The 54,619-nt window shown below is 69.5% G+C and carries 61 protein-coding genes and 2 pseudogenes (2 of these 63 only partly in view); 12 read left to right on the plus strand and 51 right to left on the minus strand.

Annotation, left to right across the window (positions count from 1 at the left end; all coding sequences use genetic code 11):
- The 28 genes and pseudogenes from secY to Sru02f_RS34300 form a co-directional block, all read right to left on the minus strand.
- Positions 1-1,229, minus strand: the 5' portion of a protein-coding gene (gene secY, locus Sru02f_RS34160) for a preprotein translocase subunit SecY (protein ID WP_003974248.1). 85 nt of this gene lie to the left of the window's left edge; the window shows 1,229 of its 1,314 coding nt (coding positions 1-1,229); the start codon lies at positions 1,227-1,229; its stop codon lies beyond the left edge, outside the window.
- Positions 1,230-1,485: 256 nt separating this feature from the next.
- Positions 1,486-1,941 (minus strand): 50S ribosomal protein L15, encoded by a 456-nt coding sequence (gene rplO / locus Sru02f_RS34165; RefSeq protein ID WP_055418358.1) that lies wholly within the window; start codon positions 1,939-1,941, stop codon positions 1,486-1,488.
- Positions 1,942-1,943: 2 nt separating this feature from the next.
- A complete protein-coding gene (gene rpmD, locus Sru02f_RS34170; protein WP_003974250.1) occupies positions 1,944-2,126 on the minus strand; it encodes a 50S ribosomal protein L30 in 183 nt (60 codons plus the stop codon).
- A gap of 2 nt (positions 2,127-2,128) precedes the next feature.
- On the minus strand, positions 2,129-2,734 hold the full coding sequence (gene rpsE / locus Sru02f_RS34175) for a 30S ribosomal protein S5 (RefSeq protein WP_003974251.1): 606 nt from the start codon (positions 2,732-2,734) through the stop codon (positions 2,129-2,131).
- 43 nt (positions 2,735-2,777) lie between these two features.
- Positions 2,778-3,161: a 50S ribosomal protein L18 gene (gene rplR, locus Sru02f_RS34180; protein WP_003974252.1), complete on the minus strand. Its 384-nt coding sequence runs from the start codon at positions 3,159-3,161 to the stop codon at positions 2,778-2,780.
- A gap of 3 nt (positions 3,162-3,164) precedes the next feature.
- Positions 3,165-3,704, minus strand: coding sequence for a 50S ribosomal protein L6 (gene rplF / locus Sru02f_RS34185; protein ID WP_003974253.1), 540 nt, complete (start codon positions 3,702-3,704; stop codon positions 3,165-3,167).
- Between the two features lie 24 nt (positions 3,705-3,728).
- Positions 3,729-4,127 (minus strand): 30S ribosomal protein S8, encoded by a 399-nt coding sequence (gene rpsH, locus Sru02f_RS34190; RefSeq protein ID WP_026248232.1) that lies wholly within the window; start codon positions 4,125-4,127, stop codon positions 3,729-3,731.
- A 211-nt stretch (positions 4,128-4,338) separates the two neighbouring features.
- Complete coding sequence (locus Sru02f_RS34195) at positions 4,339-4,524, minus strand: type Z 30S ribosomal protein S14 (RefSeq protein ID WP_003948630.1); 186 nt, start codon at positions 4,522-4,524, stop codon at positions 4,339-4,341.
- 5 nt (positions 4,525-4,529) lie between these two features.
- On the minus strand, positions 4,530-5,087 hold the full coding sequence (rplE, locus tag Sru02f_RS34200) for a 50S ribosomal protein L5 (RefSeq protein ID WP_003974255.1): 558 nt from the start codon (positions 5,085-5,087) through the stop codon (positions 4,530-4,532).
- Positions 5,087-5,410: a 50S ribosomal protein L24 gene (gene rplX, locus Sru02f_RS34205; RefSeq protein ID WP_003974256.1), complete on the minus strand. Its 324-nt coding sequence runs from the start codon at positions 5,408-5,410 to the stop codon at positions 5,087-5,089. The genes rplE and rplX overlap by 1 nt, the downstream gene beginning before the upstream one ends.
- A 2-nt stretch (positions 5,411-5,412) precedes the next feature.
- Positions 5,413-5,781, minus strand: coding sequence for a 50S ribosomal protein L14 (gene rplN, locus Sru02f_RS34210; protein WP_003974257.1), 369 nt, complete (start codon positions 5,779-5,781; stop codon positions 5,413-5,415).
- Positions 5,782-5,888: 107 nt separating this feature from the next.
- Positions 5,889-6,176, minus strand: coding sequence for a 30S ribosomal protein S17 (rpsQ, locus tag Sru02f_RS34215; RefSeq protein WP_003974258.1), 288 nt, complete (start codon positions 6,174-6,176; stop codon positions 5,889-5,891).
- Entirely contained in the window at positions 6,176-6,400 is a 225-nt protein-coding gene (rpmC, locus tag Sru02f_RS34220; protein WP_003974259.1) for a 50S ribosomal protein L29, read from the minus strand. Before rpmC ends, rpsQ begins: the two co-directional genes overlap by 1 nt.
- Positions 6,400-6,819: a 50S ribosomal protein L16 gene (rplP, locus tag Sru02f_RS34225; RefSeq protein WP_007443989.1), complete on the minus strand. Its 420-nt coding sequence runs from the start codon at positions 6,817-6,819 to the stop codon at positions 6,400-6,402. The genes rpmC and rplP overlap by 1 nt, the downstream gene beginning before the upstream one ends.
- A 5-nt stretch (positions 6,820-6,824) precedes the next feature.
- Positions 6,825-7,655 carry a 30S ribosomal protein S3 gene (gene rpsC / locus Sru02f_RS34230; protein WP_109034237.1) on the minus strand — a complete coding sequence of 277 codons (831 nt, stop codon included), beginning with the start codon at positions 7,653-7,655 and terminating at the stop codon, positions 6,825-6,827.
- Complete coding sequence (rplV, locus tag Sru02f_RS34235; protein ID WP_003974262.1) at positions 7,655-8,002, minus strand: 50S ribosomal protein L22; 348 nt, start codon at positions 8,000-8,002, stop codon at positions 7,655-7,657. The genes rpsC and rplV overlap by 1 nt, the downstream gene beginning before the upstream one ends.
- A 44-nt stretch (positions 8,003-8,046) precedes the next feature.
- Complete coding sequence (rpsS, locus tag Sru02f_RS34240; protein WP_003974263.1) at positions 8,047-8,328, minus strand: 30S ribosomal protein S19; 282 nt, start codon at positions 8,326-8,328, stop codon at positions 8,047-8,049.
- A gap of 12 nt (positions 8,329-8,340) precedes the next feature.
- The gene (gene rplB, locus Sru02f_RS34245; RefSeq protein WP_030400225.1) at positions 8,341-9,177 is read right to left on the minus strand and encodes a 50S ribosomal protein L2; all 837 of its coding nucleotides are present in this window, start codon (positions 9,175-9,177) and stop codon (positions 8,341-8,343) included.
- A gap of 40 nt (positions 9,178-9,217) precedes the next feature.
- Positions 9,218-9,637 (minus strand): 50S ribosomal protein L23, encoded by a 420-nt coding sequence (gene rplW, locus Sru02f_RS34250; protein ID WP_007443985.1) that lies wholly within the window; start codon positions 9,635-9,637, stop codon positions 9,218-9,220.
- Positions 9,637-10,296, minus strand: a complete 660-nt coding sequence (gene rplD, locus Sru02f_RS34255; RefSeq protein ID WP_052839853.1) for a 50S ribosomal protein L4 — start codon at positions 10,294-10,296, stop codon at positions 9,637-9,639. Before rplD ends, rplW begins: the two co-directional genes overlap by 1 nt.
- 8 nt (positions 10,297-10,304) lie before the next feature.
- On the minus strand, positions 10,305-10,949 hold the full coding sequence (gene rplC, locus Sru02f_RS34260; protein WP_007443982.1) for a 50S ribosomal protein L3: 645 nt from the start codon (positions 10,947-10,949) through the stop codon (positions 10,305-10,307).
- 17 nt (positions 10,950-10,966) lie between these two features.
- On the minus strand, positions 10,967-11,275 hold the full coding sequence (rpsJ, locus tag Sru02f_RS34265; protein ID WP_003948644.1) for a 30S ribosomal protein S10: 309 nt from the start codon (positions 11,273-11,275) through the stop codon (positions 10,967-10,969).
- A 414-nt stretch (positions 11,276-11,689) separates the two neighbouring features.
- Positions 11,690-12,037 (minus strand): hypothetical protein, encoded by a 348-nt coding sequence (locus tag Sru02f_RS34270; RefSeq protein ID WP_159107565.1) that lies wholly within the window; start codon positions 12,035-12,037, stop codon positions 11,690-11,692.
- A gap of 106 nt (positions 12,038-12,143) precedes the next feature.
- Positions 12,144-12,407 carry a toxin C-terminal domain-containing protein gene (locus Sru02f_RS34275; RefSeq protein WP_159107564.1) on the minus strand — a complete coding sequence of 88 codons (264 nt, stop codon included), beginning with the start codon at positions 12,405-12,407 and terminating at the stop codon, positions 12,144-12,146.
- A gap of 810 nt (positions 12,408-13,217) precedes the next feature.
- A pseudogene (locus Sru02f_RS34285) lies at positions 13,218-13,565 on the minus strand (hypothetical protein); the annotation flags it as partial.
- Between the two features lie 3 nt (positions 13,566-13,568).
- Positions 13,569-14,216 carry a hypothetical protein gene (locus Sru02f_RS34290; RefSeq protein ID WP_109034233.1) on the minus strand — a complete coding sequence of 216 codons (648 nt, stop codon included), beginning with the start codon at positions 14,214-14,216 and terminating at the stop codon, positions 13,569-13,571.
- Between the two features lie 91 nt (positions 14,217-14,307).
- Positions 14,308-15,486 (minus strand): acyltransferase family protein, encoded by a 1,179-nt coding sequence (locus tag Sru02f_RS34295; protein WP_244941921.1) that lies wholly within the window; start codon positions 15,484-15,486, stop codon positions 14,308-14,310.
- A gap of 145 nt (positions 15,487-15,631) precedes the next feature.
- Positions 15,632-15,964: a cupin domain-containing protein gene (locus Sru02f_RS34300; protein ID WP_109034230.1), complete on the minus strand. Its 333-nt coding sequence runs from the start codon at positions 15,962-15,964 to the stop codon at positions 15,632-15,634.
- A gap of 504 nt (positions 15,965-16,468) precedes the next feature.
- On the opposite strand from Sru02f_RS34300, the gene Sru02f_RS34305 reads away from it, so the two are divergent.
- A complete protein-coding gene (locus Sru02f_RS34305) occupies positions 16,469-16,825 on the plus strand; it encodes a MerR family transcriptional regulator (protein WP_109034229.1) in 357 nt (118 codons plus the stop codon).
- Between the two features lie 49 nt (positions 16,826-16,874).
- The gene (locus tag Sru02f_RS34310; protein WP_109034227.1) at positions 16,875-17,234 is read left to right on the plus strand and encodes a hypothetical protein; all 360 of its coding nucleotides are present in this window, start codon (positions 16,875-16,877) and stop codon (positions 17,232-17,234) included.
- Between the two features lie 99 nt (positions 17,235-17,333).
- Here the strand turns inward: Sru02f_RS34310 and gdhA are convergent, their stop codons facing one another.
- The 3 genes from gdhA to Sru02f_RS34325 all read right to left on the minus strand — a co-directional run bounded on the left by gdhA (position 17,334) and on the right by Sru02f_RS34325 (position 19,835).
- A complete protein-coding gene (gene gdhA, locus Sru02f_RS34315) occupies positions 17,334-18,692 on the minus strand; it encodes an NADP-specific glutamate dehydrogenase (RefSeq protein ID WP_003974280.1) in 1,359 nt (452 codons plus the stop codon).
- 175 nt (positions 18,693-18,867) lie between these two features.
- Entirely contained in the window at positions 18,868-19,077 is a 210-nt protein-coding gene (locus tag Sru02f_RS34320) for a 4-oxalocrotonate tautomerase family protein (RefSeq protein WP_003974281.1), read from the minus strand.
- Positions 19,077-19,835 carry an SDR family oxidoreductase gene (locus tag Sru02f_RS34325; RefSeq protein ID WP_109034226.1) on the minus strand — a complete coding sequence of 253 codons (759 nt, stop codon included), beginning with the start codon at positions 19,833-19,835 and terminating at the stop codon, positions 19,077-19,079. Before Sru02f_RS34325 ends, Sru02f_RS34320 begins: the two co-directional genes overlap by 1 nt.
- Before the next feature lie 95 nt (positions 19,836-19,930).
- On the opposite strand from Sru02f_RS34325, the gene Sru02f_RS34330 reads away from it, so the two are divergent.
- Positions 19,931-20,821 carry a helix-turn-helix transcriptional regulator gene (locus Sru02f_RS34330; protein WP_109034224.1) on the plus strand — a complete coding sequence of 297 codons (891 nt, stop codon included), beginning with the start codon at positions 19,931-19,933 and terminating at the stop codon, positions 20,819-20,821.
- On the opposite strand, the gene Sru02f_RS34335 is transcribed toward Sru02f_RS34330, so the two are convergent.
- Together Sru02f_RS34335 and Sru02f_RS34340 are read right to left on the minus strand one after the other, a co-directional pair.
- Positions 20,772-20,963, minus strand: coding sequence for a DUF397 domain-containing protein (locus Sru02f_RS34335; protein WP_109034223.1), 192 nt, complete (start codon positions 20,961-20,963; stop codon positions 20,772-20,774). The two genes, Sru02f_RS34330 and Sru02f_RS34335, sit on opposite strands and share 50 nt — an antisense overlap.
- On the minus strand, positions 20,960-21,808 hold the full coding sequence (locus tag Sru02f_RS34340) for a helix-turn-helix domain-containing protein (protein ID WP_109034501.1): 849 nt from the start codon (positions 21,806-21,808) through the stop codon (positions 20,960-20,962). The genes Sru02f_RS34335 and Sru02f_RS34340 overlap by 4 nt, the downstream gene beginning before the upstream one ends.
- A gap of 112 nt (positions 21,809-21,920) precedes the next feature.
- Between Sru02f_RS34340 and Sru02f_RS34345 the strand changes: the two genes are divergently transcribed.
- The 3 genes from Sru02f_RS34345 to Sru02f_RS34355 all read left to right on the plus strand — a co-directional run bounded on the left by Sru02f_RS34345 (position 21,921) and on the right by Sru02f_RS34355 (position 23,766).
- Positions 21,921-22,355, plus strand: a complete 435-nt coding sequence (locus tag Sru02f_RS34345) for an ATP-binding protein (protein WP_109034221.1) — start codon at positions 21,921-21,923, stop codon at positions 22,353-22,355.
- Between the two features lie 249 nt (positions 22,356-22,604).
- On the plus strand, positions 22,605-23,480 hold the full coding sequence (locus tag Sru02f_RS34350; protein ID WP_109034219.1) for a helix-turn-helix domain-containing protein: 876 nt from the start codon (positions 22,605-22,607) through the stop codon (positions 23,478-23,480).
- Between the two features lie 16 nt (positions 23,481-23,496).
- Positions 23,497-23,766 (plus strand): hypothetical protein, encoded by a 270-nt coding sequence (locus Sru02f_RS34355; protein WP_373103650.1) that lies wholly within the window; start codon positions 23,497-23,499, stop codon positions 23,764-23,766.
- A gap of 12 nt (positions 23,767-23,778) precedes the next feature.
- On the opposite strand, the gene Sru02f_RS34360 is transcribed toward Sru02f_RS34355, so the two are convergent.
- A complete protein-coding gene (locus Sru02f_RS34360) occupies positions 23,779-24,171 on the minus strand; it encodes a VOC family protein (protein WP_162495224.1) in 393 nt (130 codons plus the stop codon).
- A 74-nt stretch (positions 24,172-24,245) separates the two neighbouring features.
- Between Sru02f_RS34360 and Sru02f_RS34365 the strand changes: the two genes are divergently transcribed.
- The 3 genes and pseudogenes from Sru02f_RS34365 (at position 24,246) to Sru02f_RS34375 (ending at position 27,692) form a co-directional block, all read left to right on the plus strand.
- A complete protein-coding gene (locus Sru02f_RS34365) occupies positions 24,246-25,211 on the plus strand; it encodes a helix-turn-helix transcriptional regulator (RefSeq protein ID WP_244941920.1) in 966 nt (321 codons plus the stop codon).
- Positions 25,212-25,275: 64 nt separating this feature from the next.
- Positions 25,276-26,223, plus strand: a complete 948-nt coding sequence (locus Sru02f_RS34370) for a LysR family transcriptional regulator (protein ID WP_109034216.1) — start codon at positions 25,276-25,278, stop codon at positions 26,221-26,223.
- A 92-nt stretch (positions 26,224-26,315) separates the two neighbouring features.
- Positions 26,316-27,692, plus strand: a pseudogene (locus Sru02f_RS34375) (alpha-lytic protease prodomain-containing protein).
- Positions 27,693-27,776: 84 nt separating this feature from the next.
- Here the strand turns inward: Sru02f_RS34375 and Sru02f_RS34380 are convergent.
- The 3 genes from Sru02f_RS34380 to Sru02f_RS34390 form a co-directional block, all read right to left on the minus strand.
- Positions 27,777-28,916, minus strand: a complete 1,140-nt coding sequence (locus Sru02f_RS34380) for a hypothetical protein (RefSeq protein WP_109034213.1) — start codon at positions 28,914-28,916, stop codon at positions 27,777-27,779.
- Between the two features lie 167 nt (positions 28,917-29,083).
- Positions 29,084-29,716, minus strand: a complete 633-nt coding sequence (locus Sru02f_RS34385; RefSeq protein WP_106518119.1) for a response regulator — start codon at positions 29,714-29,716, stop codon at positions 29,084-29,086.
- Positions 29,716-31,011 carry a sensor histidine kinase gene (locus Sru02f_RS34390; protein WP_109034211.1) on the minus strand — a complete coding sequence of 432 codons (1,296 nt, stop codon included), beginning with the start codon at positions 31,009-31,011 and terminating at the stop codon, positions 29,716-29,718. The genes Sru02f_RS34385 and Sru02f_RS34390 overlap by 1 nt, the downstream gene beginning before the upstream one ends.
- A 180-nt stretch (positions 31,012-31,191) precedes the next feature.
- Between Sru02f_RS34390 and Sru02f_RS34395 the strand changes: the two genes are divergently transcribed.
- Both Sru02f_RS34395 and Sru02f_RS34400 read left to right on the plus strand, forming a co-directional pair.
- A complete protein-coding gene (locus tag Sru02f_RS34395; protein WP_109034209.1) occupies positions 31,192-31,932 on the plus strand; it encodes an ABC transporter ATP-binding protein in 741 nt (246 codons plus the stop codon).
- Positions 31,926-34,394, plus strand: a complete 2,469-nt coding sequence (locus Sru02f_RS34400; RefSeq protein ID WP_167469742.1) for an ABC transporter permease — start codon at positions 31,926-31,928, stop codon at positions 34,392-34,394. The genes Sru02f_RS34395 and Sru02f_RS34400 overlap by 7 nt, the downstream gene beginning before the upstream one ends.
- 400 nt (positions 34,395-34,794) lie before the next feature.
- Here Sru02f_RS34400 and tuf read toward each other — a convergent pair whose 3' ends face one another.
- The 5 genes from tuf to Sru02f_RS34425 all read right to left on the minus strand — a co-directional run bounded on the left by tuf (position 34,795) and on the right by Sru02f_RS34425 (position 40,498).
- Positions 34,795-35,988 carry an elongation factor Tu gene (gene tuf, locus Sru02f_RS34405; RefSeq protein WP_011029795.1) on the minus strand — a complete coding sequence of 398 codons (1,194 nt, stop codon included), beginning with the start codon at positions 35,986-35,988 and terminating at the stop codon, positions 34,795-34,797.
- 173 nt (positions 35,989-36,161) lie between these two features.
- Positions 36,162-38,288 (minus strand): elongation factor G, encoded by a 2,127-nt coding sequence (fusA, locus tag Sru02f_RS34410; protein WP_109034207.1) that lies wholly within the window; start codon positions 38,286-38,288, stop codon positions 36,162-36,164.
- A gap of 39 nt (positions 38,289-38,327) precedes the next feature.
- Positions 38,328-38,798 (minus strand): 30S ribosomal protein S7, encoded by a 471-nt coding sequence (rpsG, locus tag Sru02f_RS34415; RefSeq protein WP_003974303.1) that lies wholly within the window; start codon positions 38,796-38,798, stop codon positions 38,328-38,330.
- Positions 38,799-38,800: 2 nt separating this feature from the next.
- Entirely contained in the window at positions 38,801-39,172 is a 372-nt protein-coding gene (gene rpsL, locus Sru02f_RS34420) for a 30S ribosomal protein S12 (protein ID WP_003948652.1), read from the minus strand.
- Between the two features lie 288 nt (positions 39,173-39,460).
- On the minus strand, positions 39,461-40,498 hold the full coding sequence (locus Sru02f_RS34425) for a glycosyltransferase family 2 protein (RefSeq protein ID WP_244941919.1): 1,038 nt from the start codon (positions 40,496-40,498) through the stop codon (positions 39,461-39,463).
- A 360-nt stretch (positions 40,499-40,858) separates the two neighbouring features.
- On the opposite strand from Sru02f_RS34425, the gene Sru02f_RS34430 reads away from it, so the two are divergent.
- Positions 40,859-41,893, plus strand: coding sequence for a hypothetical protein (locus tag Sru02f_RS34430; RefSeq protein ID WP_373103652.1), 1,035 nt, complete (start codon positions 40,859-40,861; stop codon positions 41,891-41,893).
- Positions 41,894-41,909: 16 nt separating this feature from the next.
- Here the strand turns inward: Sru02f_RS34430 and Sru02f_RS34435 are convergent, their stop codons facing one another.
- The 9 genes from Sru02f_RS34435 to rplK form a co-directional block, all read right to left on the minus strand.
- Positions 41,910-42,254, minus strand: coding sequence for a hypothetical protein (locus Sru02f_RS34435; RefSeq protein ID WP_244941918.1), 345 nt, complete (start codon positions 42,252-42,254; stop codon positions 41,910-41,912).
- 36 nt (positions 42,255-42,290) lie between these two features.
- A complete protein-coding gene (locus tag Sru02f_RS34440) occupies positions 42,291-46,190 on the minus strand; it encodes a DNA-directed RNA polymerase subunit beta' (RefSeq protein WP_109034203.1) in 3,900 nt (1,299 codons plus the stop codon).
- A 97-nt stretch (positions 46,191-46,287) separates the two neighbouring features.
- The gene (gene rpoB, locus Sru02f_RS34445) at positions 46,288-49,773 is read right to left on the minus strand and encodes a DNA-directed RNA polymerase subunit beta (RefSeq protein WP_109034201.1); all 3,486 of its coding nucleotides are present in this window, start codon (positions 49,771-49,773) and stop codon (positions 46,288-46,290) included.
- A gap of 588 nt (positions 49,774-50,361) precedes the next feature.
- Positions 50,362-50,745 (minus strand): 50S ribosomal protein L7/L12, encoded by a 384-nt coding sequence (gene rplL / locus Sru02f_RS34450; RefSeq protein ID WP_003974310.1) that lies wholly within the window; start codon positions 50,743-50,745, stop codon positions 50,362-50,364.
- 117 nt (positions 50,746-50,862) lie between these two features.
- The gene (gene rplJ, locus Sru02f_RS34455) at positions 50,863-51,393 is read right to left on the minus strand and encodes a 50S ribosomal protein L10 (protein WP_003974311.1); all 531 of its coding nucleotides are present in this window, start codon (positions 51,391-51,393) and stop codon (positions 50,863-50,865) included.
- 318 nt (positions 51,394-51,711) lie between these two features.
- Entirely contained in the window at positions 51,712-52,560 is an 849-nt protein-coding gene (locus Sru02f_RS34460) for a LolA-like protein (RefSeq protein ID WP_109034199.1), read from the minus strand.
- A 171-nt stretch (positions 52,561-52,731) separates the two neighbouring features.
- Positions 52,732-53,589, minus strand: a complete 858-nt coding sequence (locus Sru02f_RS34465) for a hypothetical protein (RefSeq protein WP_109034192.1) — start codon at positions 53,587-53,589, stop codon at positions 52,732-52,734.
- Positions 53,590-53,748: 159 nt separating this feature from the next.
- The gene (gene rplA, locus Sru02f_RS34470; RefSeq protein WP_109034190.1) at positions 53,749-54,474 is read right to left on the minus strand and encodes a 50S ribosomal protein L1; all 726 of its coding nucleotides are present in this window, start codon (positions 54,472-54,474) and stop codon (positions 53,749-53,751) included.
- Positions 54,475-54,556: 82 nt separating this feature from the next.
- Positions 54,557-54,619, minus strand: the end of a protein-coding gene (gene rplK, locus Sru02f_RS34475; protein ID WP_073725164.1) for a 50S ribosomal protein L11. The gene runs 372 nt beyond the window's last position; only the last 63 of its 435 coding nucleotides appear in the window; its start codon lies off the right edge, out of view — the gene reads right to left on this strand; it ends in the stop codon at positions 54,557-54,559.

Here is a 54,619-nt window from a genome sequence, read left to right on the forward strand (position 1 = left end):
AGGATGCTGGTGCCACCGAACGGGAAGTTCTGGTTTGCCCCGAAACCAGCCAACGCCATTGTCGGGACGAGAGCGATCAGACCCAAGTACAGCGAACCCGGCCAGGTGATCCGGTTGAGTACGTAGCTCAGATACTCAGCGGTCGGTCGGCCAGCCCGGATGCCCGGGATGAAGCCACCATACTTCTTCATGTTGTCCGCGACTTCCTCGGGGTTGAACGAGATGGCCACGTAGAAGAAGGCGAAGAAGACGATCAGGAAGAAGTACAGGATGATGTGCGGCGTCGCCGCGGTGTCCGCGAGATTCTTCGTGATCCAGGTGGCCCAGCCCGCCGTCGAGTTCGAGAACTGGACGATCAGTGCCGGGATGTAGAGCAGCGACGAGGCGAAGATGACGGGGATGACACCCGCCTGGTTCACCTTGAGCGGGATGTACGTCGAGGTGCCGCCGTAGGAGCGGCGGCCGATCATGCGCTTCGCGTACTGCACGGGGATGCGGCGCTGGGCCTGCTCCACGAAGACCACCAGGCCGACCATGACCAGGCCGACGAGGATGACCGTGCCGAACTCGATCCAGCCGTCGGCCAGCTCGCCCTGCTTCTTGATGGCCCACAGAGCGGACGGGAAGGTCGCGGCGATCGAGATGAACATCAGGATCGACATGCCGTTGCCGATGCCGCGGTCGGTGATCAGCTCGCCGAGCCACATGACGACACAGGTACCGGCGGTCATGCAGATGACCATGACGACGGTGGTGAAGATCGCCTGGTCGGGCACGATCTGGCCGGCGACGGTGCAGCCGGAGAAGAGGGCGCCGCTGCGGGCGGTGGCCACCAGGCCGGTGCCCTGCAGGATGGCGAGCGCGACGGTCAGGTAACGGGTGTACTGCGTGATCTTCGCCGTACCGGCCTGGCCCTCCTTCTTGAGGGCTTCCAGGCGCGGGATCACGACGGTCAGCAGCTGCAGAATGATGCTCGCCGTGATGTACGGCATGATGCCGAGCGCGAAGACCGTGATCTGCAGCAGGGCGCCACCGCTGAACATGTTGACCAGGCCGAAGAGGCCCTGGTTGCCGGACGCCTGGTCCACGCACTCCTGGACGTTCTTGTAGTCGACGCCTGGAATGGGAATGTGGGTACCGAGTCGGTACACCACGATGATGCCGAGCGTGAAGAGCAGCTTCTTGCGCAGGTCGGGCGTCTTGAACGCCCGGGCGAACGCGGTGAGCACGGTGCCTCCTGCGACCCCCGCGCTACTGCGTCAAGGGTGACGGTCTTGAGGTTCGACTGACGACTGATAAGTGGACGGCTAAGGGAGTAACGCTGAACCGCCGTCAAGAGTGCCTCATGTGACGCACCCGTGAAAGAGGGCAGCGCAGGCCACCTTACCGGCGGGAGCACTCCCCTTGGAACGACCAACCGGGGATACCCCTTTTGTGGGGCATCCCCGGTCGGGATCGCTCATGTCATCGACACGTCCGAGTGGTTCAGACGAGCTCGGTGACGGTACCGCCGGCGGCGGTGATCTTCTCCTTGGCGGAGCCGGAGACGGCGTCGACCGTCACCTGCAGCGCCACGGAGATCTCGCCCTGGCCGAGGACCTTGACGAGGCTGTTCTTGCGAACGGCACCCTTGGCCACCAGGCCCTCGACGGTGACCTCGCCACCCTCGGGGTACAGCGCGGCCAGCTTCTCGAGGTTCACGACCTGGAACTCGGTCTTGAACGGGTTCTTGAAGCCCTTCAGCTTCGGAAGACGCATGTGGAGGGGCATCTGGCCACCCTCGAAGCGCTCCGGAACCTGGTAACGGGCCTTCGTGCCCTTCGTACCACGACCGGCCGTCTTACCCTTCGACGCCTCACCACGACCGACACGGGTCTTGGCGGTCTTGGCGCCGGGGGCGGGACGGAGGTTGTGGATCTTGAGCGGGTTGTTCTCCGCCATGATCAGTCGACCTCCTCGACCGTCACGAGGTGGCGGACGGTGTGCACCATGCCGCGGAACTCGGGGCGGTCCTCCTTGACGACCTGCGTGTTGATCCCCTTGAGACCAAGGGAGCGCAGGGTGTCACGGTGGTTCTGCTTGCTGCCGATGTAGGACTTGACCTGCGTAATCTTGAGCTGCGCCATGATTACGCACCCGCCCCGGCACGCGCACGGAGAAGGGCCGCGGGGGCGACGTCCTCGAGCGGCAGACCACGGCGGGCCGCGATCTCCTCGGGACGCTGCAGGCCCTTGAGGGCCTCCACGGTCGCGTGCACGATGTTGATCTGGTTGTCGGAGCCGAGCGACTTCGACAGCACGTCGTGGATACCGGCGCACTCGAGCACGGCGCGCACCGGGCCACCGGCGATAACGCCGGTACCGGGGGACGCGGGCTTGAGCAGCACGACGCCGGCAGCCTTCTCACCCTGGATGGGGTGCGGGATGGTGCCCTGGATGCGGGGGACCTTGAAGAAGTGCTTCTTGGCCTCCTCAACACCCTTGGCGATGGCGGCCGGCACCTCCTTGGCCTTGCCGTATCCGACACCCACGGTGCCGTCACCGTCGCCCACCACGACCAGCGCGGTGAAGCTGAAGCGACGACCACCCTTCACAACCTTGGCGACGCGGTTGATCGCGACGACGCGCTCAACGTAAGCGGTCTTCTCGGCGGCACCTGCGCCACCGTCACGGCCCTTCCGGTCCCGCCGCTCGCCGCCACCGGCACCGCTGCCGCGGCGCTGGGGTCCAGCCATTGGAATTACCTCTCTCTGTTTCCGCTAGCGTTACGGAACCGGCTCAGAACTTCAGTCCGGCTTCGCGGGCGGCGTCCGCCAGGGCGGCGATGCGCCCGGCGTACTGGTTGCCACCACGGTCGAACACGACGGCCTCGACACCGGCAGCCTTGGCGCGCTCGGCGACCAGGGCGCCGACCTGCTTGGCCTGCGCGGACTTGTCGGCCTCGCCACCGCGGATCGAGGTGTCCAGGGTGGACGCCGACGCCAGGGTGTGACCCTTGATGTCGTCGATCACCTGGGCCACGATGTGGCGGTTCGAACGGGTAACGACCAGACGGGGACGCTCCGCCGTACCCGAGAGATTCTTGCGAATCCGGATGTGGCGGCGCTTGATCGCGGCGCGCTTGTAGGCGTCGCCCTTGAGGATCTTCTGTCCGTATGCCATGGCTTACTTACCCGCCTTTCCGACCTTGCGGCGGATGACTTCGCCCTCGTACTTGACGCCCTTGGCCTTGTACGGGTCGGGCTTGCGCAGCTTGCGGATGTTGGCCGCAACCTCGCCGACCTTCTGCTTGTCGATGCCCTCGACCGAGAAGTGGGTCGGGTTCTCCACCTTGAAGGTGATTCCCTCGGGGGCCTCGACGAGGATCGGGTGGCTGTAGCCGAGGGAGAACTCCAGGTTCGAACCCTTGGCGAGCACGCGGTAACCGACACCGCTGATCTCGAGCTTCTTCACGTAACCCTGGGTCACGCCGGTGATCATGTTCGCCACCAGCGTGCGGGACAGGCCGTGCAGGGCCTTGCTCTGACGCTCGTCGTTGGGGCGGGTGACGTTCAGCACGCCGTCCTCACCCTTGGCGATGTCGATCGGCGCCACGACGGTGTGGGTCAGCGAGCCCTTGGGGCCCTTGACCGAAACCGTACGGCCGTCGATGGTGACGTCCACGCCGGCGGGAACCGCGATGGGGAGCTTGCCGATGCGCGACATAGCTGTTTCCTCCGTTCCCTTCCGTTACCAGACGTAGGCGAGGACTTCTCCGCCTACGCCCTTCTTGCCGGCCTGCTTGTCGGTGAGGAGCCCGTGGGACGTGGAGATGATCGCCACGCCGAGGCCACCCAGCACCTTGGGCAGGTTGGTGGACTTCGCGTACACCCGGAGACCGGGCTTGGAGATCCGCTTGATGCCCGCGATGGAGCGCTCACGGTTCGGGCCGAACTTCAGCTCGAGGACGAGGTTCTTGCCGACCTCGGCGTCCTCGGTCTTCCAGCCGGTGATGAAGCCCTCCTGCTGGAGGATCTCCGCGATGTGAGACTTGATCTTGGACGCCGGCATCGTCACGGAGTCGTGGTACGCCGAGTTCGCGTTCCGCAGACGCGTAAGCATGTCTGCGATCGGATCAGTCATGGTCATGAATTGGCCTTCGGCCTCTCTCGCCGGGGTTTCCTGGTGCGCCATCCCTCTCCCCGATCCGAGACGGGACGGGTGCGGCGCGGTGGACCTACGGCGTAGTAAGTCGTACGGGCGCGACAGACGCCCAACCCCACAAGCCTAAGGCATGCGGAGCCGGGCCCCTGCCGACCCAGTTGCTTACCGAGAGTCTGAATAACCCGGAATTACCGGATTACCAGGAGCTCTTGGTCACGCCCGGCAGCTCGCCACGGTGAGCCATCTCACGAAGGCACACGCGGCACAGGCCGAACTTGCGGTAGACGGAGTGCGGACGGCCGCAGCGCTGGCAGCGCGTGTAGCCGCGGACACCGAACTTGGGCTTGCGAGCAGCCTTGGCAATCAGAGCCTTCTTCGCCATCTCGCTCACGCCTCCTTGAAGGGGAAGCCGAGGTGACGGAGGAGCGCGCGGCCCTCAGCGTCGTTGGTCGCCGTGGTCACCACGGTGATGTCCATACCCCGGGTGCGGTCGATCTTGTCCTGGTCGATCTCGTGGAACATGACCTGCTCCGTGAGACCGAAGGTGTAGTTGCCACGGCCGTCGAACTGCTTGGGGGACAGACCGCGGAAGTCGCGGATGCGCGGCAGCGCGAGCGACAGGGTGCGGTCCAGGAACTCCCACATGCGGTCGCCACGGAGCGTGACGTGGGCACCGATCGGCTGACCCTCACGCAGCTTGAACTGCGCGATGGACTTGCGGGCCTTGGTGACGGCCGGCTTCTGACCGGTGATGGTGGTCAGGTCGCGGATCGCGCCCTCGATCAGCTTCGAGTCACGGGCGGCGTCGCCGACACCCATGTTGACCACGATCTTCACGAGGCCGGGGATCTGCATGACGTTCTCGTAGGAGAACTCCTCACGCAGCTTGCCCGCGATCTCCTCGCGGTACTTCGTCTTGAGACGCGGAGTGGTGGTGGTAGCCATCAGATGTCCTCACCCGTCCGCTTGGCAACGCGAACCTTGTTGCCCTCGTCGTCGAAGCGGTAACCGACGCGCGTGACGACCTTGTTGCCGTCCTTCTCCACGACCAGCTGGACGTTGGAGACGTGGATCGGGGCCTCGGTGGTCACGATGCCGCCGGCCTGCGAACCGCGAGCGGTCGGACCGGCCTTGGTGTGCTTCTTGACCCGGTTGACACCCTCGACCAGGACGCGGTCCTCACGGGGGAAGGCCGCGATGACCTTGCCCTGCTTGCCCTTGTCCTTACCGGTGATGACCTGGACCAGGTCGCCCTTCTTGATCTTCATGCTCACAGCACCTCCGGCGCGAGGGAGATGATCTTCATGAACTTCTTCTCGCGCAGCTCACGGCCCACCGGGCCGAAGATACGGGTGCCGCGAGGGTCGCCGTCGTTCTTCAGAATGACGGCGGCGTTCTCGTCGAAGCGGATGTACGAGCCGTCGGGACGGCGGCGCTCCTTGACGGTGCGAACGATGACCGCCTTGACGACGTCACCCTTCTTCACGTTGCCACCGGGGATCGCGTCCTTGACGGTGGCGACGATGACGTCACCGATACCCGCGTAGCGGCGGCCCGAGCCACCGAGCACACGGATGGTCAGGATTTCCTTCGCACCCGTGTTGTCGGCGACACGCAGCCGCGACTCCTGCTGGATCACGTCTATCTCCTGAATGTCTGCCGGTTCCCCGGGAGTCGGTCACCTTGGTGAACGACTCCCGGAGCCTGGCGGAACTGTCCTGCGAGGAATGCCTCGCAGGAGATTTCTTACTTGGCCTTCTCGAGGACCTCGACGACGCGCCAGCGCTTCGTCGCGGACAGCGGCCGGGTCTCCATGAGGAGGACACGGTCGCCGACGCCCGCGGCGTTCTGCTCGTCGTGAGCCTTGAGCTTCTCGGTACGGCGGATGACCTTGCCGTACAGGGCGTGGGTCACGCGGTCCTCGACGGCGACGACGACGGTCTTGTCCATCTTGTCGCTGACGACCAGACCCTGGCGGGTCTTGCGGAAGCCGCGCGCGGCCTTCGTCTCTTCAGTCACGTTGCTCTCGCTCATCAGGCGCTCTCCACCGTCTCGATGCCCAGCTCGCGCTCACGCATCAGGGTGTAGATCCGGGCGATGTCCTTACGGACGGCCTTGAGCCGACCGTGGTTCTCGAGCTGGCCCGTCGCCGCCTGGAAGCGGAGGTTGAACAGCTCTTCCTTGGCCTCGCGGAGCTTCGCCAGAAGCTCCTCGTTGCCCAGCTCGCGCAGCTCGGACGCCTTGGTACCGGCCGACATCACGCTTCACCTGCCTCGCGCTTGACGATCCGGCACTTCATCGGCAGCTTGTGGGCCGCACGGGTCAGCGCCTCACGGGCGATCTTCTCGTTGGGGTAGGACAGCTCGAACATGACCCGGCCCGGGTGCACGTTCGCGATCCACCACTCCGGAGAACCCTTACCGGAACCCATGCGGGTCTCGGCCGGCTTCTTCGTGAGCGGGCGGTCCGGGTAGATGTTGATCCAGACCTTGCCGCCACGCTTGATGTGGCGGGTCATCGCGATACGGGCGGCCTCGATCTGGCGGTTGGTCACGTACGCCGGCGTGAGGGCCTGGATGCCGTACTCGCCGAACGCAACCGTGGTACCGCCCTTGGCCATGCCGCGGCGCTTCGGGTGGTGCTGCTTGCGGTGCTTGACCCTACGGGGGATCAGCATGACGGTCAGGCCTCCGTTCCGGTGCTCTCAGCCGGAGCGGCAGCGGCGGGCGCGTCGGCCTTGGGGGCCTCGGCGGCCGGAGCCGACTGCTGCTGCGGCTTGCGCCCGCGACGCTCGCCACCGCGGCCACCACGGGCCGGGCGGTCGTTGCCACCACGGGCCGGGCGGTTGCCCGCACGGGCGGCGGCGTTCTCGGCGCGGACCTCGGCGATGTTCTTGACGTCGCCCTTGTAGATCCAGACCTTCACACCGATGCGGCCGAAGGTCGTCTTGGCCTCGAAGAAGCCGTAGTCCACGTTCGCGCGGAGCGTGTGCAGGGGCACACGGCCCTCGCGGTAGAACTCCGAGCGGGACATCTCGGCGCCACCGAGGCGGCCACCGCACTGGATCTTGATGCCCTTGGCGCCGGCCTTCATCGTGCCCTGCATGCTCTTGCGCATGGCGCGACGGAAGGAGACGCGGGAGGAGAGCTGCTCGGCGACGGCCTGGGCAACCAGCTGAGCGTCGGTCTCGGGGCTCTTGACCTCGAGGATGTTCAGCTGGACCTGCTTGCCGGTGAGCTTCTCGAGCTGACCGCGGATCTTGTCGGCCTCCGCACCGCGGCGGCCGATGACGATGCCCGGACGAGCCGTGTGGATGTCCACGCGGACGCGGTCACGGGTGCGCTCGATCTCGACCTTGGAGATGCCGGCGCGCTCCATGCCGGACGTCAGCATCCGACGGATGGCGACGTCTTCCTTGACGTAGTCCTTGTACAGCTTGTCGGCGTACCAACGCGACTTGAAGTCGGTCGTGACACCGAGCCGGAACCCGTGCGGGTTTACCTTCTGGCCCATTACCGGGTTCCTTCCTTGCTGCTGACGACCACGGTGATGTGGCTGGTCCGCTTGCGGATCCGGTAGGCGCGGCCCTGGGCACGCGGACGGAACCGCTTCAGGGTCGGGCCCTCGTCGACGTACGCCTCGGAAATGAAGAGGCTGTCGGCGTCGGTGTGGTCGTAGTTGTGCGCGGCGTTGGCGATGGCGCTGTCCAGCACCTTGCCGACCGGCACGCTCGCGGCCTGCGGGGCGAAACGCAGGACCGCCTGAGCCTCCGTGGCATCCATGCCACGGATGAGGTCCACCACGCGGCGGGCCTTCATGGGCGTGACGCGGATGTACCGCGCCTGGGCCCTGGCTTCCATGGTTGTCCCTTCAGTGTTTGTCATGATCTTTCACACCCCGCTGACTAGCGGCGCTTCGACTTCCGGTCGTCCTTGACGTGACCCCGGAAGGTGCGCGTCGGCGAGAACTCGCCGAGCTTGTGGCCGACCATGGACTCGGTGACAAACACCGGGATGTGGGTCTTGCCGTTGTGCACCGCGATCGTGTGGCCGAGCATCGCCGGGACGATCATCGAGCGACGGGACCAGGTCTTGATGACGTTCTTGGTACCGGCTTCGTTCTGCGTGTCCACCTTCTTGATCAGGTGGTCGTCGACGAAGGGTCCCTTCTTCAAGCTACGAGGCATCTCAACCCGTCCTTAGCGCTTCTTGTTCGTCTTGCGGCGGCGGACGATGTACTTGTTCGACGCCTTCTTGGGCGAACGAGTACGGCCTTCCTTCTTGCCCCAGGGGGACACCGGGTGGCGACCACCCGAGGTACGGCCTTCGCCACCACCGTGCGGGTGGTCCACCGGGTTCATGACCACACCACGCACGGTCGGGCGAACGCCCAGCCAGCGCTTACGGCCCGCCTTGCCCCAGTTGATGTTGCTCTGCTCGGCGTTGCCGACCTCGCCGACCGTGGCGCGGCAGCGCTGGTCGACCAGGCGGATCTCTCCGGACGGCATGCGCAGGTGGGCCATCGAGCCCTCCTTCGCGAGCAGCTGCACGGAGGCACCGGCGGAGCGGGCGAACTTGGCGCCGCCACCGGGACGGAGCTCGATCGCGTGGATCGTGGTACCGACCGGGATGTTGCGGAGCGCCAGGTTGTTGCCCGGCTTGATGTCGGCCCCGGGACCGTTCTCGACGCGGTCGCCCTGCTGCAGGTTGCGCGGGGCGAGGATGTAGCGCTTCTCGCCGTCGGCGTAGTGCAGCAGCGCGATGCGCGCGGTGCGGTTGGGGTCGTACTCGATGTGCGCGACCTTCGCCGGCACGCCGTCCTTGTCGTGCCGACGGAAGTCGATGACACGGTAGGCGCGCTTGTGTCCGCCACCCTGGTGGCGAACGGTCACACGACCGGCGTTGTTACGGCCGCCCTTGCTGTGCAGCGGGCGGACCAGCGACTTCTCCGGCGTGGACCGCGTGACCTCGACGAAGTCGGCGACGCTGGAGCCACGACGGCCCGGCGTAGTCGGCTTGTACTTGCGGATTCCCATTTCTCAGTCCTCGTCCGATTCCGGACGATCCGGACCTCCGTCAGGAGGTCGGACCGCCGAAGATGTCGATACGGTCGCCCTCGGCGAGGGTCACGATCGCGCGCTTGCTGTCGGCACGCTTGCCGAAGCCCGTGCGGGTCCGCTTCCGCTTGCCCTGGCGGTTGATCGTGTTGACCCCGGTGACCTTGACCGAGAAGACCGCCTGGACGGCTTCCTTGATCTGGGTCTTGTTGGAGCCCGGCGCGACGATGAACGTGTACTTGTTCTCGTCGAGGAGCGCGTAGCTCTTCTCGGACACGACCGGCTTCAGCAGCACGTCACGGGGGTCCGTGAACGCCTTGCTGGCCGGGGTGACGACGGTGTTCTTGCCCTCGGCCTCGTGGCGGCGCGCCTTGGCGACGCGCGCGGCCTTGGCGGCCTTGGCCGCCTTGGAGGCGATGCTCGGGTGACGCGTAGCCATCAGGCTTCGCTCCCTTCGGTGTCAGCGGCCTTGTTGGGGCCAGACACGAAGGACTCGAAAGCGGCCTGGGTGAAGACCACGTCGTCCGAGACGAGAACGTCGTACGTGTTCAGCTGGCCCGGCTCCAGGATGTGGATCTGGGGCAGGTTGCGGGCGGACAGCCACGCGGCCTCGTCGGCGCGGTCGACGACCAGGAGCAGGTTCTTGCGCTCCGAGATCTTGCCGAACAGCGTCCGGGCGGCCTTCGTGGACGGGTTCTCGCCCTCGATGACGCCGGTCACGACGTGGATGCGGTTGTGGCGGGCCCGGTCGGTGAGGGCGTGGCGCAGGGCCGCGGCCTTCATCTTCTTCGGGGTCCGCTGCGAGTAGTCACGCGGCTGCGGGCCGTGGACGACGCCACCGCCGGCGAACTGCGGCGCACGGGTCGAACCCTGGCGGGCGCGGCCGGTGCCCTTCTGGCGGTACGGCTTCTTGCCGCCACCACGGACCTCGCCGCGACGCTTGGTCTTGTGCGTGCCCTGGCGGGCAGCGGCGTTCTGCGCGACGACGACCTGGTGGATCAGCGGAATGCTGATCTTCTCCACGCCGAAGATCTCCGCGGGGAGCTCGACGCTTCCGGTCTTCTCGCCGGCAGGCGAAAGGATGTCAACAGTGCTCATCGGTTACCTCAGGCCCCCTTGGCCGCAGTGCGGACCAGGACGAGGCCGCCGTTCGGACCGGGAACCGCGCCCTTGATGAGCAGCAGACCCTTCTCCGCGTCAACGGCGTGGACGGTCAGGTTCTGGGTGGTGACCCGCTCGTTGCCCATGCGGCCGGCCATGCGGAGGCCCTTGAACACGCGGCCCGGGGTGGCGCAGCCACCGATGGAACCGGGCGAGCGGTGCTTGCGCTGGGTGCCGTGTCCGGCGCCGAGGCCCTTGAAGTTGTGACGCTTCATGACACCGGCGAAGCCCTTGCCCTTGCTCTTGCCGGTGACGTCGACCTTCACGCCGGACTCGAAGACCTCGGCGCTGACTTCCTGACCGAGGGTGTACTCGGAGGCGTCGGCGGTACGGATCTCGACGAGGTGACGGCGGGGGGTGACGTCGGCCTTGGCGAAGTGGCCCTTGAGGGGCTTGTTCACCTTGCGCGGGTCGATCTCGCCGAACGCGATCTGGACGGACTCGTAGCCGTCGACGTCGTTCGTGCGGACCTGGGTGACGACATTGGGGCCGGCCTTGACGACGGTGACCGGAACAACGCGGTTGTTCTCGTCCCACACCTGCGTCATGCCGAGCTTCTCGCCCAGGATGCCCTTGATCTGCTTAGCCATTCTCAGATCACCGGCCTTCAGAGCTTGATCTCGATGTCGACACCGGCCGGGAGGTCGAGTCGCATCAGAGAGTCAACGGTCTTGGGGGTCGGGTCGAGGATGTCGATCAGGCGCTTGTGCGTGCGCATCTCGAAGTGCTCGCGCGAGTCCTTGTACTTGTGCGGCGACTTGATGACGCAGTACACGTTCTTCTCAGTGGGCAGCGGCACCGGGCCCGCGACCGACGCACCAGTGCGAGTCACCGTCTCGACGATCTTCTTCGCCGAGGAGTCGATGACCTCGTGGTCGTAGGCCTTGAGCCGGATGCGGATCTTCTGTCCCGCCATGGCTACTCAGTAGTCCTGTCTCTCGTAACGCTCTGGACCCGGTGGTCCTTGTCCATTCCGCTCCCCCTCCGACCCACGCGGTCGGGCGTGTCGCACTCTCGCTGACATGAATGTCCCTCTTCGGGACTTTCCCTGCCTGGGAGTGCGGGCCCTTCCGGAACCGCGGACCGGGGGCGAGAGGCCCACCGGGCGCCTGGCCTGCACCCCGCTGACGCTTCCCGGAAGATTCCCGTACGTCCGCCCCTGAGCAGGGACGACGAGTACTGTGGGACTCGCTTCCGGTCCCCCCGGCGGGAGGCGCGCAGCATCGGCACTCGACCGAGCAACCCCGCTAGTCTGCCATACGGGGCGCGGGGCTGGCCAATCGAAGCGGATGACTGTACCCCACGTCACCGGGCGGTATGCCGACGCGCCTCAGCGCGCCTCAGCCTGGAGGAACCTCTCCACGTCCTGGACGGTCGTCCGCCACTCGGAGATCTCCTGCCCGTCCTCATCGACCGTGGACCGCTGCTCCACGAAGCGCCAGGGCTCGTCGGGCGCGAACTCCTCTTCCAGTTCGTCCAGGAACATGATCGAGTTCTGTACGTGGACGATGCTTCCGGATCTGTACAGCGGCCAGCAGAAGACAAAGTTGCTGTTCGCCGGGGCTGTGATCGACGTGACGAGGCACGATGCCGTGTCCGGCCCACCCTCGACGAGTAGCTCCAGACATCGTCGCCAGCTCATTTCGTACCGGGCGACGTTCCAGTAGCTCAGGCTCATGGGGAAACGCTCCTCGAGCTCCCCCACCCTGATACAGCCCCATGCTTCGCCGGCGCCTTCGGTCCCGCCCGGTGGCGGGGTGGCCAGCACCCTGACGGCGAAGTTCTCACTTCTTGATGTAGTTGAGGTCCGCGTCATAGGTACCGATCCTCTGGCCCTTCTTGTTGAACATCTTCCAGCCGTCGGACACGTTGTGGCCGTCCACATCTGGCGTGATGTAGTTCTTGCCGTTGAAGAACACCTCTTGCCCATGCGAGTGGACGGGCGCCTTCTGAGGTGAGATACGACGTTTGTAGCCCAGTTCCGCAGCCCTGTCCGCTGGGCTGGCGGCGTACAGCTCTGCGTTCTCCGCTCGCCGCCGCTTGACCATGTCCGGGTGATATGGGTCCTTCTCCAGAGCCGGAGACGGCGTGTATCCCTCAGGAAGGATCTCGTCGTTCTGGCAAGGGGCCAGGCCGAGTGGATCGAGCGGTTACGCCAAGCGATGTTGCCTTGGTCGTCCAAGAGCTCCGTGGGCGTACCGATCAGATCAGTCACGATTGCGTAGAAGCGGCGATCGATCTCGCGCTGTGCCACGCCCGAGTCAGACGTCGTCTTGCGTTCGGTCTGGGTCAGAGGGCGAAGGCCGTCGTGTTCCCATGTGAGCGTGATCGCTTCCGGGCTCTCCCAACTGGTGCTGGTTTGCTCGCACAGAGTGCTCCCGTCCCAGACGAAATACACCTGCTCGATCACGGCCTCGGAGGAGGCTGCCAAGCGCTCCTTCATTATTCGGCGCCCCAGCGGGTCGTACCGGTATCGCCAGCATGCGCCGTCCGGGGTGACCACGGACGTCAGTCGGTCTTCGGCGTCCCAGGTGTAGCGCCAGACGCTCGGTTTGCGTGACAGCCGTCTTTTGCGGCGTACCGTGATCCGGCCCGCGTCGTCGTGTTCGTAGCGGACACCCCCGGCGCGACTCAGTCGAGTTCCCAGGTACTCGCGCGGGCCGACGGCTTCGTGCCCCGGCGAGCCGGAAGGCCACGAGGCCTGGCTCTGGTTGCCGGCCGCGTCATACGCGTACTCCTCGGACCAGTCAGCTGCGGTGGCCCACCATCCCGCAACCCCCGTCAGCTCACGCGTCGCATCAGCAACCACCCGTACGCACACGTGAATTTACAAGACGCGATCGCTCGAAGAAAGGTACTCAGCGTCTGCGTACTGCTCTCCAGGCGTCGCTCGCCGCGTAGGCGAAGCTCAGCCGCCACGCGTCCAGCTTGTTCCGCACCGTTGAGACGACGCGCCAGCACTTCAGCCAGGTCGGCAGTCGTCGAAAGGGTACGAAGGTCAGGGTGTCGTCGATGGCGTTCACGGCGATGCTCCTGCGGCCCGGTCCTTCCGCCCGCAGTGCGGCGTACAGCTCCGGCGTCAGCGTGCCGTTGAGACGGGCCGCCGTCCCCGCCGCGGTGAAGGCGAAGCCTCGCTGGGCGGCGTCCGGGAGTTGCGTCGCCCGGACGATCCGGGGTGACGCCTCCTCCAGCGGGCAGTTGAAGGCGGGTCATCCCGCGAACCGGAACGTCGACGTGATCGCGTCGAAGATGTCGAAGAAGGAGTCCGCGAGGTCGAGGACCTGGCTGCTGCCCGCGACCAGGGCGACCTTGCCCTCCTGGCCGGGGACCGGGATGTAGGTCTGCATGAGAACGGCGCGGACCGTGCGATTCAGGGCGTCGTCCGGGACCGGGATGTCCTCCACGCCCCGGGTGCGGGCGGCGGGGCCCACGCCGGGGATGTCGACCGTGGTGACCTGGCGCCAGGAGTCGCCGGGTTTCTTCGCCTCCTTGACCGCGAGCTGGGCGGCGATGGCGCCCGGGTCGGTGGGGAGGGGGTCGCCGGTGGACGTGCGGCCGCCGATCAGGGAGACCGTGACCGAGCCCGTGATCGGGGTGTCGCCGCCGAAGCTCTCGGCCATGCAGCCGCAGTACAGGGCACCCGACTTCCACGCGTCGGAGGCCGCCTTCTGGAGAAAGGCGACGTAGGCGGCGCGGGAGGGCTTCAGCTCCGGGTGCTGGCGTATGCGGTCGTCGACCATGCGGCGGATGGAGTCGTCCCGCGACTCCGGGCGTACGTCGAACTCCCACCAGGATTCCGGAACCTTGATCCGGAAACCGCCCCGTTCGACGGTCAGTGCCTCCGTGTAACGGGCCATGTCGTGCGCGGCCTCCCCGTGCGTCGTCGACGTCGTTCGATGCGATGTTCCGAACATGGTCCCATCGATCGGGAGGCCGGGCGCCGTGGTCTCAGGGGCGGTGGTCCGCGTTGCGGAGTCGGGTGAAGGACGCGTCCAGGCCGTGCTTCAGCAGGCGGGACAGCGGGCGTTCCACGAAGCGGTGGATCAGGTAGCTCAGGAGCAGGAAGCCCGTGATGAGTACGGCGATCAGCAGACGGGCGTCCATCGTGTCGCGGAGGCGGGCTATGAGGGCCGTGCCGGCCGCGTAGTGGACCAGGTAGAGGGGGTAGGTCATGGCGCCCGCCGTGACGAGCCACTTCCAGCGGATCCGGTCGGTGTACCCGAGCGCCACGGCGACCATGAAGAGCAGGAAGACCGTGAAGATCGCCACGCTGCCGCGCCAGCCGGAGACGCGTTCGACGTCCTCGATGCGGTTGCCCAGCTCCAGCTGGCCCATCAGCCACGCCATGGCGAGGATGCCCCACAGGAGCAGGTCCTGGCCGAAGCGGTGCATGAGGTAGAGGGCGAGGCCCGCGATGAAGTACCAGGCGCCGTCCGGGTTGGCGACCAGTTCGAGCAGGGGCAGGCGGGCGACCGGCGCGAGCATCGCGACCGCGCCCCACACGCAGCAGAAGACCACGACCCTGCGGTACGTGAGCCCCATGGCGACGACGACCAGGAAGAGCAGGTAGAAGCGCAGCTCGGACCAGAGGGTCCAGTAGACGCCGTCGACGTTGGGGACGCCGGAGCCGGACTGGAGCATGGTCAGGTTGAGCAGGACCTCGCGCAGCCGGAGGCGCTCCCACACGCCGGGTACGGCGATCAGCGCGGCGGTGGTGAACAGGACCGCGAACCAGTACGCCGGGTAGAGCCGGATCACCCGGGAGACGAAGAACTGGCGCGGGGTGCGGCCCCAGCACGACATGCAGATCACGAAGCCGCTGATGACGAAGAAGATCTCGACGCCTATCCAGCCGTAGGAGGCGAAGCGGAACACCGTGGGCATGATCTCGGAGACCGGGCGGTCCCAGATCAGGTTGCCGGGGCGGTCGGCGCGCCAGGTCCCGGCGTAGTGGTGCGCGGCCACCATCAGCGCGGCCAGCAGGCGGATGCCGTCGATGACGTACAGCCGGCCGCCCGCCCGCCTGTGGCCCGCGGGCTTCGGGTCCGGCGGGGCGACGACGAGCGGGGGGAGCGGTTGTCTCAGCCGGACCTCCGCCCGCTCGGGCACCGATGTTCCGTTGTCCACTGCACGCACCATTCGAACAGACAAGAACAGTGCGCACGCGAACGGTAGGGGGTTCGGCAAGCCGCCGCCCGGACTCCGTGGGGTGTTCCCGGGCTGTTCGCCTCCGGTTCAGCCGGCGCCCCCGGCCCGCCGGTCGGCCGGCCGGTCAGCCGGTCTTGGCCACCGTCAGCAGGACCGCCGAGTCCTCCAGCGCCTCCAGGCTGTGGCGGGCCGGGGGGATCAGGACGAGGTCACCCGCGCGGCCGTCCCAGGAGGTGTCGCCGCTGGTGAGGCGGACCCGGCCGCGCAGGACCTGGACGGTCGCCTCGCCGGGGTTCTCGTGCTCGGCGAGGGTGGTGCCGGCGGTCAGGGCGAGGAGGGTCTGCCGCAGGACCAGTTCGTGGCCGCCGTGGACCGTGGTGGCGCTGCGGCCGCTGGAGGTGGCGGCGGCGCGTTCGAGGTGCTCGCGGGCGAGGGCGTCGAGGGAGAGCTTCTGCATGCGCGCAAGTCTCGCCGCGGGCTCCGGGCCGCCGCCAGGGCCGGACGGGGTACACCGCCACCGGCGGCGACCCGCGCATGTGGCCTCGTTACGGAAAGTCGCTCACCCGCATGGGGTAAAAACTGTAGTGGCTGATGTAGACATACGGTCGTCCTTGAGGTTAGTGTTCTGTTGTAGCCAGGAAGTCAACGAGGCGCGGCAGACACGAACTGCCCGTCGGCAACACGTAGAACGAGGACACGACAGGTACGAGAGAAGAAGGAGGAGGACGCCATCAGGATCGCCCGGGCGAGAAGGTTCTCACCGGGTACCGCAGGCCCCGGAACGGAAGGTGGTCCCACGGTCACGCATCCGCGATCCCTCAACTGCCCGACCCTCCTGAAGGGGCGGCGCGGAATCAGAAGGTCGGCACAGTAGGCCGACAGATGGTGTTACAAATCCCTCGGGGCCTTGGTGCCGTTCGGCACCAAGGCCCCTCGACGCATTCCCCGAACAGAGGTGCAGATGACCGCAGGTACACCGCTCGACCGGATCGACGACGACGACTACCCCGCGTACACCATGGGACGAGCCGCCGCGATGCTCGGCACCACACCCGCCTTCCTGCGGGCCCTCGGTGAAGCGCGGCTGATCACGCCGCTGCGCTCGGAGGGCGGCCATCGCCGCTACTCCCGCTATCAGCTGCGTATCGCCGCTCGCGCCCGCGAGATGGTCGACCAGGGGACCGCCATCGAGGCAGCCTGCCGCATCATCATCCTGGAGGACCAGCTCGAAGAGGCCCAGCGCATCAACGAGGAACTGCGACGCGGCGGCGCCGAAGCCTCGGGCGACAGCTCCGCGAGCGGCCGTCCCGCACGGTAGGGCCACCGGGCGCTCCACCCGGGAGGAGGGGCGGATAAAATCCGTCCTCATGTCGAAGCCTGACGAGCTGCTCATTGACATCGCTGCTCTCGTGGAATCCGGACAGAGCAGCCGGATGTCCTTGACCGTGGTCACCCACGGTGCTGTCATCACCGGTCGCCTGGCCCCCGAGAGGGTGTGGAGGCAGAGGGTCTCGGAAGTGCTGACGGACTCCGCCGACCTGGGCGACTTCTCCGCCGTCTTCGAGGCCCCCGCGAAACACGACGGACCGCCCACGCACCTGCACTTCCATGTCGCCCGGATCCTCCAGGGCACGATGGGGATCCCGGAGACGGGCGGGATGTACCGCGTGGCACTCGAGGACGTCAGTGCCTGGACCGTGGGCGACTTCAGCTACTCCGACCACTGATCCGCTACTCCGACCACTGATCCGCTCCCCCGGCGACCCGCGCCGGGGCGCGGCAGCCCGGGCCCCACCGGTCGCGGTGGGGCCCCGTCCGTCGGGTCCTCAGATGACGCCCTGCGCCAGCATCGCGTCGGCCACGCGCTCGAAGCCGGCGATGTTCGCGCCGGTGACGTAGTCGCCGGGGGCGTCGTAGCGCTCGGCGGTCTCGTGGCAGGTGGTGTGGATGCTGGTCATGATGTCCGCCAGCTCCTCCTCCACCCGCGCCGCCGTCCAGGACGTACGGGCGTGGTTCTGCGCCATCTCCAGGGCGCTGACCGCGACGCCGCCCGCGTTGGCCGCCTTGCCGGGGCCGAAGGCGACGCCCGCCTTCTGGAGCAGGTGGACGGCCTCGGGGGTGGTCGGCATGTTCGCGCCCTCGGAGACCGCCTTCACGCCGTTGCGGACGAGGGTGGCGGCGGCGTTCTCGTCCAGCTCGTTCTGCGTGGCGGACGGCAGGGCGAGGTCGGCCGGGACGTCCCAGACGCTGCCGCCGGGCACGAAGCGGGCCGAGGCGCCCCGGCGCTCGGCGTACGCGTCGACGCGGCCGCGCTCGACCTCCTTGATCTGCTTGAGCAGGTCGAGGTCGATGCCCTTCTCGTCGACGACGTAGCCGGAGGAGTCCGAGCAGGTGACGGCGTTGGCGCCGAGGGCGGTCAGCTTCTCGATGGTGTAGATCGCCACGTTGCCGGAGCCGGAGACGACCGCGGTCTGGCCCTCCAGGTCCTCGCCGCGCTCCCGCAGCATCGCCGCCGCGAACAGCACGTTGCCGTAGCCGGTCGCCTCCGGGCGGATCAGCGAACCGCCCCAGCCCTGGCCCTTGCCGGTGAGGACGCCGGACTCCCAGCGGTTGGTGATCCGGCGGTACTGGCCGAAGAGGTAGCCGATCTCGCGGCCCCCGACGCCGATGTCCCCGGCCGGGACGTCCGTGTGCTCGCCGATGTGCCGGTACAGCTCCGTCATGAAGGACTGGCAGAACCGCATGACCTCCGCGTCGCTGCGCCCGTGCGGGTCGAAGTCGCTGCCGCCCTTGCCGCCGCCGATGCCGAGGCCGGTCAGCGCGTTCTTGAAGATCTGCTCGAAGCCCAGGAACTTGATGACGCCCAGGTTGACGGACGGGTGGAAGCGCAGACCGCCCTTGTACGGGCCCAGCGCGCTGTTGAACTCGACCCGGAAGCCCCGGTTGACGCGGACGCGGCCCTGGTCGTCCTGCCACGGCACCCGGAACATCACCTGGCGCTCCGGCTCGACCAGCCGCTCGATGAGGCCCGGCTCGGCGTACTCGGGGCGGGCCGCGACGACCGGCGCCAGGGTCTCCAGGACCTCGTGGGCCGCCTGGTGGAACTCGGGCTGGGCCGGATTGCGGAGCTCGATCTCGGTGAGGAGGTGGTCGAGGGTGGACTGCGTCTCGCTTCGCGTCGTCACAGGGGCCCTTTCTGGCACGGCGGGCACCGGTCGCATGCAGCGACCGGTGGGAGGCGCTCGGCGCCGTTGCCGCGCGCGGGACACTTAAGTGTTACGCGCATGTAAACCCCATGGCCAGCACCCGATCACTGGATGAGACGAAGGCCTCCCGGCGGCGCCGGCCTCCTTGACGACGCTACCCGTCCCCGTTCAGCATCGCGGCGGTGAGCACGTTGCCCGCGACGCCCCAGCCTCCGTCCGGGACCTCGTCGACCAGGACGACGGTGGTCGGACGGGCGCGCTCCCCGTAGATCTCCGCGTAGAGGTCGGTGGTGCGTTCGACGATCTTCTTCTTGTCCTCCGCCGAGAGGGTGCCCGCGGGGACCTTGAAGTGTGCGAATGGCATCAGACCAGCCCTCCGTTGGCACGCAGGACCTGGCCGTTCACCCAGTGCCCGGCGGGGCTGCCGAGGAAGGCGACCACCGCGGCGATGTCCTCCGGTGTGCCCAGCCGCTCCAGAGGCGGGGTCTTCGCCAGCTTGTCCACCTGCTCGGGGGTCTTGCCGTCGAGGAACAGGTCGGTCGCCGTCGGCCCGGGCGCGACCGTGTTCACGGTGACGTCCCGGCCGCGCAGCTCCCGCGCCAGGATCATGGTCATGGCCTCCACGGCGCCCTTGCTGGCCGCGTACGCGCCGTACGTGGGGAACTGCGCACCGACGACGGACGTCGAGAACCCGATGAAGGCGCCCCCGGCCCGCAGCCGCCGCGCCGCCTGCTGGGCGACGACGAAGGTGCCGCGGATGTTGGTGCGGTGCATGGCGTCCAGCGCCGCCAGGTCCAGGTCGGCGATGGGCGAGAGGGTCATCCGCCCGGCCGAGTTCACGACGACGTCGACGCCGCCGAACTCGTCCTCCGCCCGGTCGAACAGCGCGGCGACCTCCTTCTCCTCCGCCACGTCCGCCCGTACGGCGATCGCCCGTCCGCCGGCTCCGGTGATCGCCGCCACCGTCTCGTCGGCGGCCGAGGCGTCACTGGCGTAGTTCACGACGACGGCCAGGCCGTCCTCGGCGAGTTTCCGGGAAACCGCCCGGCCGATGCCGCGGGATCCGCCGGTGACGACGGCGACCCGTTCGACGGCGCTCTGTTGGTTCGTGTGCGTGGTCATGGCTCCACGATGCGCCCGGTCGGGCGGCGCAGCCAGGGGATGCCATCCCCTGGGTCAGCGGCCCGGCCCGGCGCAGAATGGACCTCATGAGGGCTGTGAAGTACGCCGAGCTGGGAGCGTTCCTACGGTCGCGGCGCGAGCGCATCCGCCCCGCCGACGTCGGGCTCCCGGCCGGGCCGCGCCGCCGGGTGCCGGGCTTGCGCCGCGAGGAGGTGGCGCACCTCGCGGGGGCGTCCGTGGACTACTACAACGAGCTGGAGCGCGGCGCCGGGTCCCAGCCGTCCGAGCAGATGCTCGCCGCGCTGGCGCGGGCGCTGCGGCTGTCCGGCGACGAGCGGGACTACCTGTACCGGATCGCCGACCGGCCGGTACCCGTGCAGGGCGGGGCCGCGTCGCACGTCCACCCCGGCATGCTGGACCTGCTGGACCGGATGGCCTCGACCCCGGCGCAGGTGATCACCGACCTGCACGTCACGCTCGTACAGAATCCGCTGGCCGTGGCGCTGCTCGGGGACCAGTCCGGTTACCGGGGGCCTCGCGCCAGCTTCGTGCACCGGTGGTTCACCGAGCCGGAGGCCCGGCTGCTGTATCCCGAGGCCGACCACGCGTACCAGTCCCGTTCCTTCGTCGCCGACCTGCGGGCGGCCGCCGCCCGGCGGGACGCGAAGGACACGGAGGCCGGCGCGATGGTCCGTACGCTGCTCGGCGTCTCCCCCGAGTTCGCCGCGCTGTGGGCCGACCACGACGTGGCGTTCCGGCGCCACGACCGCAAACGGCTCGTGCACCCGGTGATCGGCCTGGTCGAGGTTAACTGCCTCAACCTCTTCAGCGAGGACGGCCGCCAGCGGCTCCTGTGGTTCACCCCGGCCGTGGGGACCGAGAGCGCGGGTCTGCTGGAGCTGCTGTCGGTCGTCGGCACGCAGGAGGTCGGCGAGGTCAGCGCTGCGACGCGTACGGCAGGAAGCTCGCCCAGGCGGCAGGGGTGAGGGTGAGGCGGGGGCCGTCGGTGTGTTTGGAGTCCCGGATGTGGACGGTGGCGGGGGTGAGGGCCAGCTCGACGCAGGAGTTGCCGTCCGTACCGCTGCTGTAGCTGCTCTTGAACCAGACCGGTTCGGTCTCGCGGATCATGTCTCTCCCAGCAGTTTTTCGATGAAGGCAAGCGATGCTCTCGGCGGGAGAGCCTGCGCCCGGATGGTGCCATACCGCAGCTCGAGGATGCGCAGCTCCCTGGGCTCAGCAGTCGGCCGACCGTTGAACGCACCATCACTACGTCCCACTGCCGTGCCATCCGGGAACTTCAACAGCTCGATCTTGCCGTCCACACCCGGGTGGGCATCACTGCTCGTCGGCATCACCTGAAGCGAGACGTGGTTCAACGACCCCACCTCCAACAGGCGTTCGAGCTGCTGTTGCTGCACCATTGTGCCCCCTACCGGCCGTCGCAACGGCGCCTCTTCCAGGACGAAGTGGATCGACGGCGCCGGATCGCGTTCGAAGACCGACTGCCGTGCCATGCGAGCGGCCACCATGCGCTGTACGTCGTCTGCGGAGTACGGCGGCTGGGCCGCTTCCATCAGCGCGCGGGCATGCTCCGGTGTCTGCAAGAGCCCGTGGACACTGTTGCACTCGTAGATGCCGATCTCGACCGCCTTGCCCTCCAACTTCCCCAGCTCCCGCACCTTCTTCGGGTACCGGACCTTCTTCACGTCCTCCCAGGCCGCCGAGAGGAGCCCACCGGCGTCCAGCACCTCGTCGGCCCTGTCCAGATACTCCTGCCGGGGAATCCGCTTGCCGCCCTCGACCTTGTAGACGAGGTCCTCCCCGTACCCGACCGCCACTCCGAAGTCGCCGGCCCGCATCCCCGCCGCCTCCCGACGGAGCTTCAACTGCCGTCCCACCGTGGTGATGACCGCGACGCCCCACTCGTCGTCCGGGTCGACCTCCCACCCCGACTCGTCCGTCTCGACCGCCATCCTCCGCCCCTTCCCCGACAGCGCCGACACCACTGGACAAGCGCCGGACAGTCACCGTACGTACCCGCTGAGTCACTTCTCACGGTACGCACACACCGCCACGCTGAGTGACGTGAACCAGAAATCCACCACCGAACTCACCGCGTCCGTCCGCAACTTCAGCGTGCAGCTCTCTCCCACCCCACGCGGTGCCCGCCTCGCCCGCCTGCTCGCGACCGAGCAGCTCCGCGCCTGGGGCCTGCCCCTGGACCCGGCACGCCTCCTGGTCGCCGAACTGGCCAACAACGCGGCGGACCACGGACGCGTCCCCGGCCGCGATTTCCGGCTCACCCTGTACGTCGTCGGCGACATCCTCCGCATCGAGGTCACCGACACGCGGGGCCAGGAACTCCCCGCCCCTCAAACGCCGGCCTCCGACGCCGAATCCGGCCGGGGTCTGCTGCTGGTCGAGGCGTTGGCGCACCGCTGGGGAGTGACGGAGGGCCGCTTCCCGCGCAAGACCGTGTGGGCCGAACTGCGCTGTACGCCACCGGAACCCACGTTCTGAGGTTCCGGTGCCGTCGGTGCCCTACCAAGACGAAGAACCCGGGGAAATGACCCCTACCAAGCCCCACCCCTCCCGCCCGAGGCGCGTCGTCACTCGGGTGGGTGAACATCACCGGCTCAGCTGGATTTCCGGGTCCCCAACTCCCCTACTCTCAGCGCAAACAACCGAAAAGACATCGGCCCCCGCTGGGACTGGCATCCCGGTGCGAGGGCCTAACCACCAAGGAAGCGTTACCCAAGGAACTTCCCGATGGATACCCAAAACCCTAGCGCGCCCCCGCGCGCCCAGTCAGCCCCTGCTGACAATCCGTCCCGTACGCGTCGCCACGGCGGCGGCATCACCCACGACAACACCCGTCACACGACCCGCTTCGTGGTGATCGGCAACCACCTGGTCCAGCACAAGGAGCTGTCGCTCCTCGCGATCGGCCTCAGCTGCCACCTCCAGTCGCTGCCCGCCGGTGCGGGCGCCGACATCAAGTCGCTCGCCGCCCGCTTCCCGGAGGGGCCGACCCGTATCGCCGCCGCCCTGCGCGAACTGGAGGCCCACGGCTACCTGCGCCGCGAGCGCCACCGCACGCAGACCGGCCGGATCGTCACCCGCACGGTCTCCTGCAACCAGCCGCACGCGAGCCGCCGCGAACCGGCCGACACGGGCTGCCCGCCCGCGAAGCGCACGCCTACGCCGCCACGCCGTACGGGACCCAAGGCGCTCCCAGCCGTACCGCGGCCGAGCAGCACCGCCCCGGCCCTCCTCCAGACGGCGCTCGACCTCCTGGCCGACCTGCGACGACGCGACGCCCGGCTGCTGCTCTCCGCGACGGACACGGCTCACCTGGTGCCGGGGGTCGCGGCCTGGCTGGAGCGCGGTGTCGCCCCCAGCGCCGTACGGCACGCCCTGACCACCGGCCTCCCGGAGGAACCCCTGCGCCGCCCGGCCGCCCTTCTGGCGCACCGCCTCACCGACCGGCTGCCACCACCGCCGCCGTTCCGCACGCAGTCGGCCGTCGTACCGCCGCCGCGCCACCCCCTCCAGAACTGCGAGGGCTGCGACCGCGGCTTCCGGGCCCCCGAGACCGAATCCCACTGCCGCGACTGCCTTACGGCAGTCGCCTCCCATCCCTGAACCAGCAAGGAACTCCATGGTCAGCCCGCCCCACGAGGCGATGCACCGCGTCTTCCAGCACGACCTCTCCTTCCACAAGTCGTACATCTCGGAAGAGATCCGCGACGAAGGCCGCGCCCAGCAGGGCGCCCAGGATGTGCTGCTGGTCCTGGAACAGCGTGGACTCGACGTCCCCGACGAGGTCCGTACGCGCATCACGGAGTGCGGCGACCCCGAGGTCCTCCGTCACTGGCTCGCACGGGCCGTCACCGCGGCGTCGGCCGAGGCCGTCTTCGAGAGCGAGTAACCCTTCCCCGGCTCACGCCACCGTAGACACGCAGAACGGGTGCCCCGCCGGGTCCAGCAGGACCCGCCAGCGGTCCGGGGACGGCTGGAAGTCGGGCTTCGTGGCGCCCAGGGCGAGCAGGCGGGCCTCCCCCGCGTCCAGGTCGTCGACGCCGACGTCGATGTGGGCCTGCTTCTCCTGGTCGGTGCCCGGCCAGGTCGGCGGGCGGTAGTCGGGGAGGCGGCAGAAGCCGAGGCCGGGTGCGCCGTCCTTGCCGCCGAGGAGGTAGAAGTCGTCGGTGTTGAAGGCCACGGGGAGGTCTAGGGCCTCGCCCCAGAAGCGGGCCAGCGCGGCCGGGTCGGAGCAGTCGAAGGTGACGGCCGAGTAGCGGAAAGTCGGTGCCGAGGCGTTCTGCGTTGTCGTCATGGGAGGACCGTAGGACGTGACCAGGACAGGTTCGGTCCTGGTCACGTCGGTGGATCGTGGCAGACTTCCCCACCGTGCTCAGTACTTCGGCCCGGCTGCTGCGGCTGGTCTCCCTGCTCGCCGTCCGGCCCGCCTGGACCTGCGGCGAGCTGGCCGAGCGGATGGAGGTCACGGAGCGGACGGTGCGGCGGGACGTCGCGCGGCTGCGGGAGCTGGGGTACACCGTCGACTCCGACCCGGGGCCGTGGGGCGGGTACCGGCTGCGGCCGGGGACGCGTACGCCGCCGTTGATCCTCGACGACGAGGAGGCCCTCGCCGTGGCCGTCGGGCTGCGGGAGGCCGCGCTGAGCGGGGCCCTCGGCGGGGACCAGGCCGCCTTGTCGGCGCTGCTGAAGCTGCGGCAGGTGCTGCCCAAGCGGCTGGGCGACCGGCTCGGGGACATGGACGCGGCGTTCGTGCAGACCCCGCGCTCCGGTGAGCCGCAGGTCGCGGCGGGGACGCTGCTGGAGCTGGCGGCCGCGTGCCGGCGGGGCGAACGGGCCCGGATGGCGTACCGGGACTGGGAAGGGCGGGCCAGCGTGCGGGACGTGGACCCGTACCGGCTCGTGCACACCGGGCGGCGTTGGTACTTCGTGGCCCGGGATGTCGCGCGGGGCGAGTGGCGGACGTTCCGGGCGGACCGGGTCGAGCGGGTGCAGCCGACCGGCCGGGCCGTCGAGTTCACCGAACCGCTGCCCGATCCGGCGCTGCTCGTGTCCCGCGCGAGCGCGACCGGGCCGTACGCGGTGCTGGCCACCGTCCGCCTGCCGGTGCCCATGGAGCAGGCGCTGCGGTCCGTTCCCGCCACGGTCGGGCTGCACCGGGCCGACGGGCCGGACGCCACGGTCGTCGAGATCGGCGGATCGAGCGCGGAGGGGCTGGCCCGGTATCTGTTCAGCCTCGCCACGCCGTTGCGCGTGCTGGCACCGGACTCCGTACGGGAGGAGCTGCTGCGCCGGACCCGGGAGTTGACCGCCGCGAACGAGGAAGCAAGTACTTGAAGTTTCCTCCACAGGTCCGTACCAACCCCTTGCCCCCGCACTCCCCGCGTCGCAAGCTCCCCTCATGGAGCTGGAGTTGCGGCATCTCAAGACGGTCCGGGCCATCGCCGACGCCGGCAGCCTCACCAGGGCGGCGACGGCTCTCGGTCTCGCGCAGCCCGCGTTGAGCGCACAGCTCAAGCGGATCGAACGGGCCCTGGGCGGAGCGCTGTTCGTGCGCGGCCGACACGGCGTGCGGGCCACCGCGCTGGGCGAACTGGTACTGGAGCGGAGCCGGATCGTGCTCCCGGCGGTGACCGAGCTGCAGCAGGAGGCGGCCCGGTTCGCCCGGGCGCCGCGCACGGCGGAGCGGCTGCGGATCGGCGGCACCCACGGGCCCTTACTGGGCGCCCTGCTCGACCGGCTGGCCGGTGTGGCGCCGGACGCCCGGATGACGACCTGCACCTCCTGGTCCGAGCGGGAGCTGGCCGGGCAGCTCGCCGAGGGGCGGCTGGACTTCGCGCTGGCCGGGACCTGCGGCACCGCGCCGCCGCCCGCCGGCGAGGGGCTGGTGTGGCGGGAGGTCGCCGTCGACCCGGTGTTCGTCATGATGACCGACGGCCACCCGCTGGCCCACCGCGCGGAGGTGGACCTGACCGCGCTGGCCCACGAGGAGTGGGCGTGCGTACCCGGCGACGGCTGCTTCGGCGACTGCTTCACCGCGTCGTGCGCCCGGGCCGGTTTCACCCCGCGCCGCATGTACGAGACGGACACCGCGTCCCTCGTGCACCTGGTGCAGGTGGGACGGGCGGTCGGGCTGTGCCGGGCGACCTTCCCGACCACGCCCGGCATCGTGACCAGGCCCCTGGCCGACACCCCGTTGACCTGGCGGCACCTGCTCGGCTGGCACGCGGCCACGCAGCGGCAGGACACCGCCGCCGAGGTGCTCTCGCAGGCGCGCATGGCGCACGCGAGCGTGGCGGCGAACAGCGACAGCTACACGGAGTGGATGTCGGCCCACCGGGTTCCATAACGCCGGGGAGAGGGACGGCTGACCTCTTATGCCGGCCGGTCGCCCCTCCCTACGGTTTCGGCACCTCCCCACCGAGACCGAGGAGTTCCCCCATGCCCCACCGACACCGACACCACAGAGCCGTGGGTGCCGCCGTCGCCGCGACCGCGGCCCTGCTCGTGGCCGGGCTCAGCGGCTCCGCGAGCGCCGGGACGGCACCCGCCTAGCTCCGCCCCCACCGCGGCCGAGACGCTGCGCACCGACGCCGCGCCCCCGCTCTCCTCAAGGCCATGCAGCGGGACCTCGGCCTCGACGCTCAGCAGGCGGAGCGCCGCCTCGTCAACGAGGCCGAGGCGGGCGCCACGGCGGGCCGGCTGCGGGCCGCGCTCGGCGGCGACTTCGCGGGCGCGTGGGTGCGCGGTGCCGAGTCCGGCACCCTGACCGTGGCGGCGACCGACGCGGGCGACGTCGCCGCGATCGAGGCGCGGGGCGCCGAGGCGAAGGTCGTGCGCCACTCGCTCGCCGACCTGGACGCGGCCAAGGCCCGCCTGGACAAGGCGGCGGCCGGTCTGAACACCGCCGACGCGCCCGTCTGGTACGTCGACACGCGCACCAACACCGTCGTCGTCGAGGCGATCCGCCCGGCCGCGGCGCGTTCGCTGCTGTCGGCGGCCGGTGTCGACGGGTCCCTCGCCCGCGTGAAGAACCGCACCGAGCGGCCCCGCACCTTCTACGACCTGCGCGGCGGCGAGGCGTACTACATCAACAACAGCAGCCGCTGCTCGATCGGCTTCCCGATCACCAAGGGCACCCAGCAGGGCTTCGCCACCGCGGGCCACTGCGGCCGGGCCGGCTCCAGCACCACGGGCGCCAACCGGGTGGCCCAGGGCACCTTCCAGGGCTCGATCTTCCCGGGCCGCGACATGGCGTGGGTGGCCACCAACTCCCAGTGGACGGCGACCCCGTACGTGCTCGGCGCCGGTGGGCAGAACGTCCAGGTCACCGGTTCCACGGCCTCCCCGGTCGGCGCGTCCGTGTGCCGGTCCGGCTCGACGACCGGCTGGCACTGCGGCACCGTCACGCAGCTGAACACCAGCGTCACCTACCAGGAAGGCACCATCTCCCCGGTCACCAAGACCACGGTGTGCGCGGAGCCCGGCGACTCCGGCGGCTCCTTCATCTCCGGCAGCCAGGCGCAGGGCGTCACCTCGGGCGGTTCGGGCGACTGCCGCTCCGGCGGCGAGACCTTCTTCCAGCCGATCAACGCGCTGCTCCAGAACTACGGGCTCACGCTCAAGACCACCGGCGGCGACGACGGCGGCGGTGACGACGGCGGCGAGGAGCCCGGCGGCACCTGGGCGGCCGGCACCGTCTACCAGCCGGGCGACACCGTGACGTACGGCGGCGCCACCTTCCGCTGCCTCCAGGGCCACCAGGCCTACGCGGGCTGGGAGCCGCCGAACGTTCCGGCGCTGTGGCAGCGAGTGTGACACCCCACTGACCCCCACAGGGGACAACGGGGGACGGGTCCGGGCGTGCGTGAGGGAGAGCGCCCGGGCCCGGTCACGTCCGCGTCAGGTACGGGTGACCTGGCCGCAGCCTTCCGAACCGGAACCGGTGAGGGGGCGGCTCCGGTCGTAGGGGTCGGTCTGCGGGCCGGTGGGCCGCGCGCCGCCCGGACCGTCGTCGTCGGGGAAGCCGGGGTGCAGGTAGCCGTCGTAGACGTCGCAGTCGGTGTTGCCGTACTCGGAGAAGTACTTCTCCACCAGGAGCTTGCCCTCGGTCACGTTCCACTTCGCCGGGTCGTTCAGGGTCAGGGTGAGCACGCGGCGGATGATCGTGCGGGCGACCGGCCCGTCGGCGTCGTCGGCCCGCACCAGCGGGTAGACGAAGGTGTAGTCCGCGTCGACCTTCACCACGCCCGGTTCGCCCGCGGCGAGCGTCATGCGGCCGCGGACCTTCACGACGTCGCCGGCCAGGCGGGTCTCGTCGGGGTCGAAGCGGGTGAAGAGCCGGAGCGGGTCGTGGTCCGCGTCCGGGGTGCTCAGCGAGCGGCGCAGCTTGGGCAGCAGCTCCGGCTGCTTCGGGTCGAGCACGTCCAGCGCCTCGTCCGGCCGTTCCCCGCGCAGGACCGCGGGGTCCAGGTTGGCGGCGACCAGGAGTTCCTTGGTGCGGCGCAGCGCGAACGCCACGTCGTCCTTGCTCATGCCGGACAGCGGCTTCGCCGCCGGTACCTCGATGGCGTCGGCGCCCTCGGCCCACCGCTCGGCGGGCGAGCCGCGGAACGGGTGCTCGCGCGTGGCGCGCTCCGCCCCGGCCGCCTCCCCGGGGGCGCCGGTCGGCCGCCCCGACTCGGCCGCCAGGGTGGGCGTCGCGGAGGCGTCGTCCCCGCCGGGCAGCCGGTCCAGGACCAGGGAGGGCCGTACGGCGACGACGGCGAGCGCCGCCAGCACCACCGCGCCGACCACCGTGCCCACCAGGCGCCGACGGCCGCGGCCGTCGCCCCTCGGGTTGTCCTGCGGGGCCCGCCAGGGCGTCGGCTCCGCCTCCTCGCGCAACCGCCGGGCCACCATCCGCGCCCGCGCCGACGGCTCCTTGGGAGCGGAGCCACCACCGCCGTCGGCGGCCTCCCGCAGGAACGCAGCCAACTGCTCGTCGGAGATCGAGGGGGCCGGTTCGTCGTCGGAACGGTCGGGAGGCGGGACGGAACTCACGGGCTCACTTTCCTGGTAGCGGTGCCGAGTGGGTACGGGCCGGGACCACCGCCGGGGCGGGGCATGTGGCGATCAATCGTGCCGCCGTGTGGAGGTGAAGTGCCGTCCCGTGCAGGATTCGTGACCAAATCCGTACACCTTCGTCCGTCCCGCGACGCGTAACCGCGTCAGCCCCGCAGATACGTCAGCACCGCCAGCACCCTGCGGTGCGTCTCGGTCGCCGGGGGCAGGTCGAGCTTGGTGAGGATGCTGCCGATGTGCTTGCCCACGGCCGCCTCGGAGACGACGAGTTGACGGGCGATCGCCGCGTTGGACCGGCCCTCGGCGATCAGGGCGAGCACCTCGCGCTCGCGCGGGCTGAGCCGCTCCAGCGGGTCCCGGCGGCGGCGCAGCAACTGGCGTACCACCTCCGGGTCGACGACCGTGCCGCCCGCCGCCACCTCGGCCAGCGCGTCGACGAACTCCTCGACCTGGCCGACGCGGTCCTTGAGCAGGTAGCCGACGCCGGTGCCGTCGCCGGAGTCCAGCAGCTCGGCCGCGTAGGCCCGTTGCACGTACTGGCTGAGGACCAGCACGGGCAGGGCGGGCCGCTCCCCGCGCAGGCGCACCGCCGCGTGCAGGCCCTCGTCCTGGAAGCCGGGCGGCATGCGCACGTCGGTGACGACGACGTCCGGGACGTGCTCCGCGACCGCGGCGACCAGTGCCTCCGCGTCGCCGACGGCCGCCACCACCTCGTGGCCGAAGCGGGCCAGCAGGCCGGTCAGGCCGTCCCGCAGCAGCACGCTGTCCTCGGCGAGCACTACGCGAAGCGTTCGGTCCACTCGCAAGGAATCTCCACGCTCAGCAGGGTCGGTCCGCCCGGCGGGCTGGACAGGGAGAGTCTGCCATCCAGGACCGACACCCGGTCGGCGAGTCCGGTCAGCCCGCTGCCCGCCGCGACGTCGGCCCCGCCCCGGCCGTCGTCGCGGACGCACAGGAGGAGCCGCCCGTCGCGGTGGCCGCCGGTCACCTCCGCACGGTCGGCGCCGCTGTGCCTGCCGACGTTGGCGAGGGCCTCGCAGACCACGAAGTAGGCGGCGGCCTCCACCGCCCGGGGCAGCCGTCCGGGCAGTTCCAGGGCGACGTCGACGGGCACGGCGGAGCGGTCGGCGGCGTCGGCGACCGCCGCCGGCAGGCCGTAGTCGGCGAGGACCTTGGGATGGATGCCGTGGATCAGCTCGCGCAGTTCCTCCAGGGCCCGGCCCGCCTCCCCGTGCGCCTTGGCCAGCTGGTCGGCCAGCGGACCGGGCGGCACGTCCAGGCGGGCCAGGCCCAGAGCCATCGTCAGGGCGACCAGGCGCTGCTGGGCGCCGTCGTGCAGGTCGCGTTCGATGCGGCGCCGCTCGGCCTCGAAGGCGTCCACCAACCGGGCCCGTGAGCGGGTGAGTTCGACGACCCTGGCCTCCGGATCGCTCTCGCCCTGGGCGCCCACCAGCACCCGGGCCAGCTCGGCCCGCACGCCCGCCGCCAGGCCCAGCGCGTAGCCGCCCAGGGCGAGGAGCAGCAGCCCGAGCACGGCGACGCCGGACGCGGCCGGCCAGGTGGTGACCGTCCACTGCTTGAGGACCTTCGCCTCCTCTCCCCCGCCGGCCGTGGCCATCACCAGCGGCGTGCCGGCCAGGTGGAGCGGCACCCCCAGGGCGAGGGCGACGGCCAGGGCGTCCAGCGGCCACAGGACGAGGGCGAACAGCAGCGCGTGGCCCAGCTCCCGCCAGGTCGCCCGCTCGCGCAGCCGGGTGATCAGCCAGGGCCACGGCCCGGTGGCGGGCGGCTGCCGTACCGGCCGGGCGGGGGCGGGAGCGCGGTCGATCAGGCGCAGCCGCCGCCGCTCCAGGCGGGCCAGGGGGATACCGGCGAGGGCGGTGAGCACCAGCAGCGGCAGCCCCACCAGCACCACGGTGAGGACACCCCCGACGACGAGGGCGACCGCCAGCCCCACCAGGGTCGCGGCGCCGACCACCGCCCCGGTCACCAGGTAGGCGGTCGCCCGCCACGGCCAGGCGGACAGCAGATAGCGGCGGGCGGACAGGGCCTGCCACAGGTCGCGAGAGCGCATGCGGCTCACCGTAGGACCGCCACGGGCGGCGCGGCCATCGGCCCAGGCGGAGCAACGGAGGTAGGGCAGGCCATACCCCCGCTCTAGCCCCTGCCGCACTGCGCCGATGCCGCCCCGCACGGTTTCGTTGGCGCACCGGGCACCCCATCGGACAGCTCGGACATCTGGAAGTGGAGACTGATGACCAGCGACGACGCGATCCGACTGAGTTCCGTCAGCAGACGGTACGGCGCGGGGGACGGCACCGTGACCGCCCTTGACGACGTGTCCCTCTCCCTGCGCCGCGGCAGCTTCACCGCCGTCATGGGCCCCTCGGGCTCGGGCAAGTCGACACTGCTCCAGTGCGCCGCCGGACTGGACCGGCCCACGTCGGGATCGGTCGTCCTCGGCGGCACGGAGCTGACCGGGCTGAGCCAGCGTCGGCTGACCCTGCTGCGCAGGGAACGCGTCGGCTTCGTCTTCCAGGCGTTCAACCTGCTGCCGTCGCTGACCGCCGCGCAGAACGTGGCGCTCCCCCTGCGCCTGGCCGGACGCCGCCCGCCGCGGGGCCGGGTGCGCGAGGCGCTGCGCCAGGTCGGGCTGGCCGACCGCGCCCGGCACCGGCCGGCCGAGCTCTCCGGCGGCCAGCAGCAACGCGTCGCCCTGGCCCGCGCGCTGATCACCCGCCCGGAGGTGCTGTTCGCCGACGAGCCGACGGGGGCGCTGGACTCGCGCGCCGGCCGGGAGGTGCTGGCCCTGCTGCGCGCCATGGCCGACGGCGAGGGCCGGACGGTCGTCATGGTCACCCACGATCCGGTGGCCGCCTCCTACGCCGACCGCGTGCTGTTCCTCGTCGACGGCCGGGTCCACGACGAGCTGACCGGCTCCGGACCGGACGGCATCGCCACCCGCATGACCCGCCTGGAGGCCGCGCCGTGCTGACCGTCGCCCTGTGCACGCTGCGCACCCGCTGGGTCACCTTCACCGGAAGCTTCGTCGCGCTGGCGCTGGGGGTCGCGCTGCTGGCCGTGACGGGCCGGGCCCTGGCGGCCTCGCTGGACTCGCCCGAGCGGGCACCGGAACGGTTCGCCGCGGCGCCGGTGGTGGTCCGGGGGCAGGACACCCTGCGGGTGCCGACGCCCTCCGGCGACCGTACGGCGGAGCAGGCCCGGGTGCGCCCCGTGCCGGCCGCGGTCGTGGCCCGGCTGGAGCGGCTCGGCACCGTCGTCGAGGACCGGTCCTTCCCGGTGCGCGTGCGGGGCGGGGGCGGGCCCGGCGGGCTGGTCGGCCACCCCTGGTCCAGCGCCGCGTTCGCTCCGTACCGGCTCGACGCCGGCCGTGCGCCCCGCGCCGCCGACGAGGTCGTCGTCACCGGCGGCTGGGCCGCGCCGGGCGAGCGGGTGCGCACGGACCGGGGCACTCTGCGGGTGGTGGGGACCGTACCCGGTCTCGGCTTCGAGGACGCGGTCTTCTTCACCGACGCACGGGCCGCCGACCTCGCCCCGCTCAGCGTGCAGTTGGCGGTGGACGCGGAGGCTTCCGCGGTACGGGACACGGTGCGGGAGGTCGTACGGGACGGGGTGCCGGACGGTGCGGGCGTCCGGGTGCTCACCGGCGCCGAGCGGCGGTACGCGGACGCCGACCCGCACCGGGACGAGGAGGCGCTGACCGCCCTCAACGCCCTGTTCGGCACGGCCGGCGGCGTCTCCGCCTTCGTGTCGGTGTTCGTCGTGTCCTCCACCTTCGCCTTCGCGGTCGCCCAGCGCCGCCGGGAGTTCGGGCTGCTGCGCACCGCGGGCGCGACGCCGGGCCAGCTGCGGCGGACGGTGCTCGCCGAGGCCGCCGTGGTCGGCGTACTCGCCTCCGGCACCGGCTGCGTGCTGGGCGCGTACGCGGCGCCGCCGCTGACCCGCCGGGTCGTCGGCGAGGGCCTCGCCCCGGCCTGGTTCACCCTCGGCGACCACACCTGGCCCTATCACCTCGCCTTCTGGACCGGGCTCCTGGTCGCCCTGTGCGGGGCGGTCGCCGCCTCCTGGCGGGCGGGGCGCACCGGCCCCGTCGAAGCGCTGCGGGAAGCGGCGGCGGACGCCGGGTCGACGACCCGGGGGCGGTGGCTGTCCGGGCTGGCGCTGCTGCTGACCGCGCTGGTGACGCTGGTCCTCGCGCTCGCGTCCGACCCCGGCGACCTGCTGCACCGCAAGACCTACGTCACCCGGCCGATGCTGCTGATCACCGCGGCCGCGCTGCTCGCACCGGTCGTGGTGCGCCCGCTGACGCGGCTGCTCACCCGGCTGCCGGCCCGCCTGCCGGGCGCCACGGGCCTGCTGGTCCGGGAGAACGCCGCGACCGGGGTCCGCCGCACCGCGGCCCTCGCGGCGCCCGTGCTGGTCACGGTCGCGCTCACGGGCTCCCTGCTCGGCGCCGTCGCGACGCTGGACGGGGCGAAGGCCGCCGAGACCCGGGCCCGGACCACGGCGGCGTTCGTGGCCGCGGCGCCGTCCGACGCGGGCTTCGACCCGGCGACGCTGGACCGCCTGAGCGCGGTCCCCGGGGCGCGGATCTCCCCGAGCGCGGCGGGCGAGGTGTACGTCCTGGAGGACGGCGTGGCCCTCGTCCGGTCCGAAGCCCGAGCCGTCGGCGACCCCGGGGCCCTCGCGGCGACCAGCCGGCTGCCGGTGGCGGAGGGCCGGGTCGCCGACCTCGACGACCACTCGATCATCGTGAACGAGGAGTGGCGAGAGCACACGGTGGGCCGGAGCGTACGGGTCTGGCTCGGGGACGGCACCGAGCGGGTGCTGCGCATCGCCGCCGTGATGGACACCGGCACCGGTGACAACGGCGTCTACGTCACCGCGGCCAACGCGGCCGGCGCCCCGGTCGACCGGGTGGACGTCGCGCTCGCCGACGGCGCCGACCCCGACGCGATCGCCGCCGGGCTGCGGGCGGCGGTCGCGCCGTCCGGCGGGCGGGTGTCGAGCGGGCAAGCGTGGGCCGACGCGGCGTCCCCGGGTTCCGAGGGCGCGACGCGGGCGGGCCTCCTCCTGGTCCTCGGCATCGCGCTGCTCTACACGGGGATCTCGGTGGTCAACACCGTGCTGATGGCGGCGCCCGCCCGGGCCCGCGAGCAGGCGGTCCTGCGCCTCGCCGGGGCCACCGACGGGCAGGTGCTGCGCGTGGTGGCCGCCGAGTCCCTGACGGTGGTCGCGGTCGGCACCGTCCTGGGCCTGGCCGTCGCCGGGCTCGACCTGGCCGGGATGTGGGCGGCGCTCGCCCTTCTCTCGGTGCCCGCCCCGCCGGTAATGCCGTGGGCGGCCGCGGGCACGGTCGCGGGTGTCTGCGCGGTGCTCGCGGCCACCGCGTCGGTCGTCCCGGCCGCGATGGCGCTGCGGCGGCACGCCGGGTGACACGGCGGAACGGGTGGCACGGCGCCAGCACGGCGCATGCAGCGAGGGGGCGGGGGGAGGCGAACACTCGGGAAACGGCGTCCGCCTATCGAGATTCCCTCGCGTTCCGCAATACGCGCCGAAGCCCGGGGACCGGGAAGAGGCGGTGGCCCGGCTGCGCAGGGCCGCGGCACTCCGGCAGGGCGACTGCCTCAGCGGCCTGGACCCGGCGCGCGGCCGCCCGGTGCCGTCGTCCCGCCCGACGCGCGTCCGGACCACGCCGGCGGCCACGGTGTCCCATCATCGGCCGGGCACCGTCCACCGGACGATCACGACGAAAGGGCCCGTACGACCGAAGTCGTACGGGCCCTTTCAGGCATCAGCCCATGTCAGGTCGGGTCGACCGACAAGCAAGCGGAGCTTACTTGTTGATCTTGGTGACCTGGCCGGCGCCCACGGTCCGGCCACCCTCGCGGATGGCGAACTTCAGGCCCTCTTCCATGGCGACGGGCTGGATGAGCTCCACCTTCATCTCGGTGTTGTCACCCGGCATGACCATCTCGGTGCCCTCGGGGAGGGTCACGACGCCGGTCACGTCCGTCGTACGGAAGTAGAACTGCGGACGGTAGTTGTTGAAGAAGGGGGTGTGACGGCCACCCTCGTCCTTCGACAGGATGTAGGCCTGGGCCTCGAACTCGGTGTGCGGGGTGACCGAGCCCGGCTTGATGATGACCTGGCCGCGCTCGACGTCCTCGCGCTTGATGCCGCGAAGCAGCAGACCGACGTTCTCACCGGCCTGGCCCTCGTCGAGGAGCTTCCGGAACATCTCGATGCCGGTGACCGTGGTGGTGGTCTTCTCGGTCTTGATGCCGATGATGTCGACGGTCTCGTTGACCTTGAGGACACCACGCTCGATGCGGCCGGTGACGACCGTACCGCGACCGGTGATGGTGAAGACGTCCTCGATCGGCATCAGGAACGGCTTGTCGACGTCGCGCTCGGGCTCCGGGATGGCCTCGTCCACGGCCTTCATGAGCTCGAGGACCGAGTTGCCCCACTCCTTGTCGCCCTCGAGGGCCTTCAGAGCGGAGACCTTGACGACGGGAACGTCGTCGCCCGGGAACTCGTACTCGGAGAGGAGCTCACGCACCTCGAGCTCGACGAGCTCCAGGATCTCCTCGTCGTCCACCATGTCGGCCTTGTTCAGGGCGACGACGATGTACGGAACGCCGACCTGGCGGGCCAGGAGCACGTGCTCCTTGGTCTGCGGCATCGGGCCGTCGGTGGCGGCGACCACGAGGATGGCGCCGTCCATCTGCGCGGCACCCGTGATCATGTTCTTGATGTAGTCGGCGTGACCGGGGCAGTCGACGTGGGCGTAGTGACGCGCCTCGGTCTGGTACTCGACGTGCGCGATCGAGATGGTGATACCGCGCTGGCGCTCTTCGGGAGCCTTGTCGATCTGGTCGAACGCCGACGCCTCGTTGATGTCCGGGTACGCGTCGTGCAGCACCTTGGTAATGGCGGCCGTGAGGGTCGTCTTACCGTGGTCGATGTGACCGATGGTGCCGATGTTGACGTGCGGCTTAGTCCGCTCGAACTTCGCCTTCGCCACTGGGGTCCTCCTGTGGAGTGGTTCTGTACGCCTTACTCATCGGCGCCAGGTGATCTTTGCTGGAAAGCCCGGGTGCCGGGGGCATTCCGCCGGGTTCGCGGCGGAATGCCCCATGCAGGCTCCGGGGTCAAGCCTAAAGCGTGAGAACGGGGTCCGTTAAACGGAGTAGCCCGTTACTCGCCCTTGGCCTTCGCGATGATCTCCTCGGCGACGTTCCGGGGAACCTCGGCGTAGGAGTCGAACTGCATCGAGTAGCTTGCGCGACCCGACGTCTTGCTGCGGAGGTCTCCGACGTAGCCGAACATCTCCGACAGCGGCACGAGGCCCTTCACGACGCGGGCACCCATCCGCTCCTCCATGGCCTGGATCTGGCCACGGCGGGAGTTGATGTCACCGATGACGTCGCCCATGTAGTCCTCGGGCGTGGTGACCTCGACGGCCATCATCGGCTCGAGGAGCACGGGCGAAGCCTTGCGCGCGGCCTCCTTGAAGGCCTGCGAACCGGCGATCTTGAAGGCGAGCTCGGAGGAGTCGACCTCGTGGTAGCCACCGTCGATGAGCGTGACGCGGACGCCCGTCATCTCGTAGCCGGCCAGGATGCCGAACTGCATGGCCTCCTGGGCACCGGCGTCCACCGAAGGGATGTACTCCTTCGGGATGCGGCCACCGGTCACCTTGTTCACGAACTCGTACGAGGCGTCGCCGCCCTCGATCGGCTCGATCGCGATCTGCACCTTGGCGAACTGACCGGTACCACCGGTCTGCTTCTTGTGGGTGTAGTCCACGCGCTCGACGGTCTTGCGGATCGTCTCACGGTAGGCGACCTGAGGCTTGCCGACGTTGGCCTCGACCTTGAACTCACGGCGCATGCGGTCGACCAGCACCTCGAGGTGCAGCTCGCCCATACCACCGATGATGGTCTGGCCGGTCTCCTCGTTGGTGTGGACCTGGAAGGAGGGGTCCTCCTCGGCCAGGCGCTGGATCGCGACGCCGAGCTTCTCCTGGTCGCCCTTCGACTTGGGCTCGATGGCGACCTGGATGACCGGGGCCGGGAAGTCCATGGACTCCAGGATGACCGGGCTCTTGTCGTCGGACAGCGTCTCACCGGTGGTGGTCTGCTTCAGGCCCATGACGGCGACGATGTCACCGGCGCCCACCGACTCGATCTCCTCACGCTTGTTGGCGTGCATGCGGTAGATCTTGCCGATGCGCTCCTTGCGGCCCTTGACGGAGTTCAGCACCGCGGTGCCGGACACCAGGCGGCCGGAGTACACCCGGACGAAGGTGAGCTTGCCGAGGTGCGGGTCGCTCATGATCTTGAAGGCGAGCGCGGCGAGCGGCTCGTCCTCCGACGGCTTGCGCTTGACGACGACCTCGGGGTCCTTGACGTCGTGGCCCTCGATGGCCTCGACGTCGAGCGGGGTCGGCAGGTAGCGCACGACCGCGTCGAGCAGGGGCTGGACGCCCTTGTTCTTGAACGCGGTGCCGCAGAACACCGGGGTGACCGTGGTGTCGCTGGACTTGCCGGAGGCGATGGTGATGCGACGGATCGCGGCGTACAGCTGCTCCTCGGTGGGCTCCTGGCCCTCCAGGAACAGCTCCATGACCTCTTCGTCGTTCTCCGCGACGGCCTCGACCAGCTTGCCGCGCCACTCCTCGGCGGCCTCGGTGTGCGTGGCCGGGATGTCGACGACGTCGTACATCTCGCCCTTGGCCGCGTCGGCGGACCACACCAGCGCCTTCATGCGGACCAGGTCCACGACGCCCTGGAAGTCGGCCTCGGCACCGATCGGGAGCTGCATGACCAGCGGCTGGGCGCCCAGGCGGTCCGAGATCATGTCCACGCAGCGGTGGAACTCGGCGCCGGTGCGGTCCAGCTTGTTCACGAAGCAGATGCGGGGCACGCCGTAACGGTCGGCCTGACGCCACACCGTCTCGGACTGCGGCTCGACACCGGCGACACCGTCGAACACGGTCACGGCACCGTCGAGCACACGCAGGGAACGCTCCACCTCGACGGTGAAGTCGACGTGTCCCGGGGTGTCGATGATGTTGATCGTGTAGTCGTTGTCCTCGAGCGGCCAGTGACAGGTGGTCGCAGCAGACGTGATCGTGATGCCACGCTCCTGCTCCTGCTCCATCCAGTCCATCGTGGCGGCGCCGTCGTGGACCTCACCGATCTTGTACGACACACCGGTGTAGAACAGGATCCGCTCGGTGGTGGTCGTCTTGCCCGCGTCGATGTGGGCCATGATCCCGATGTTGCGGACCTTGGCCAGGTCAAGTGAAGTGGTAGCCATAAGGCTTCAGTCTTCTCTCGGTCTCGATGTGGGTAGCGACTACCAGCGGTAGTGCGCGAAGGCCTTGTTGGACTCGGCCATCTTGTGCGTGTCCTCGCGCTTCTTCACAGCGGCACCCAGGCCGTTGGAGGCGTCGAGGAGCTCGTTGAGCAGACGCTCGGTCATGGTCTTCTCGCGACGGGCGCGGGAGTAGCCGACCAGCCAGCGCAGGGCGAGCGTGTTCGCACGGCCCGGCTTGACCTCGATCGGGACCTGGTAGGTCGCGCCACCGACACGGCGGGACTTGACCTCGAGGGTCGGCTTGATGTTCTCGAGAGCGCGCTTCAGCGTGATGACCGGGTCGTTGCCGGTCTTCTCGCGCAGGCCCTCCATGGCGCCGTAGACGATGCGCTCGGCGGTGGAGCGCTTGCCGTTCAGCAGCACCTTGTTGATCAGGGAGGTCACCAGAGGAGAACCGTAGACCGGGTCGATGATGACCGGGCGCTTCGGGGCGGGGCCCTTACGAGGCATTCTTACTTCTCCTTCTTGGCGCCGTAGCGGCTGCGGGCCTGCTTGCGGTTCTTCACACCCTGGGTGTCAAGCGAACCGCGGATGATCTTGTAGCGAACACCCGGCAGGTCCTTCACACGGCCGCCGCGCACGAGCACGATGGAGTGCTCCTGCAGGTTGTGCCCCTCACCCGGAATGTAAGCGGTGACCTCGATCCCGCTGGTCAGACGCACACGCGCGACCTTACGCAGGGCCGAGTTCGGCTTCTTCGGGGTGGTCGTGAACACACGCGTGCAGACGCCACGGCGCTGGGGCGAACCCTCGAGTGCGGGCGTCTTGTTCTTCTCGACCTTGTCCTGCCGGCCCTTCCGGACCAGCTGCTGGATCGTAGGCACTACTTCTCCGGTTTCTGTGTGCCGAATGGTGAAGCTAACCTGGAACGTCACCGACCCACGCGGTCGGGTGTGTCGAAGCCGCGAACTCCGGCCGCGAGGCGGAAGGAGACGCGAAATGCGGTGGCCACACACGGCCCCGGTGCGGCTGTAGACACGCACGAGGGCCAGGGCACACCCCAGGCACAAGGTCTGAGCGTACCTAGCGCATTCGCTGCGGTCAAAACAAATGGGCGACACCGGCATCTCCGCCCGGTTCACCCCGCTTTGCCCTGATCGACAAGGGCCGCCTCAGGCCCGCGGCAGCGGGACGCTCGGCGCGTCGTCGTCCGCGTCGGCGGGTGCGGGGTCGGATGCGGGGTCGGGTGCGGTCGCCGCCGTGTCGTGGCGGACGAAGTAGGTAGGCCGGTTCTGCACCGCCGTGTATATGCGCCCGACATACTCGCCCAGCAGGCCGACACAGACCAGCTGTACGGCACCGATGAAGACGATGCCGGTGAACAGCGAGGTCCAGCCGGGCACCGTGCGGCCCAGGGCGAACGCGGTCAGCGTGTAGACCAGCAGCCCCAGGCAGACCAGGAAGGCGCCGGCGCCCAGCCAGGTGGCGATGCGCAGCGGGGCCGCGGAGAAGCCGGTGACGCTGTCCACCGCCAGGCGGATCATCCGGCCCAGCGGGTACTTCGTGCGGCCCGCCTTACGCGGCGCGCGCTCGTACGTCACCTGCCCGCTCGGGAAGCCCAGCCAGGGCACCAGCAGCCGGTACACACGCTGCTGGTCGGGCAGGGCCTTGAGGGCCTCCACGGCGGCCCGGCTGAGCAGCCGGAAGTCGCCCGCCTGGGCGGGGACCGACGGGCCCGCCAGACGCCGCATGAGCCGGTAGTAGACGCCCGCCGTCAACCGCTTGAACCCGGAGTCGCTGCTGCGGTCAGCACGGACCCCGTACACGATGTCGAGGCCCTCGGCGCGGGCCAGCGCCAGCATGTCGGGGATCTTCTCCGGCGGGTCCTGGAGGTCGGCGTCCAGGCTGACCACGTAGGCGCCGCGGGCCCGGTCCAGGCCCGCCGTGAGGGCCGCCTGATGGCCGGAATTGCGCCGCAGCGCGATCACGCGCAGTTCCGGCCAGCCCAGCCGGAAGGCGTCCAGCAGCTCCGCCGTGCGGTCGCCGCTGCCGTCGTCGACGGCGACGACCTCGTGCGGGACGCCCAGCTCCGCGAGGACCGGACGGAGCCTGGTGACCAGCGCGGGCAGGACGTCTTCCTCGTTGAACATCGGAATGACGACCGACAGCACGACCGGTGCGTGCCGCTCCACGTCCCGTCCCTCGGGCACCGCGCCTCCCTCCTCATGACCTTGAGTACAGATGTGCGACTCTTGTGCGATCTTATGGCAGCAATTGACGCTTGAGGGTGGCCCGAGGGGGATGACAGCCATGGACACGGCTGCCGACGACACGGTGACGGACGGGCCGGACGGCACCGGCGAACGGCCGGCCGGCGGCGAGGGGCGGCACGCTCCTGGCGCGGCCAGCTCCCCGCCCTCCCGCCCGGGGCCCGGCCCTACCTCGCCCCGCTGGCGCTCTACGGCGTCACCAAACTCGTCGGCCTCGGGGTCTTCGCCACCCTCCTCACCCACGCCGGGGACTTCCGGGGGAAGAACCCGCGCTTCGGTGGCGGCGCCCACTGGTGGGACGTGCTGGCCACCTGGGACGGCTGGTGGTACCTCCAGGTCGCCGAGCACGGCTACAGCCCTTCCCTGGTGCGGCTCGGCGGCGACGGCCTGTTCACGGTCCAGCAGAACTCGGTCGCGTTCTTCCCGCTCTACCCCGCGCTCATCCGCATGGTCTCGGAGTCCACCGGCCTCGGCCTGTACGGCTCCGGCATCCTGGTCTCCGTCGTCACGTCGTTCATCGCCGCGGCCGGCATCTACGCCGTGATCTCGCTGCTCGCGGGGGCGCGGGCGGGCACCGTCGCCGCCGGGCTGTGGGCGGTGGCGCCCGGCGCGGGCGTCGAGTGGGCGGTGTACTCCGAGTCACTGTTCGTCGCCATCGCCGCCTGGACCTGCTACGCCGTGATGAAGGGCCGCTGGGTGACGGCGGGCCTGCTGGCCTTCACGGCCGGCCTGAACCGGCCCACGTCCGCCGTCCTCATAGGCGCCGTGGGGCTGGCCGCCCTGGTCACGCTGGCCCGCCCCGCCTCCCGGCGCGAGCACGGCCTACGCGGCCCCGTGTACGCGATGCTCGTCGCGCCGCTCGGCCTGCTCTCCTACATCGCCTGGGTCGGCTGGAGCACCGGCGAGGCCACGGCCTACTTCACCCTCCAGCGCGAGGGCTGGGCCCACTTCTTCGACTACGGCGCCTACACCTGGGACGTGCTGCGCAACCTCGCGGTGGGCCGGGGCGACTACCCCTTCGCCTTCTCCACCCCGGACCTGCTCTCCCTCCAGCTGGTCCTGGCGCTGCCCTTCCTCATCGCCCTGATGCTGCGCAAGAGGCCCCCGCTGGTCCTGGTCGCCTACACCCTGGCGACGATCGTCACGGTCCTGGGCACCCAGCAGATGTTCGGCAACACCATGCGCTACCTGCTCCCCGCCTTCCCCCTCCTGCTGGCCCCGGCCGCGGCCCTGAGCCGCCTGAAGCTCCCGAGCCTGATCGTCTTCTTCACCACGACCGCGATCGCCTCCGGCTGGTACGCCCACTACGTCATCTTCGAACTGGGCGTGCCGTAGGAGAGCCGCGGGGCGGTCAGACCAGCGCCGCCCCGCCGACACAGCCGAGCACCGCACCCGTCAGGCTCAGCGCGAGAAGTACGTTGCGGGCGCCCTCCTGCGCGGGCAGCAGCACTCCTGAGACCGCCATGACGATCCGGCTCCGCAAGTCGTCGGCGAGGAACACCGCGGACCACAGGAAGCGGACGCCGAAGACCGCGCCCAGCACGAAGGGCACGGCGGCGGCCGGCATGGGTCCTCGGACGCCCTCCCGCCACAGGTGGACGAGCAGCGCCAGCACGGCGAGCGCCGCCACCCACGGCCCCGCCAGCCCGTACCCCGTGCCCTCCGGGCACGGCACGCCGAAGGGCGGCCACCCCACGGGGTGACCGCCCTTCGGTCGTATCAAGCTGCCCGCTTACTGGTTGTACGGACCGTAGTCGTAGTCCTCCAGCGGAACGGCCTGGCCGGAGCCCGTGCCGAACGGCGAGTAGTCGATGTCGTCGTAGCCGACGGCCGAGTACATCGCGGCCTTGGCCTCCTCGGTCGGCTCCACCCGGATGTTGCGGTAGCGGGACAGGCCCGTACCGGCCGGGATGAGCTTACCGATGATGACGTTCTCCTTGAGGCCGATGAGGCTGTCGGACTTGGCGTTGATCGCCGCGTCCGTCAGGACTCGGGTCGTCTCCTGGAAGGAGGCGGCCGACAGCCAGGATTCCGTCGCCAGCGAGGCCTTGGTGATACCCATCAGCTGCGGACGACCGGAGGCCGGGTGACCGCCCTCCTGGACCACACGACGGTTCTCGGTCTCGAACTTCGTGCGCTCGACCAGCTCGCCGGGCAGCAGCTCGGCGTCGCCGGACTCGATGATCGTCACGCGGCGCAGCATCTGCCGGATGATGATCTCGATGTGCTTGTCGTGGATCGACACGCCCTGCGAGTTGTAGACCTTCTGGACCTCGCCGACCAGGTGGACCTGGACCGCGCGCTGACCGAGGATCCGCAGCACGTCGTGCGGGTTGGTGGCACCCACGGTGAGCTTCTGGCCCACCTCGACGTGGTCGCCCTCGCCCACCAGCAGACGGGCACGCTTCGAGATCGGGAACGCCGTCTCGTCGCTGCCGTCGTCGGGGGTGACGACGATCTTCTTCGTCTTCTCGGTCTCCTCGATCCGGACGCGGCCGGAGGCCTCGGAGATCGGGGCGACGCCCTTCGGGGTACGGGCCTCGAAGAGCTCGACGACACGCGGCAGACCCTGCGTGATGTCGTCACCGGCCACACCACCGGTGTGGAAGGTACGCATCGTCAGCTGGGTGCCGGGCTCACCGATGGACTGGGCGGCGATGATGCCGACCGCCTCACCGATGTCGACCAGCTTGCCGGTGGCCAGCGAGCGGCCGTAGCACATGGCGCAGGTGCCGACCTGGGACTCGCAGGTCAGGATCGAGCGGGTCTTGACCTCCTCGACGCCGTGGGCGACCAGGGCGTCGATCAGGACGTCACCGAGGTCGACGTTGGCCGGCGCGATCACCTTGCCGTCGATGACGACGTCCTCGGCGAGCATGCGGGCGTACACGCTGGTCTCGACGTCCTCGGCCTTGCGCAGCGTGCCGTCCGCGTCACGCGTGGCGATCGGCAGCTTGAGGCCGCGCTCGGTGCCGCAGTCCTCCTCGCGAATGATGACGTCCTGCGAGACGTCGACCAGACGACGCGTGAGGTAACCCGAGTCGGCGGTCCGCAGAGCGGTGTCCGCCAGACCCTTACGGGCACCGTGCGTGGAGATGAAGTACTCCAGCACGGACAGGCCCTCACGGAAGGAGGCCTTGATGGGACGCGGGATCGTCTCGTTCTTCGCGTTCGACACCAGACCACGCATACCGGCGATCTGACGCATCTGCATCATGTTGCCTCGTGCGCCCGAGTTCACCATCATGAAGATCGGGTTGGTCTTCGGGAAGTTGTCGTTCATCGCCTCGGCGACCTCGTTGGTCGCCTTGGTCCAGATCGCGATGAGCTCCTGCGTGCGCTCGTCCTTGGTGATCAGACCGCGCTCGTACTGCTTCTGGACCTTCTCGTCCTGCGCCTCGTAACCCTTGACGATCTCCTTCTTCGCCTCGGGAACGACGACGTCGGAGATGGCCACGGTGACGCCGGAACGGGTCGCCCAGAAGAAGCCGGCCGCCTTCAGGTTGTCGAGCGTCGCCGCCACGATGACCTTGGGGTAGCGCTCGGCGAGGTCGTTGACGATCTCGGAGAGCTGCTTCTTGCCGACCTCGTAGTCGACGAACGGGTAGTCCTCGGGCAGCAGCTCGTTGAAGAGCGCGCGGCCCAGCGTGGTCTTCAGGGTGAAGGTGTCACCCTGCTGCCACTCCGGCTCACCCTCCTCGCGGGCCGGGGGCTCCCAGCCGCGGGGCGGGATGGTGCCCACCGGGAAGCGGATGTCGACCTTCGACTGGAGCGACAGGTCGCCCGCGTCGAACGCCATGATCGCCTCGGCGGCGGACCCGAAGGCACGGCCCTCACCCTTGAGGTCGCGGCCCTCGCCGTCGGTGGTGAGGAAGAACAGACCGAGGACCATGTCCTGGGTCGGCATCGTCACCGGACGGCCGTCGGCCGGCTTCAGGATGTTGTTCGAGGACAGCATCAGGATGCGGGCCTCGGCCTGCGCCTCCGCGGACAGCGGCAGGTGCACGGCCATCTGGTCACCGTCGAAGTCCGCGTTGAACGCGGTGCAGACGAGCGGGTGGATCTGGATGGCCTTGCCCTCGACCAGCTGCGGCTCGAAGGCCTGGATGCCGAGGCGGTGCAGGGTGGGCGCGCGGTTCAGCAGAACCGGGTGCTCCGCGATGACCTCTTCGAGCACGTCGTACACGACCGTGCGGCCGCGCTCGACCATGCGCTTGGCGCTCTTGATGTTCTGCGCGTGGTTCAGGTCGACCAGGCGCTTCATCACGAACGGCTTGAAGAGCTCCAGCGCCATGGCCTTGGGCAGACCGCACTGGTGCAGCTTCAGCTGCGGGCCGACGACGATGACGGAACGCGCCGAGTAGTCGACTCGCTTGCCGAGCAGGTTCTGACGGAAGCGGCCCTGCTTGCCCTTGAGCATGTCGCTCAGGGACTTCAGCGGGCGGTTACCCGGACCGGTCACCGGGCGACCACGACGACCGTTGTCGAAGAGGGCGTCCACGGCCTCCTGGAGCATGCGCTTCTCGTTGTTCACGATGATCTCGGGCGCGCCGAGGTCGAGAAGCCGCTTCAGGCGGTTGTTGCGGTTGATGACACGGCGGTACAGGTCGTTCAGGTCGGAGGTCGCGAAGCGGCCACCGTCCAGCTGCACCATCGGACGCAGGTCCGGCGGGATGACCGGCACGCAGTCCAGCACCATGCCCTTGGGGCTGTTGCTGGTCTGCAGGAACGCGGAGACGACCTTGAGGCGCTTGAGCGCACGGGTCTTCTTCTGGCCCTTGCCGGTGCGGATGATCTCGCGGAGGCGCTCGGCCTCCTCGTCGAGGTCGAAGGACTCCAGGCGCTTCTGCAGCGCGGCGGCGCCCATCGAGCCGTCGAAGTAGGTGCCGAAGCGGTCGCGCAGCTCGCGGTAGAGCAGCTCGTCGCCCTCCAGGTCCTGGACCTTGAGGTTCTTGAACCGGTTCCACACCTCGTCGAGGCGGTCGATCTCGCGCTGCGCACGGTCGCGCAGCTGCTTCATCTCGCGCTCGGCGCCCTCGCGCACCTTGCGGCGCACGTCGGCCTTGGCGCCCTCGGCCTCCAGCTCGGCCAGGTCGGTCTCGAGCTTCTTGGCGCGGGCCTCCAGGTCGGAGTCGCGGCGCTGCTCGATCTGCTGGCGCTCGACGGAGACGTGCGCCTCCAGCGAGGGCAGGTCGCGCGTGCGGCGCTCCTCGTCCACGAAGGTGATCATGTACGCGGCGAAGTAGATGACCTTCTCGAGGTCCTTCGGCGCCAGGTCCAGCAGGTAGCCCAGGCGCGACGGGACGCCCTTGAAGTACCAGATGTGGGTGACGGGGGCGGCCAGCTCGATGTGGCCCATCCGCTCACGGCGCACCTTGGCGCGAGTGACCTCGACGCCGCAGCGCTCACAGATGATGCCCTTGAAGCGGACGCGCTTGTACTTGCCGCAGTAGCACTCCCAGTCCCGGGTCGGACCGAAGATCTTCTCGCAGAAGAGTCCGTCCTTCTCGGGCTTGAGGGTGCGGTAGTTGATGGTCTCGGGCTTCTTGACCTCGCCGTGGCTCCACTGACGGATGTCGTCAGCGGTGGCCAGACCGATCCGGAGCTCGTCGAAGAAGTTGACGTCGAGCACTATGCGTCAATCCCTCTCAGGGTTGTAAGTCTGTGGTCTGAAACGGGGGTCGCGGGATCGGCGGGGCCTGTGGATGACAGGCCCCGCCTGACTCCCGTCAGACCTCTTCGACGCTGCTCGGCTCGCGCCGGGACAGGTCGATGCCGAGCTCCTCCGCTGCGCGGAAGACGTCCTCGTCGGTGTCACGCATCTCGATGGACATGCCGTCCGAGGACAGCACCTCCACGTTGAGGCACAGGGACTGCATCTCCTTGATGAGCACCTTGAAGGACTCGGGGATGCCGGGCTCAGGGATGTTCTCGCCCTTGACGATGGCCTCGTAGACCTTCACGCGGCCGGTCACGTCGTCGGACTTGATGGTCAGCAGCTCCTGGAGGGCGTACGCGGCGCCGTAAGCCTCCAGCGCCCACACCTCCATCTCACCGAAGCGCTGGCCACCGAACTGGGCCTTACCACCCAGCGGCTGCTGGGTGATCATCGAGTACGGGCCGGTCGACCGGGCGTGCAGCTTGTCGTCGACCAGGTGGTGGAGCTTGAGGATGTACATGTAGCCGACCGAGATCGGCTCCGGGAACGGCTCACCGCTGCGGCCGTCGAACAGCCGCGCCTTGCCGGACGGGAGCACCATGCGCTCGCCGTCGCGGTTCGGGATGGTGTGCTGGAGCAGGCCGGCCAGCTCGTCCTCGCGCGCACCGTCGAAGACCGGGGTGGCGACGTTGGTGCCGGGCTCGACCTTGTCGGCGCCGATCACCTGGAGGCGCTGCGCCCACTCCTCCGCGAGGCCGGAGACGTCCCAGCCGCGGCTGGCGAGCCAGCCGAGGTGGATCTCCAGGACCTGCCCCGGGTTCATTCGGGACGGGACACCCAGCGGGTTCAGGATGATGTCGACGGGCGTGCCGTCCTCCAGGAACGGCATGTCCTCGATCGGGTTGATCTTGGAGATGACGCCCTTGTTGCCGTGGCGGCCGGCGAGCTTGTCACCGTCGGTGATCTTGCGCTTCTGCGCGACGTACACGCGCACCAGCTGGTTCACACCGGGGGGAAGCTCGTCGCCCTCCTCGCGGTCGAAGACGCGGACGCCGATGACCTTGCCGATCTCGCCGTGCGGGACCTTCAGCGAGGTGTCGCGGACCTCACGGGCCTTCTCACCGAAGATCGCGCGGAGCAGGCGCTCCTCCGGGGTCAGCTCCGTCTCGCCCTTGGGCGTGACCTTGCCGACCAGGATGTCGCCGGCGACGACCTCGGCACCGATGCGGATGATGCCGCGCTCGTCGAGGTCGGCGAGGACCTCCTCGGAGACGTTCGGGATGTCCCGGGTGATCTCCTCGGGGCCGAGCTTGGTGTCACGGGCGTCGACCTCGTGCTCCTCGATGTGGATCGAGGAGAGGACGTCGTCCTGCACGAGGCGCTGCGACAGGATGATCGCGTCCTCGTAGTTGTGACCCTCCCACGGCATGAACGCGACCAGCAGGTTCTTGCCGAGCGCCATCTCGCCGTTCTCGGTGGCCGGACCGTCGGCCAGGACCTGGCCCTCGATGACCCGGTCGCCCTCGGCGACGATGACCTTCTGGTTGACCGAGGTGCCCTGGTTGGACCGGGAGAACTTGGCCAGGCGGTACGTGATGTACGTGCCGTCGTCGTTGGTCGTGGTGATGTAGTCCGCGGAGACCTCCTGGACCACACCCGCCTTCTCGGCCTTGACCACGTCACCGGCGTCGGCGGCGGAGCGGTACTCCATGCCGGTGCCGACCAGCGGGGACTCGCTCTTGATGAGCGGCACCGCCTGACGCATCATGTTCGCGCCCATGAGGGCACGGTTGGCGTCGTCGTGCTCGAGGAACGGGATCATCGCGGTCGCGACCGACACCATCTGGCGCGGCGAGACGTCCATGTAGTCGACGTCGTCACCGGGGACGTAGTCGACCTCGCCGCCACGACGGCGGACCAGGACGCGGGCCTCGGCGAACCGCATGTCGTCGTTGAGCGTGGCGTTGGCCTGCGCGATGACGAAGCGGTCCTCCTCGTCGGCGGTCAGGTAGTCGACGTCGTCGGTGACCTGGCCCTCGACGACCTTGCGGTAGGGCGTCTCGATGAAACCGAAGGGGTTGATGCGGCCGTACGAGGCGAGCGAGCCGATCAGACCGATGTTCGGGCCTTCGGGCGTCTCGATCGGGCACATGCGGCCGTAGTGCGACGGGTGCACGTCGCGGACCTCGAAGCCGGCCCGCTCACGGGAGAGACCACCCGGGCCGAGGGCGTTCAGACGACGCTTGTGCGTCAGCCCCGACAGCGGGTTGTTCTGGTCCATGAACTGGGACAGCTGGCTGGTGCCGAAGAACTCCTTGATGGAGGCGACGACCGGCCGGATGTTGATCAGGGTCTGCGGCGTGATCGCCTCGACGTCCTGGGTGGTCATGCGCTCGCGCACGACGCGCTCCATACGGGCGAGACCCGTACGGACCTGGTTCTGGATCAGCTCGCCGACGTTGCGGATGCGGCGGTTGCCGAAGTGGTCGATGTCGTCGGTCTCGACGACGATCTCCCGGCCCGACTCGCCGACCGTCTCGGTCTCACCGGCGTGCAGCTTCACCAGGTACTTGATGGTGGCGATGACGTCGTCGGTGGTGAGCACGCCGGCGTCCAGCGGCTCGTCCGCGCCGAGCTTCTTGTTCACCTTGTAGCGGCCGACCTTGGCGAGGTCGTAGCGCTTCGGGTTGAAGTAGAGGTTCTCGAGCAGCGTCTGCGCGGCCTCACGCGTGGGGGGCTCGCCCGGACGCAGCTTGCGGTAGATGTCGAGCAGCGCGTCGTCCTGGCCCTGGGTGTGGTCCTTCTCCAGGGTGGCGCGCATGGACTCGTACTCGCCGAACTCCTCGAGGATCTGCTCGGTGGTCCAACCGAGGGCCTTGAGGAGGACGGTCACGGACTGCTTGCGCTTGCGGTCGATGCGCACACCGACCATGTCGCGCTTGTCGATCTCCATCTCCAGCCAGGCACCCCGGGACGGGATGATCTTGGCGGAGAAGATGTCCTTGTCGGACGTCTTGTCGATGGAGGAGTCGAAGTAGACACCCGGCGAACGGACCAGCTGCGACACGACGACACGCTCGGTGCCGTTGATGACGAAGGTGCCCTTGTTGGTCATGAGCGGGAAGTCGCCCATGAAGACCGTCTGGGACTTGATCTCGCCGGTCTCGTTGTTGGTGAACTCGGCGGTGACGAAGAGCGGGGCCGCGTACGTGAAGTCACGGTCCTTGCACTCGTCGATGCTGTTCTTGGGGGGCTCGAAGCGGTGGTCGCGGAACGTCAGCGACATCGACCCGGAGAAGTCCTCGATCGGGGAGATCTCCTCGAAGATCTCCTCCAGACCGGACTTGGTGGGGACGTCCTGACCGGACTCCAGAGCCGACTCGACGCGAGCCTTCCAGGCGTCGTTGCCGAGGAGCCAGTCGAAGCTCTCGGTTTGCAGCGCCAGGAGGTTCGGAACCTCGAGGGGCTCCTTGATCTTTGCAAAGGAGATGCGCAGCGGGGCGGTGCTGGCAGCGTTGTTCGTATTCGCGGTCGAGGCATTGCGCGAGGCGGCCAAGAGGGGGTCCTTCCGAGGGCTCGGACTCACTACGCGCGTACCGGCCCCTCTTCCGTGCACGGAGACAGGGGGTGCCTGATGTGGCTAAAGAGCCAGGTCAGGCATGCTCTGGTCGTCAGTGCTCGGGCGAGGGCAGACCCCTGGTGACGGGCAGGGGGCAGCTAACAGGCAGCGCAAAGGGTCAGTGTAGCCACTTGGCACACTGATGTCCAGTGCGGTTCTCGGGGACCGTGTTCGCTCCTCGTTGTTCTCACCACCTGTGCGCAAGGCCTCGCCCTCAACGCACCCAGATACTGCCCTCTTCGCCGTCGATCCATGCCTCGGATTCGGATCCTTGTGACGACGCCCTGAGAATTGCGCGCTGCGTGCGGTTCGTCAAGGCCCCCCTTGCCCAAACCGGTTGCCGCCAGGGGGCTCTCAGGGCCCCGGCGACGGCACGACGAAGATCACCCTACTCTTCACCGTCACACGTGCAAGGCGACCGCCGCCGGACCCCGGATACGCCGAAGAGCGACCACCCGGATGGATGATCGCTCTTCGGTGCTACGGCGTTACAGACCCTGACGGATCCGTGGTGCCGGTGCGGTCTTACTTGACCTCGACGGAGGCGCCGGCGCCCTTGAGGGACTCGGCGGCCTTCTCGGCGGCGTCCTTGGCGACCTTCTCGAGGACGGGCTTCGGGGCGCCGTCCACGAGGTCCTTGGCCTCCTTCAGACCCAGGGAGGTCAGCTCACGCACGACCTTGATGACCTGGATCTTCTTGTCGCCGGCACCCGTGAGGATGACGTCGAACTCGTCCTGCTCGGCGGCGGCCTCGACCGGGGCGCCCGGGGCGGCGGGGCCGGCCACGGCGACCGCGGCGGCGGCGGTGACGTCGAACTTCTCCTCGAAGGCCTTCACGAACTCGGAGAGCTCGATGAGGGTCATCTCCTCGAACTGGGCGAGCAGGTCGTCCTGGCTGAGCTTCGCCATGATGGCGGTCCTTCCACTAATTCGGCAGGTGCCGGATGTACGGGGTGTGGCGGGCGTACGTCGGCCCGCTGCGATCCGCGCCGCGCTCAGGCGGCCCGGACCAGAAAGCGAGCCGAGTTACTCGGCACCGCCCTGCTCGTCCTGCTTGGCACGGAGCGCGTCCACGGTGCGGACGAGCTTCGAGGGAAGCGCCTGGAAGAGCTGAGCAGTCTGGGACTGCTTGCCCTTGAAGGCACCCGCCAGCTTGGAGAGCAGAACCTCGCGGGACTCGAGGTCCGCAAGCTTCTTGATCTCGTCGGCGGACATCGCCTTGCCGTCAAGGACACCGCCCTTGATGACGAGATTCGGGTTGTCCTTGGCGAAGTCGCGCAGACCCTTCGCCGACTCCACCGGGTCACCGGTGACGAAGGCGACGGCCGTCGGACCAGCGAAGAGCTGGTCGTCGAGCGTGATCCCGGCCTCGTTGGCCGCAATCTTGGTCAGCGTGTTCTTCACCACGGCGTACTGGGCGTTCTCACCGAGCGACCGGCGCAGCGTCTTGAGCTGCGCCACGGTGAGACCGCGGTACTCGGTCAGCACGGCGGCGTTGGAGCTGCGGAACTTGTCCGTCAGCTCGGCAACCGCGGCAGCCTTTTCGGGCGTCGCCATAGAGCCTCGGCCTCCTTCCGGGTGATTCGGACCGCGCGGACCCGAAGGAGGACTGGGGAAAACGAAACGCCCCGGCGCAGGCGCACGGGGCGTGGCTCGACCGATCGTCATCCGCACGGGGCGGGGACTTCCGGGAGCTCATCCACAGTCACCTGCGCGGGTCGTCCGCAGTTCAGCGGATCCTTCGGCCACCGTGTCCTCTTTCGAACACACGGCAACGACCAGCGGTCTTTGGCTTCTGTGGAAGCGTACGTGAACGGGGCAGTGTCAAGCAAATCCGCCCCCGCGGCGACCGGAGCGGGCCGGGCGCGCGGCGCCTCAGCCCTGCTGGGCCCCCTTCATCATCTCGGCCAGGTCGGCGACCTCCCCGGCCGGAGGGGCGGTGACCTTCACGGGCTCGTTGACGCCGAGGAAGGTGATGGTCATGTCCAGCGGGCCCTTCTCGGCGTCGCCGCGCATGCGGAACTGCTTGGTCTGGTCGTCGCCGTCGACCCACATGTCCATCGTGAGCTTGTCGACGCCCATCTTCTCGTACTGCTCGAGGCTCTTCTGGCGCTTGTCCCGGGTGGCCTTGTCCTCGTCCCCGAGGGACTTCTCCAGGTCGGCGAGGGTGACCGTGCCCTTGTAGTGGGTGGTCTTCACGCCCTCGACGGTCTCGGTGCCGACCTTCTCGACGTCCTTGGCCCCGGTGAGGAAGGTGGACTCGGTCGCCGGGTTCTTGTCCGCCTGGGAGGCGCCGCCCAGCTGGTTCAGCTCGTCGCCGGCGCCCATCGCGGCCAGGTCGAACTTGATCCAGCTCTTGCCGTCCATCTCCTTGGCCGCCTCGGGGCCGCCCCCGATGTACATGGCCTTGTCGACGAGCCGGATCTCCGCGGTCCCCTCGGCGCCCTGGTCGAGCGCCGTCATCTTCATGCTCATCGCGAGCGTCGGCTTGATCTGCATCTCGGCCTCGGCCTTGACCCGGCCCTCCTCGGGGACCTTGCCGGTCATGCGGTAGTGGAGGGAGTTGATCGCCTCCGTGTTCTTCGCCGCCTTGGCGACGGCGGCCGCGGGCGTCATCTCCGGGGACTCGGAGGCCTTGTCCTCCTTGGCGCAGCCCACCGCCCCGGCGGCGAGCAGCAGCGCGGCGAGTCCGGCGCCCACGGGCACACGTACGGAAGTCTTCATCGATATCCCCCCACGGGATTCAAGGTGCGCACAGGAGCATGAGGGACACAGGAGTCGCACCGCCGCTCCACAGCATTCGTTTGTGACAAGGACGCGAGCGTAGCCGAATCGGTTCGAACGATCTTGTGATTTCTCCGTCGGCGGGCTGCGGCTCCCCTGTCCGGACGGGCTTCAGCTCCCCTGTGACGCCAGCAGTTCCTTGAAGTCCGCCGTGTCCGCGGCCGGCGGACGCTCGGCCAGGACCCTGACGCCGTAGTCGCTGTAGTACGCGGTCTGGGTCAGCTCCCCGGTCTCCGTGCGGCCCCGCTCGACCTTCTTGACCAGCAGGTCCCGGTCGTCGACCCAGATGTCGACGGTCTGGGCGGTGGCCCCGCCCACCGTGCCGGACCAGTGCGTGGTGCGCCGGCCGCGCGTCGTCTCCTCGCCCACCCTGCGCACGTCGTGCGCCGACAGCAGGAGCTTCACGGCCTGGTTGGGCGTGGTGTTGCGCATCTGGTCGGCGAATCCGGCGCCCGTGCCGCCGCCGAGGTCCTCCAGGTCCTCGTACACGTACTTGATCCAGTGCCGGCCGTCGAGCCGCTCGGCGAACTCGTCGCCCATCCTGGCGTAGTAGGCGTCGGGCAGGTACCGGGCCTCCATCGCGGAGGTGCCGAGGCGGCGCATGGTCTCGGCGGTCGTGCCGCCCGTGTAGGTGATCGTCAGGGTGCCGGTGAGGCCGTCGTCCCAGCCGAGGGCGCCCGCGGCATCCAGGGACAGCTCGCGGCCCATCACGGTCGTGGACTCCACCCGCGCCGAACCCGCCCGCCCGGTGGCCCGCTCGACCTTCCGCAGGGCGTCCGCCGAGGGCCCGGTGAGGGCCGGGGCGCGGGAGGACGCCGGAGCGGAGGCGGACGGCCGGGCCGAGCCGGTGGGGCCGGTGGCACCGCCGGAGTCGTCGGATCCCCCGGGGCCGGTGCACGCGGTGACGCACGCCAGCGCGGCCGACACCGCGACCGAGACGACCGTACGGCGTGCCGTCGTGCCCGTCATCCGCCCACCCCTTGCGCCCCGTACGGCCCCTGCGCCCCATGCGCGGGTCCGTTGCCCGCACGCTAACCCAGGGCGCCGGAAAAGGGGACGGGCCAAAAGGGACGGGCCCCGCACCTCGGAAGGTGCGGGGCCCGTGAACCGGTGGGGCGAGCTGCTCGCTCAGACCGCGGCCGGGTCCTCCTCGACGAGGAGGTTGCGGGTGCGGTTGGAGTCGAGCGGGATGCCCGGGCCCATCGTGGTGCTGAGGGCGGCCTTCCTGATGTAGCGGCCCTTGGCGGCGGACGGCTTCAGACGGAGGATCTCCTCCAGCGCCGCGCCGTAGTTCTCCACCAGCTTGGTGTCGTCGAACGACGTCTTGCCGATGATGAAGTGCAGGTTCGAGTGCTTGTCGACGCGGAACTCGATCTTGCCGCCCTTGATGTCGTTGACAGCCTTGGCGACGTCCGGGGTCACGGTGCCGGTCTTGGGGTTCGGCATGAGACCACGGGGACCGAGCACGCGGCCGAGGCGGCCGACCTTGCCCATGAGGTCCGGGGTGGCGACGACGGCGTCGAAGTCCAGACGGCCCTTCGACACCTCGTCGATCAGTTCGTCGGAGCCGACGATGTCGGCGCCCGCGGCGGTCGCGGCCTCGGCACGGTCACCGGTCGCGAAGACCAGGACCCGGGCGGTCTTACCGGTGCCGTGCGGGAGGTTCACGGTGCCACGGACCATCTGGTCGGCCTTGCGCGGGTCGACACCCAGGCGGAAGGCGACCTCGACGGTGCCGTCGAACTTGCTCGTGGAGGTCTCCTTGGCGAGACGGACGGCCTCGAGCGGGGCGTAGAGCTTGTCCCGGTCGATCTTGGCGTCCGCAGCGCGGAGAGACTTGCTGCGCTTGCTCACTACTGCTCCTGGTGGCTTCTGAGGAGTCGTGGTGCGGGCCGAGCAGGCCCTGCCACTACTGCTGTGGTTACGGGGGTGGAGGTCAGCCCTCGACCGTGACGCCCATGGAACGGGCGGTACCGGCGATGATCTTCTCCGCCTGGTC

It is taken from the genome of Streptomyces rubrogriseus (assembly GCF_027947575.1).
GTDB lineage: Bacteria > Actinomycetota > Actinomycetes > Streptomycetales > Streptomycetaceae > Streptomyces > Streptomyces rubrogriseus.

What these genes read in the sequence shown, in the direction of transcription:
- rplL (WP_003974310.1), bottom strand. Translation starts at nt 50,745, where the DNA reads ATGGCGAAGCTCAGCCAGGACGACCTGCTCGCCCAGTTCGAGGAGATG.
- rplX (WP_003974256.1), bottom strand. Translation starts at nt 5,410, where the DNA reads ATGAAGATCAAGAAGGGCGACCTGGTCCAGGTCATCACCGGTAAGGAC.
- rplO (WP_055418358.1), bottom strand. Translation starts at nt 1,941, where the DNA reads ATGGCGGAGAACAACCCGCTCAAGATCCACAACCTCCGTCCCGCCCCC.
- rpmD (WP_003974250.1), bottom strand. Translation starts at nt 2,126, where the DNA reads ATGGCGCAGCTCAAGATTACGCAGGTCAAGTCCTACATCGGCAGCAAG.
- rplC (WP_007443982.1), bottom strand. Translation starts at nt 10,949, where the DNA reads ATGGCTAAGCAGATCAAGGGCATCCTGGGCGAGAAGCTCGGCATGACG.
- rplP (WP_007443989.1), bottom strand. Translation starts at nt 6,819, where the DNA reads ATGCTGATCCCCCGTAGGGTCAAGCACCGCAAGCAGCACCACCCGAAG.
- Sru02f_RS34320 (WP_003974281.1), bottom strand. Translation starts at nt 19,077, where the DNA reads ATGCCATTCGCACACTTCAAGGTCCCCGCGGGCACCCTCTCGGCGGAG.
- rpsS (WP_003974263.1), bottom strand. Translation starts at nt 8,328, where the DNA reads ATGCCTCGTAGCTTGAAGAAGGGACCCTTCGTCGACGACCACCTGATC.
- rpsH (WP_026248232.1), bottom strand. Translation starts at nt 4,127, where the DNA reads ATGACCATGACTGATCCGATCGCAGACATGCTTACGCGTCTGCGGAAC.
- Sru02f_RS34390 (WP_109034211.1), bottom strand. Translation starts at nt 31,011, where the DNA reads ATGCGCTCTCGCGACCTGTGGCAGGCCCTGTCCGCCCGCCGCTATCTG.
- Sru02f_RS34465 (WP_109034192.1), bottom strand. Translation starts at nt 53,589, where the DNA reads ATGACGGGCACGACGGCACGCCGTACGGTCGTCTCGGTCGCGGTGTCG.
- rplB (WP_030400225.1), bottom strand. Translation starts at nt 9,177, where the DNA reads ATGGGAATCCGCAAGTACAAGCCGACTACGCCGGGCCGTCGTGGCTCC.
- rplV (WP_003974262.1), bottom strand. Translation starts at nt 8,002, where the DNA reads ATGGAAGCCAGGGCCCAGGCGCGGTACATCCGCGTCACGCCCATGAAG.
- rpsQ (WP_003974258.1), bottom strand. Translation starts at nt 6,176, where the DNA reads ATGAGCGAGAGCAACGTGACTGAAGAGACGAAGGCCGCGCGCGGCTTC.
- rpsC (WP_109034237.1), bottom strand. Translation starts at nt 7,655, where the DNA reads ATGGGCCAGAAGGTAAACCCGCACGGGTTCCGGCTCGGTGTCACGACC.
- rpmC (WP_003974259.1), bottom strand. Translation starts at nt 6,400, where the DNA reads ATGTCGGCCGGTACCAAGGCGTCCGAGCTGCGCGAGCTGGGCAACGAG.
- Sru02f_RS34335 (WP_109034223.1), bottom strand. Translation starts at nt 20,963, where the DNA reads ATGATCCGCGAGACCGAACCGGTCTGGTTCAAGAGCAGCTACAGCAGC.
- Sru02f_RS34395 (WP_109034209.1), top strand. Translation starts at nt 31,192, where the DNA reads ATGACCAGCGACGACGCGATCCGACTGAGTTCCGTCAGCAGACGGTAC.
- Sru02f_RS34310 (WP_109034227.1), top strand. Translation starts at nt 16,875, where the DNA reads ATGTCGAAGCCTGACGAGCTGCTCATTGACATCGCTGCTCTCGTGGAA.
- rplW (WP_007443985.1), bottom strand. Translation starts at nt 9,637, where the DNA reads ATGGCTACGCGTCACCCGAGCATCGCCTCCAAGGCGGCCAAGGCCGCC.
- rpsG (WP_003974303.1), bottom strand. Translation starts at nt 38,798, where the DNA reads ATGCCTCGTAAGGGCCCCGCCCCGAAGCGCCCGGTCATCATCGACCCG.
- Sru02f_RS34370 (WP_109034216.1), top strand. Translation starts at nt 25,276, where the DNA reads ATGGAGCTGGAGTTGCGGCATCTCAAGACGGTCCGGGCCATCGCCGAC.
- Sru02f_RS34305 (WP_109034229.1), top strand. Translation starts at nt 16,469, where the DNA reads ATGACCGCAGGTACACCGCTCGACCGGATCGACGACGACGACTACCCC.
- Sru02f_RS34300 (WP_109034230.1), bottom strand. Translation starts at nt 15,964, where the DNA reads ATGCAGAAGCTCTCCCTCGACGCCCTCGCCCGCGAGCACCTCGAACGC.
- rplD (WP_052839853.1), bottom strand. Translation starts at nt 10,296, where the DNA reads ATGAGCACTGTTGACATCCTTTCGCCTGCCGGCGAGAAGACCGGAAGC.
- Sru02f_RS34360 (WP_162495224.1), bottom strand. Translation starts at nt 24,171, where the DNA reads ATGACGACAACGCAGAACGCCTCGGCACCGACTTTCCGCTACTCGGCC.
- rplF (WP_003974253.1), bottom strand. Translation starts at nt 3,704, where the DNA reads ATGTCGCGCATCGGCAAGCTCCCCATCGCGGTTCCCGCCGGCGTGGAC.
- Sru02f_RS34355 (WP_373103650.1), top strand. Translation starts at nt 23,497, where the DNA reads ATGGTCAGCCCGCCCCACGAGGCGATGCACCGCGTCTTCCAGCACGAC.
- Sru02f_RS34195 (WP_003948630.1), bottom strand. Translation starts at nt 4,524, where the DNA reads ATGGCGAAGAAGGCTCTGATTGCCAAGGCTGCTCGCAAGCCCAAGTTC.
- Sru02f_RS34325 (WP_109034226.1), bottom strand. Translation starts at nt 19,835, where the DNA reads ATGACCACGCACACGAACCAACAGAGCGCCGTCGAACGGGTCGCCGTC.
- Sru02f_RS34340 (WP_109034501.1), bottom strand. Translation starts at nt 21,808, where the DNA reads ATGGCGGTCGAGACGGACGAGTCGGGGTGGGAGGTCGACCCGGACGAC.
- Sru02f_RS34350 (WP_109034219.1), top strand. Translation starts at nt 22,605, where the DNA reads ATGGATACCCAAAACCCTAGCGCGCCCCCGCGCGCCCAGTCAGCCCCT.
- Sru02f_RS34460 (WP_109034199.1), bottom strand. Translation starts at nt 52,560, where the DNA reads ATGAAGACTTCCGTACGTGTGCCCGTGGGCGCCGGACTCGCCGCGCTG.
- Sru02f_RS34275 (WP_159107564.1), bottom strand. Translation starts at nt 12,407, where the DNA reads ATGGTCAAGCGGCGGCGAGCGGAGAACGCAGAGCTGTACGCCGCCAGC.
- fusA (WP_109034207.1), bottom strand. Translation starts at nt 38,288, where the DNA reads ATGGCTACCACTTCACTTGACCTGGCCAAGGTCCGCAACATCGGGATC.
- Sru02f_RS34270 (WP_159107565.1), bottom strand. Translation starts at nt 12,037, where the DNA reads ATGAGCCTGAGCTACTGGAACGTCGCCCGGTACGAAATGAGCTGGCGA.
- rpsE (WP_003974251.1), bottom strand. Translation starts at nt 2,734, where the DNA reads ATGGCTGGACCCCAGCGCCGCGGCAGCGGTGCCGGTGGCGGCGAGCGG.
- rplR (WP_003974252.1), bottom strand. Translation starts at nt 3,161, where the DNA reads ATGGCATACGGACAGAAGATCCTCAAGGGCGACGCCTACAAGCGCGCC.
- rpsJ (WP_003948644.1), bottom strand. Translation starts at nt 11,275, where the DNA reads ATGGCGGGACAGAAGATCCGCATCCGGCTCAAGGCCTACGACCACGAG.
- Sru02f_RS34290 (WP_109034233.1), bottom strand. Translation starts at nt 14,216, where the DNA reads ATGGCCCGTTACACGGAGGCACTGACCGTCGAACGGGGCGGTTTCCGG.
- rplJ (WP_003974311.1), bottom strand. Translation starts at nt 51,393, where the DNA reads ATGGCGACGCCCGAAAAGGCTGCCGCGGTTGCCGAGCTGACGGACAAG.
- rplE (WP_003974255.1), bottom strand. Translation starts at nt 5,087, where the DNA reads ATGGCTACCACCACCACTCCGCGTCTCAAGACGAAGTACCGCGAGGAG.